Source organism: Segatella copri (assembly GCF_009495355.1).
Taxonomy (GTDB): domain Bacteria; phylum Bacteroidota; class Bacteroidia; order Bacteroidales; family Bacteroidaceae; genus Prevotella.
Map to the genome: position 1 here is coordinate 1 of NZ_VZAD01000059.1, position 57,671 is coordinate 57,671.

Below are 57,671 nucleotides of genomic sequence, written 5' to 3' on the forward strand. Positions count from 1 at the left end.
TACAACTTTGGTATCTATGTGTTAAAAGGTAAAAAGTTTAATGCGTTTGCCCTGTTTGTCTGGTACTCTTACCGTTTATTTTTACTCCAATGGAGTTATAAAAGTAGACGGAGAGTATTATATTCCTATGGAAGACTCTAAAGAAGGAACACAAGGCTATCTTCTTCCTGTTGGGCATAAGCTGCAAAATGTTCGTGCAGTATCACTTTTGCATAACAACACAGAAATTAATTATTTGGTTGCTTTGGAAAATGGTAATACAAGAATATGGTTTGTACATCATTATAACATGTCTCCTTCAAGTAGTTCTAATGGATACTACAATAATACTCCTTACAATAATGGTAGCAATGGTTCTTCTTCTCGAACTTGTCCAAGTTGTAGAGGTTCAAGAAATTGTAATACTTGCGGAGGAGCTGGTAAATATTGGGAAGAAGTTGGGCAATATACAGGAAATTCATATAAGAAGAAAGTAGATTGTCCTGTTTGCTATGGCACAGGAAGATGTGGAACATGCCACGGAAAAGGCAGTCTTTAATTTAGTAGACTCCACTAATAAAATAAAGGGGTATAATCCCCATTTTTATTAACTATCGCACAATTTAAGTGCTTTATAGTTGCGCCCGACACATACAAGGGATTTTACAATGAAACATTCATCATTTTTCAAGGCATCCTTAGTGATGTTAGTTAGTGTCATTAGTTTGCTGATGCCACAAAAGATTTCAGCACAGAGTACTGTTTACTTCTTTATGAGAAAAATCTGGAACACGGAACTGGATGTATATCAAAATAGTAAACCGATTTTTAATATGGTTGGACCTGTAACAAAATCTAAGCAGATCAAGTCGGCAATGGTTCTACCGATAGAAACACAAGCACCATGTAAGCGCAAGGCAGTATTTTCAGCAACAGGAAAAACAATTTTTAGTATTGATGCGACTTACACCAATCCTGTAAACGCAAAAACTGCGAAATATGCAGCGGAAATCCAACTCAACTTAACAGATGGTGCTACTTATTATGTTTTTATTACTCGAAAAGGCTTTAATGATTTTAAGATGGAACTTCTTTCAGATAAAGAAGCCGAGAAAATGCTAAAAGACAAAAAGTTTGTGGCATTGGATGACTATGATGAAGTAAATTAAAATGAGTATGAAAAATATACTAACAATCATCCTATGTATATTTCCATCTCTACTTTGGGGACAAAATATTGATGTAAGCAAATATTTTTCCCATACATTCGACAATTCTTTTGTCAAAAGTAAATATGGAAAGTTCAAGGGGCAATTTCTGAAGGGGAAATGCAATGGTATGGGTGTTCTTCAAATGAAGGACAATTCTTTATATGTTGGTGATTTCATGAATGGTGAGATTACAGGATATGGAATAAAGATTGCCACAAATGGCAAACAGGTGCTTAGTAATTGTCCTGGAGCTATGATTTATATTGGCAATTGGAACAAAGGGCAAAAAAGTGGCATAGGCACTTGTTATGACAATGAGGGAAAAGTTGTTTATCATGGCAACTTTCTTGCGGACAAGCCTACGGCAACCTATCCAGCACAAGCCTCGCAAGCAGATAAACTGTTTTCTATAATAGAGTTGTCTGATGGTGGAGCATTCATTGGTGAAACCAAGCAAGGAATTCCAAATGGATTAGGCCTTGTTTTGATGAAAAATGGAGACTTGTGCCAAAGTGATTATAAAAATGGAGAAAGATGCGGTATTGGTTTGTACCTTACGAGTGATGGGAATTGGGAGACTCTTAGCTTTGAAAATGGTAAATCATATACCATAACATCTTCTGAGAATTATAACCAAATAGACAACCAACGAAAACAAATGGTTAGAGAAGCTTGGGCAAAAGCTGGAAAAGAATTGGCAGGACTTTCTACACAGTTGGTTGAAAATGTAAGCAACATTTATTCTATTGCAAACGGAAAAAGTGTCAGCAATTCTTCCGCAAACATATCTTCCATCACAACATCCGACGTGCCTGTTTCAAACGACAACAATTCGGCAAAGGCCCAGAATACAAAAAATAATACTCAAATGTCTATGTCTGACCAAGTGAATTACAATTCATTGCGCAACACGTATAACAAATGGGCTTCTGACCTTATGCAAATGAAGAATGCGAATGGCCAATATCAGAATGGCTTTAAGGCATCCGACAAGAAGCATGCACAAAATGAGATGAAACGAATTCGGAAAAGTGCCATGCAAAAATGGAATAAGGAAATACCATATAATTCTATAGAGGATTGGTAATTCTATTTAATGTCTACAATTGCCACACACTTTTGCAATCACTGGGAACAAAAAATACACTCTAATAGTGGAGCGAGGAAAAACATAACCTCGCTCACTCCTTGAAGCACAGAAACAGAAATATTATCCACAAGTCAAAGATGACAACAAGTTTCTAATAAAACTAACGACGCACATGAGTGTATAATTATCTCTGTCGGGATAACGTTGATGCAAAAACCGTAAAGCACTAAGACTCCTGTTATCGACGTATTGCTTTTTTTGAAATAGATTTAGCAAAAAACCCTTCACCCTTCATCTATTCCTTGGAATCCCCTGTGTTTATAGGGGTTTCAGAGGGAGAAGGGTACATTTTCACCCTTCATCACCCTTCATGGTCTGTCATTTCCTGTCACTTAAATTGTTTTCAGTTCGTTATGAACTCACTTCCCTAACTTTCCTATTTGTTAAACTTCTATTATGAATTTGTTTTGCCAATTGTAGATAAATCTATGTTCTAAACTTTGGAACATAAGTTCTAAACTATCGAACACAAGTTCTAAACTATCGAACATAAGTTCTAAACTTTGGAACATAGATTATATAAGCTACAGAGAACATTTTCTGTGGCTTAACGATATAGTTAACCACTCTTTGTATAATTTTTAATACGAGTTGACTCGCTTGTTACTTAGTTATAAATTACGTAGACTTACTTCATTTTAGTCATATTCATAGTTGACCACTTATGCTGAAGTTACATCAGTCAGCCAAAATCTGAAAAAGGTAAAAAGATGAAGGGTGATGAAGGGTGATGAAGGGTGAAATTGTACCCTTCTCCCTCTGAAACCCCTATAAACACAGGGGATTCCAAGGAATAGATGAAGGGTGAAGAGTTTTTGCGTGATTCTTTTTTCAAAAATACTGATTCCGGCAAAATGCCTACTTATGGCACAATTGTGCCCTGCAAGGGGCACATTTGCGCTCTTTAAGGAGCAAATTACACAGAAAGGAAAGTAATATGAGCAACTCTTTAGGCAGTATTTCTTATTCCGAACGAAGGAAAAGCGGAAATCATAAAAGATGTTTACACCATCATTTCTTCCAACATTATTCTGCAAAAAAAATTGCCTAAATCATTTTTTATCCGTATCTTTGCCCAACAAACTAAAGAAACAAAAAGATGGAAGCAAAGAATATCAACCAACTGGTCACAGAAAACCTGAGCTACGTAAAATCGTTGGCGAATAGGTTCAAGGGAAAAGGTGTAGACTTCGACGACCTGGTGAGCGAGGGATACATGGCTATGACACAAGCTGCACAAAAATATGATACTGAGCGCGGAACACAATTTATAGCCTATGCCGCACCCTTCATTCGCAAGGCCATGGAACAGGCCATCAAACAGCAGTCTGCTTCTTACGGAATGCCAAAAGACGGGCACCAACAACTCAACAAGAAACTGAGTCGGCCCCTCTCTATAGACGCGCCCCTTGGCACCAACAACAAGTACACCCTGCTCGACATACTGATCAACAAGGATGCACTTTCAGAGGAAGAGAACACTTACTTCCGCCTCATTTCAGAAGACCTCAAGGCAGCCATCGAAATACTCGATGAGCGCGAGCGCGAAGTAATACGCAAGTTCTACGGCATAGGTTGCCCTCACATCCCCATGGCAGACATCGCCGAGGACATGGAACTGAAACGCGAAAGAGTAAGACAGATAAGAGACAAGGCTGTGCGGAAAATGGCCCGACAGGCAAAGACCAAAGCCCTGAAGACTCTCCTTAGAAAATAAAATCCAAGTAACCCTCACTCATACTGCAAGGGAAAAAGGCACACTACAATAACACATTCCGCTTCCGAAAAGGGAAAGTGGAAGAAACTTCCGAACCCAGCGAAAGTTCAATCACCAATGATAATACAGGAGGAAGGCTAAGCGCCTGCCTCCTTTTTCTTTTGTGCCTGTTGCTTTCTGTACTCACAAGGGGTCATTCCCATGCGATGATAGAAGTTGGCATAAAAACTCTGACGGGTATTGAAGCCTGCCATTTCGCTGATGTCCTCGATAGTCATCTTGGTATAGCGACGGTCTGAAAGCAGCGACATAGCTTCATTGATTCGGAAATCGTTGACGAATTCCGAATAGTTCTTGTGCAGTCGTGTGGCACAAACTGCAGATATATAACGAGCATTGGTATTTAGATCGGCAGCCAACTTACGGGTATTGTAAGTTTTGTCTTTGTATTTACCTTCTGCTACGATAATTCGCAAAATTCCCTCGTACAGACTGTCCTTGAGCTTATCACTAAGAAGAGTTTGATAACGGGCTACTTTTTTAGGTGTTAAGTTATATTTAGCCATGGCATTAAGTTAGTTGTTTTTTTAAATTACCAGTGACAAAGATACGGCAAAACAAGATACAAACCAAATTTTTTGTGTTTTTTTTTATTAATTATATACAAATAAATTGCCTATGTGGAATAAAAGCCGTAATTTTGCCATAAAAATTAAAATAACAGGTCAGAATGAACAAACTCGGAGGAATGAAACAAATAATATGGTTCGTGAGAACATACATCGTGCTCATGATCATCTTCATACTGCAGAAACCATTATTCATGCTTGTTACCCATGGCGCATCACAAATGTCGTGGGGAGAAGTATTTGCAGAAATGATGCCCGTCATGTTTCATGGTCTTCGCATTGACCTGTCTATGGCCGGTTATCTCATGCTCCTGCCCGGCTTGCTCCTGCTTGCCAACGTATGGATAAGACAGGAGTTCATACGCCCGATATTCAACACATATATGGGCATCATAGCAGTTGCCACAGCCTTCTGCTTCGTTCTCAATGCCGTACTCTACCCCTATTGGTGCTTCCCCTTGGACAGCATGCCTTTCTTCTATTTCTTCACATCGCCTGCTGACGCCTTTGCAAGTGCATCTTTTGGAGAGATTGCCTTGGGCATCCTTGCTCTCGCAGCCATATCGGCACTGATCTGGTGGATGTTGCGCATGCCCAAACCACGACGCGACCGTTATGGAAGACGTGATTACAGAAACGAAGGACTCGACTGCCATCGCGTGCGTACATCTATTATTGTCTTCGTCATGACTGCCCTGCTCATCATCCCTATCCGTGGAGGATTCACTGTGGCTACGACAAATACAGGAACTGCTTATTTCAGCCAGCTATCTTACCTCAACCACTCGGCGGTAAACCCGATGTTCAGTCTTCTCGAGTCGATGACAAGACAGCAGAACTTCGAAGACCAGTATCGCTATATGGACGCTGCCGAAGCCAACAAGATATTCCGTACGATGGTGAGCCAAAGCGACGAGAACACCTACCCCATTCTCAGCGATGAGGCACGCAAGCATGCTCCAGACATCCTGCTTGTAGTGATGGAAAGTTTCGCAAGCGACCTGCTTCCATCCATAGGTACACAGAAAGACGTGGCTGTATGTCTCGACTCCATAGCCCAGCAGGGCATCCTCTTCAACCGCTTCTATGCCAACAGCTTCAGAACCGACCGCGGACTCGTGGCCATTCTGAGCGGTTATCCGGCACAGCCCACCATGAGCATCATGAAGGATCCCAACAAGTCGAGCCACCTGCCATCTATCTCCAAGTCGTTGGTGAAATACAAGAACTACCAGACTGCCTACTATTATGGTGGCGACATCAACTTTACCAACCAGCGCTCCTATCTTATCTCACAGGGTTTCCAGCACATCACCTCAGACCAGGACTTCCCTATCGAGCAGCGACTGAGCAAATGGGGAGTGCACGACCATATCGTGGCCGACAGGCTGATGTACGACATCGAACACGAGAAACCAACAGGCCGTCCTGTATTCAGAGTCTTCCAGACATCGAGCAGTCATGAGCCTTTCGAAGTGCCCTACAGCCGACTGAAAGACAAGCGACTGAATGCTTTTGCCTATACCGACAGTGTGATGGGTGCCATCGTGCGCAGATACCGCAAGCTGCCCAAATGGAAAAACACGCTCATCATCTTCGTGCCCGACCACGTAGGCGGATACAAGGAGCATCTCGACAATGGCGACAGAAGCCGTTACCAGATACCTCTCATCCTGACAGGCGGAGCCATAGCCCATCCTATGAAGATAAAACTCATCGGCTCACAGCAGGACATTGCCGCCACACTGTTAGGACAGTTGGGAGTGGAACACAAAGACTTCCTCTTCAGCAAGAACATGCTGAGCGATGCCACGCCTAAGTTTGCCTTCTTCACGGTCAACGATGCCTTTGGCGTGGTAAGCGAAGAAAACTCGCTGATATTCGACAACAAGAGCAAGAAAGTACTCTATGACAAGGGAACCAAGCCCGGCTACAACATCAAGCGCGGACAGGCATATCTGCAGAAACTGTACGACGACATCAGTACAAAATAGTCATCATGCTCTCCCCATCACCCCGCAAAAAAGTTCTCAAGTAACAACAAAAAAAAAGAAATTAAAAGACACGAATGACAGACATGCTCAACACACTGGAACAGGCTGACGCCCAACTATTGTTGTTCCTCAACGGATTCCACAACAGCTATTGGGACTATTTCATGATGATGTACAGCAGCCGATTTGTATGGATACCCTTTTATGCAAGTTTCCTCTATGTGATGTTCCGCAACTATGACTGGCGATCGACAACAAAATGCCTCGTAGCCATCATTGCCATCGTGGTGCTCTGCGACCAGACCACCTCAGGCCTTATCAAGCCAATGGTAGAACGTCTGAGACCCAGCAATACAGACAACCCCATCTCGCCCATGGTGCATATCGTGAACAATTATCGGGGCGGCAGATATGGATTCCCCTCCTCTCATGCCGCCAACGCATGGGGAATGGTTTTCTTCGCCATGTATTTGGCCCGCAACAGGAAGTTGAATCTTTTCCTCCTGGCTTGGGCCATAGTGATGGCATACTCACGCGCCTATATGGGAGTACACTACCCAGGCGACATATTGGTGGGCATCTTTTTCGGAGCCTTGTACGCCACCCTGTGCTACTATCTGCTGGCCTATATCGACCCACAGGGTATTGAGCAATGGAAAACCACCGGCAGACAATTGCATCAATCGTGGCTTCCAATCACTATGGGCTCACTCTCTGTCTTGGTAATGCTGACAGTTGCTGCCTTCATGGCAGCCACACAGATAGATATCTTCTTCAATTAAAAAAAGAGAAAAACGGCAACGCCAAAGACTACTCCCCAGCAAAAGGAAATGAATCAATAACAATACTAACAAATATATTAATCAAAATCAGAATCAATATGAAGAAAATGATGATTTTTGCAATCGCTGCTCTCGGTCTTACCATGGCAGCTTGCAACGGCAAGAAGGCTGAACAGCCACAGACTGCAACCACAGAGGTAGCAGTAGTTACCGATACCGCTTTCCAGAACAAGGCTGCCGGCGACTATCAGAGCTACGACGGAAGCAAGGTTATCACACTGAACAGCGACCTGACCGTTACAACCAAAAACACTCAGGACTACTACAAGTGGGAACTCATTGCCAAACCAGAAGGCGACCAGACCATTATCCTGCTCGACCGAAAGGGAGTGGACAAGGATATCCAGACACAGGTACAGATAGACGTAGCTGAAGGAATGATGGTTGTCAACAACGAGACCTTCCGCAAAAAGCAAGAAGCTAAGTAATACACATAAAAAACGCTCCTCACTTCACAGTGAAGAGCGTCTATTCAATAGGTATTAGTCCGTTTAAGGTAAAAAGATTGTATTCAGGATAACGTTTGCAAAGGTAGCAAAATTATTTTGAATAAAAAAATATTTTGACGTGTTTTATTGTTCTTTTTTGAAAAAATCTTATAAAAACAATAACACACAACCTTTTTTCCACACCTCTTCAACTATTTCAGCAAAATATAATGCTCATCTTTTTCATACTTACAATTTATTTTGTAACTTTGCACCACATTATTTATATATATAAAACATATCTCATTGAAATATGGCAATAAATGAAGAAAATCTGAACGAAGAGAAGAAAAGCATCTCTTTCGTTGAACAATTTGTAGAAGAAGATCTCAAGGAGGGCAAGAACAACGGTCGCATACAGACACGCTTTCCCCCAGAGCCTAACGGATATCTGCATATCGGACACGCCAAAGCTATCTGCATGGACTTTGGTGTGGCAGAGAAATATAACGGTATCTGCAACCTTCGTTTCGACGATACAAACCCCAGCAAGGAGAACAACGAATACGTAGAAAACATCCTGCAGGACATACAATGGCTCGGCTTCAAGTGGGGCAATATCTACTATGCTTCTGACTATTTTGAGAAGTTGTGGGATTTTGCCATCTGGATGATCAAGAACGGACATGCCTACATCGACGAGCAGACTGCGGAACAGATTGCAGAACAAAAGGGAACTCCTACTACTCCCGGTACAGCAAGCCCTTATCGTGACCGCCCTGTAGAGGAAAACCTTGCACTCTTCGAGAAGATGAACACTCCCGAGGCGGTAGAAGGAAGCATGGTGCTGCGTGCCAAACTCGATATGGCTAATCCCAACATGCACTTCCGCGACCCTATCATCTATCGTATTATCCAAACTCCACACCACCGTACAGGCACCAAGTGGCACTGCTATCCTATGTACGACTTTGCCCACGGACAGAGCGACTACTTTGAAGGTGTAACCCACTCTATCTGTACCTTGGAGTTTGTACCCCATCGTCCTTTGTACGATAAGTTTATCGACTTCCTCAAGGAGAAGGACAATACAGCAGACAATCTGTACGACAATCGTCCACGACAGATTGAGTTCAACCGCTTGAACCTTACCTATACAGTGATGAGCAAGCGCAAGTTGCACACACTCGTAGACGAACACCTCGTCAATGGATGGGACGATCCTCGTATGCCTACACTCTGCGGCATGCGCCGTCGTGGCTATTCACCAGAGAGCATCCGCATGTTTATCGACAGCATTGGCTATACCAAGTTCGACGCCCTCAACGACATGGCTCTTCTCGAGGCTTCTGTACGCGAGGACCTCAACAAGAAAGCATGCCGAGTAAGTGCTGTACTCGACCCTGTGAAACTCGTTATCACCAACTATCCTGAGGGAGAGAGCGAAGAAATGGAAGCTATCAACAATCCTGAGAACGAGGCTGACGGTACACACACCATTACCTTCAGCAAGAATCTGTGGATAGAGCGTGGCGACTTCATGGAAGATGCTCCAAAGAAGTTCTTCCGCATGACTCCCGGCAAGGAGGTTCGTCTGAAAAATGCCTATATTGTGAAGTGTACCGGATGCACCAAGGATGCAGAAGGAAACATCGTCGAGATTCAGGCAGAATACGATCCTATCAGCAAGAGCGGAATGGAAGGTGCCAACCGCAAGGTGAAGGGAACCCTGCACTGGGTTTCTGCCGACCATTGTGTGAAGGCTGAAGTCCGTGAATACGACCGCCTGTTCAACGTGGAAAACCCATCAGCTGACGAGCGCGACTTCCGCGAGTTGCTCAACCCTGAGAGCCTGCACACCTTCACCAACTGCTATGTTGAGGAATATGCTGCTGCCAAGAAGCCAGGCGAGTATCTGCAGTTCCAGCGCATCGGCTACTTCATGGCCGACCTCGACACAACAGCAGAGCATCCTGTATTCAACAAGACTGTAGGACTGAAAGATACTTGGGCTAAACTCAACAAGTAAGTTTTTTCCTACCATCTATCATTTCATGTTATATCAACGAAAATGAATACAGCTGCACTCTTTCTGTGGATTCTCAATAATTTGAACTACTGGGTGGTCATGCTTTTCATGGCCATCGAGAGTTCTTTCGTCCCTTTCCCTTCTGAGGTGGTAGTTCCACCTGCAGCATGGAAGGCTATGGATCCTGCCAGCGGAATGAATTTTCTGCTTGTCATCGTGGTAGCCACAATAGGAGCTGACATAGGAGCCCTTATCAACTACTATCTCGCCAAATGGGTGGGACGCCCCATCATCTACCGCTTTGCAGACAGTCGTATAGGACACATGTGTCTCATCGACCGCGAAAAGGTAGAAACAGCCGAGGAATATTTCCGCAAGCACGGCGCCGCCTCTACCATATTTGGCCGACTGGTTCCTGCCGTACGTCAGCTCATCAGTATTCCTGCTGGTCTGTCGGGCATGCATCTGGGCAAGTTCCTGTCGTACACCACTATTGGTGCCGGCATCTGGAACACAGTACTGGCCATCATAGGCTGGAGCATATACCAGTACACCGACTACAAGACCACACATGACGTATACCAGCAGGCATTGAAGTACAGCCACGAAATAGGCTACGTGCTCTTGGCCTTGGCTGTCGTTGTTGTCGCCTTCATAGCTTACAAGGGACTGAAAAAGAAATAAAGAAGCTAAACTTTTTCCTAAGAGAAAGCAAAATGGGAAGAAAAGCCGTTAAAACAAAGGCTACAACTAATCATAAAAAAGAAATCTCCGCAAGTGTGACTTGCGGAGGTTTTTTTATATTGAACTTATGAAAACTCAGAGACTAATTCATTCCCGAGAACTGTTTGATGCGCTGTTCTTCCGACATCTTGCAGATAAGAAGCGTTCCGTCTTCCTCGGCCACAATATAGCCTTCGAGCCCCTGAATGACAACCTTCTTCTCGTTTAAAGTATGAACAATGTTATTTTTTGACTCTATCATCTGGATATTTTTGCCTATAGTGGCATTACCATACAGGTCGCGACGTGACTGTACCAGCAAACTGCCCCATGTACCCAAGTCGCTCCATCCGAAACTGGCAGGGAAGACAAATATCTCCTCTGCCTTTTCCATAATGGCATAGTCGATAGAGATATTCTCGCACTCAGGATATCTCAGGTCTATCTGCTCCTGCTCTTGTGGTGTGCCATAAATAGGACGCAGGCTCTCGAATATCTTAGCTATGGCTGGCTGATATACACGGAAAGCATTCACTATGGTGGCTGCGCTCATGATGAAGATTCCTGCATTCCAGAAGAAGTTCTTGTCGCTAAGATACTTCTTGGCGGTTTCCAGGTCTGGTTTCTCATGAAACTGATCTACACGATATACCTCCTTGTTACGGGCAGAAGGTGTACGAAGATCACCCTGTATATAACCATATCCCGTCTCAGGACGAGTTGGCTTCATGCCAAGGGTTACAATACTGTCGGTCTCGCCAGTAAACTTGAGTGCAGAAATAATAACTCGTCTGAACTCATTACTGTTGGTAACAATATGATCGGAAGGTGAAACGACAATATTGGCATTGGGGTCCTTCTCCTTGATTCGCCAACTGATGTAGGCAACACATGGAGCCGTATTGCGGCGACACGGTTCCTGCACGATGTTGCCCGCAGGAATCTCGGGCAATTGCTCCTGTACAAGGGCTGCATACTTCTTGTTTGTAACCACCCACACATTCTCTGGGTCGCAAATACCTTCGAATCTGTCGAATGTCAGTTGTAACAAAGTACGACCTGTACCAAGTACATCTATAAACTGCTTGGGTTTCTCCTCGGTGCTCATAGGCCAGAATCTACTGCCTACTCCACCTGCCATGATTACCAAATGATTATTTTTGTGAGTCATAATCCTTATATATAAATGTTATAGATTGCAAAGATACTAAAAATAAACTATTAAACAAAAAAAGGATGAGATAATTTCTCATCCTTCTTATTTTTATTGATTTATTTCAATAAGTCAGGGCTCCTCTAACCAATACAGAGTTGATTTTGCACACCTGCTCATGAACTGTACATTAGCGTTTACAGCTTGTTCAGTTCCTGTTTCCAGGTCTCATAAGCCTCCTTGTAAGCATCGCGATGGGCTACATCAGGCTCTACAACAGCCAACTTCTTGAGCGAAGCGAAAGCCTCATTATGATCCTTATAGATTCCTGCACCAATACCAGCACCCTTAGCAGCACCAGCACTACCGTCAGTCTCATACAGTTCAATGGTGACTCCACTCACGCTGGCAAGCGTATCGCGGAACAAAGGACTCAGGAACATATTAGCCTTTCCGGCATGAATCTTGTTGAGTTCCATACCCATCTGCTGCATAATTTCCATTCCGTAGCAGAAACTGAAGACAATGCCTTCCTGTGCCGCACGCACAATATGTGCTCGATTGTGCTTATTGAAGTTCAAGCCACGGATAGAGCAGCCCACTTCCTTGTTCTCAAGCACACGCTCTGCTCCATTGCCGAATGGTATGATACGCACTCCTTCACTTCCGATAGGCACATCTGCAGCCAAATCGTTCATATCGGCATAGCTGACATCAGGTGTGATATTTCGATGTACCCATGCATTGAGAATACCCGTACCATTGATGCAAAGAAGCACACCCAAACGGTCGAGTTCCTTGGTATAGTTGGCATGCGCAAAGGTATTGACACGGCTGTGAGGATCATAGTTCACATCTCCGAGCACACCATATACTACGCCTGAAGTACCGGCAGTACTTGCTATCTCGCCAGGATTGAACACATTCAGGCTGACTGCATTGTTTGGCTGGTCGCCTGCACGATATGAAATAGGTGTGCCTTCCTTGAGTCCCAACTCTTGAGCTGCCTCCTTGGAAACTACGCTCTGTACTGAGAAAGTAGGAACTATGTCGGCCAGCACACTCTCGTCAAATCCGTAGTAATCAAGCAGGAACTTGGCAGGTTTCTTCTCCTTGAAATCCCACATCATACCTTCAGAAAGTCCGCTGATGGTTGTCTTTACCTCGCCCGACAATTTCATGGCCAGATAGTCACCGGGCAACATGATTTTGTCTATCTTGTCAAACAACTTTGGCTCATTCTCCTTAACCCAAGCCAATTTGGAAGCAGTAAAGTTGCCTGGTGAATTGAGCAAGCTCTGCAGACAACGCTCTTCGCCAAGATCACGGAAAGCCTTATCACCATAAGGCACAGCACGCGAATCACACCAGATGATACTTGGACGCAACACGTTCTGCTGCTTGTCCACGCACACCAAACCGTGCATCTGATATGAAATACCTATAGCGAGGATGTCTTCTCCCTTGGCACCAGTCTCTGCCATAATTCTCTGAAGCGACAGCTTGGCATTTTCCCACCACATCTGTGGGTCTTGCTCTGCCCACCCTGCCTTTACAGCCATGATAGGTGCCTCATGGTCAGGATAAAAAGCTGATGCGGCAATTTCGCCACTGTCAACATCTGTAAGAGATGCTTTCACAGAACTGGAGCCTACGTCAAAGCCCAATAAATATCTTCTTGCCATAATTCTTAGAATAAATTAGATTATTGAAAATTAAGTTTTTGTGCTATTGCTCGTTCTTTACTCGGAGTCTTCATACTTCAACCTGAGTTCTTAACACAAAGTTCTTATCTCCGAGTTCTTCACTCGAAGACTTTACGAGTCTTCTTTCAGCAAGTCATCAAAGAAGCTGTCAAGGTCGCTGTCGAGTCCTTCCATCAAGTCGCCCCCTACGATCACTGTATCATCGTCGGCAAGATAGAGCTCACCGAGGTTTTCCTTATCATCGTCCTCAAGAACAAAACTATAGGGCTTCAGAATACCCAACGAGTCTATCAGGTCGGCATTCCTTCTCATCAGTTCGCGCAGAATCTTGGCAACTTCATCATAGAAATTCTCATCTTTATTGTCTATCCATTGCTCCACCACACAACGTGTTATTTCCTTGTCGTCATCATCGAAAGCCAGCAGTTCTCCGCTGTCTTGAGATACACGCACATGAATGTCTGTCAACACGGAAGTTTCCTCTGATTCAGGAAACTTCTGAGCCACTTTTCTTAAAAAGCGCTCCACCTGTAAGATTGTTTGTTCCGTTATGTCCATAGATTAATGCTTTTGATTATGCAAAGATACAAAAAATAAAGTGATGAGCAAGAAAAAAGAATGAAAAGTTTCGTTTACGAACATCTTTTCTCGTCATTTTCATTGCTCATCACATCTTTTAAAATGAAACGGCTTTCTTCTTGCCCTTACTCTCATTGCCCACACGGTCGAGAGCTGTCACCAAATAGGTGAAGCGTTTGTCCTTCACGTATGGCAACTTGAAGGATTCGTCATAAGTCACTTTGAGAATACTTGAAGCATTCGAGAGGTCTACCTTCTCGCCCTTTTCAAATCGATAGATCACATAGCGATTTGCCACGTCGCCCCACTTCTTTCCTTTTGGAGCCTTCCATGTAAGTTGCGGTCCGTTTTCGGTCCATACGAGTTTAAGACCTTTCACTTTCTTTGGTGCTTTGTCATCCAGAAATGGCATCAAAGGAGGAAGGGCTGGCGTGCGCCAATAATAGTCGCGAAGCGTATGACCGATGTTGCCCACATTGTCGGCAGCAGTCTTGGCATACCACAGCACGGTTCCCTTCACATTGGGCATCTGCTGGTGAAGACGATGTTTGGCTGGCAACTGATGACTCTTTGGATTATCCGGGTCGGCATACTTAGCAGTACGCTCTATGTCTTCACCTATATATAATGGGCGTGCCGATGCATGCTTGTTCCACCAAGTGATAAGCGTCTTGTAGTCGGCAGCACGATTGCCTATCTCCCAGTAGAGTTGCGGCACATTATAGTCGACCCAACCATTGTTGACCCACAACAGCACATCGGCATACAGGTCGTCATAGTTTTGCAGACCATTGGTCAGGCTTCCGTTAGGGTCGTTGCGCTTGTTGCGATATATACCGAAAGGTGAAACACCGAACTTCACCCAGGGCTTTACAGCATGGATGGTCTCTCCCAATTGCTTCACAAAACGGCTTACATTGTCGCGTCGCCAATCCTGAATATTGGAAAAGCCATGATTCATGCGCTGATAGAGCTGCTGGTCTGGAATCTGCTTGCCTGCTACAGGATAAGGATAGAAATAATCGTCGATGTGAAATCCGTCGATATCGTATCGGCTCACGATATCGGCTGCCACACGACAAGTATAGTCGGCCGCCTCCTGCAGACCGGGGTTGAGCAGCACCAGATTATCATACGAGAAACAGAGCTCTGGATGTTGCACCACCACACTACTGGAAGCCAGCTGTCCCATAGGAGTTCCTCCGTGCTTGGCGCGATAAGGATTGATCCAGGCATGCAGTTCCATGCCTCTACGATGACACTGCTCCACCATCCATTGCAAAGGGTCCCAATAAGGAGACGGAGCTTTTCCTTGCTTTCCTGTCAAATATCGGCTCCAAGGTTCCAACTTGCTTTCATAGAGAGCATCGCACTCTGCCCTCACCTGAAAAATAACGGCATTGACGCCATCCTTCTGAAGTTCGTCAAGCTGACTGCTAAGCATGTTCTGTATCTGTTCTGTCGTCTTTCCCAGATACTGTCCGTTCACACATTGTATCCACACGCCACGAAACTCTCGCTTGTTCTGAGCCTTTGTTACACCTGCCTGCAGCAAGAAAGCAACCATAACTGCTACTGTAAAGATTGTCTGTAGTTTTTTCATTGATTGATATAATTCGCTTTTTCGTTTTATCTATAATTATTTATTGAACTTAAGCTGGATTCAGAAGTTGATTATTTTTATTCCTGTCTCGGTTCTCCTGGTTCCTCATCATGCAACTTGGGCAAGGATATGTGATACCTTACTGCGATAAGACGGATGGCACACACCACCAAAAAGGCCACTGCCGTTGTGACGTACAGACTGACCCCCATCGAATCCAATGCCCAATAGGTCAGGCCACCCAGGATACACGCCATGGCATAAATCTCCTTTCGGAAGATGACAGGTTCCTCATTAAGCAGCACATCGCGAATAACTCCACCAGCCGCACCTGTGATACAACCCATAATAATGGCAACCCAGAAGGGGAAACCACAGTCTATCGTCTTTTGTATGCCGGCAATGTTGAATAATGCCAGTCCCAATGTATCGAAAAGAAACCACGTGTTGTCGAGTCTTTTCAGATAATGGTGAAACACGATGACGACACCCTGCGCCATAAGCGTACATATCAGATAGATGGGACTCAGCATCCAAAAAGGACGCACTCCGAGCATCACGTCACGGATAGTTCCTCCACCTATGGCCACAGCCACACCACACACGAAACCTCCCAACCAGTCGTAATGCTTGGAGGCAGCAAGACGAATGCCCGACAAAGCAAAGGCAAATGTTCCAACGAACTCGACAACCCGCTGAAGAGTCATCATGAATTCTGGGTCTTGTTGTATATTCATTATTTTGGTTTTCTATATAGTTAAAAGGTATTTTGATTTCTCACTCATCACTTAAATCTTTCTCCCCAGCAAGTAGTCATCCACTGGTATAGCCGTTCTTCTGAAGGCGAATGCTGTGCAAACCAGAAACGGCTGTTCTGAATATCATCTGGCAGATACTGTTGCTCGACAAAATGGCCAGGATAGTCATGAGGATAACGATAACCATCATGATAACCCAGTTCGCTCATCAACTTGGTCGGGGCATTGCGAATATGAAGAGGCACTGGCAGATTGCCTGTCTGGCGCACCTTTGCCAAGGCTGCATCTATAGCCAGATAGGCGCTGTTGCTCTTCGGACTGGTGGCAAGATAGACCACAGCCTCTGCCAAGGCGATACGTCCCTCGGGCCATCCTATCTTCATCACGGTATCGAAAGCCGCATTTGCCAACAACAAGGCATTGGGATTGGCCAATCCCACATCCTCACAGGCACTTATTACGACTCGGCGAGCGATAAATTGTGGATCTTCTCCGCCTTCTATCATGCGTGCCATCCAGTATAAGGCTGCATCAGGATCGCTGCCTCGTATACTTTTGATAAACGCCGAAATGATATCGTAGTGCATGTCACCCTGCTTGTCGTAGGCCAGAGGATTCTGCTGCAGCTGTTCCTCAACCATCTTGTCAGTAATAACCACCTCATCAGAACCAGCCGACTCTACCACCAACTCCAGGATGTTGAGCAACTTGCGGGCATCACCACCGCTGAAACGCATCAAGGCACCCATTTCCTGTAATTCTATATGTTTCTTCTTCAGTTCTATGTCCTGAGTCAAAGCCCGATGCAAGAGTTCCTCCAAGTCTTTCTTGTCCAACGACTTGAGCACGTAGAGCTGGCAGCGTGACAACAACGGGCGTATCACCTCGAAAGAAGGATTCTCCGTGGTGGCCCCAATAAGCGTCACAACTCCCTTCTCCACCGCACCTAACAGAGAGTCCTGCTGATTCTTGGAGAAACGATGAATCTCATCAATAAAAAGAATGGGTGAAGCCGAATTGAAGAACCTGCCGCTCTTGGCACGCTCTATGACTTCGCGTACATCCTTCACGCCACTGGTCACAGCGCTCAACGTATAGAAAGGCACTTGCAGGGTCTGAGCCACTATCTGGGCAAGCGTGGTCTTGCCTACACCAGGAGGTCCCCAGAGTATAAACGACGATATTCGGCCTGCATCAATCATCTTGCGCAGCACCGCTCCCTCACCCACCAAATGTTTCTGACCTACATAGTCAGCCAATGTGCGGGGCCTCATTCTTTCTGCTAATGGTTCACTCATTATGTCTAAGATTATCTGTCATTTTTCTCATACAGTATTCGCCTTTTCTCATGTATTGCTATACCAGGACAAATCCTGCTCTCATGCAAAGGTAAACAAAAAAAATGAAACCCCAACAAAAAGAGTACTTTTTTATGAAAAACACACAGAAAAATTTGGATATTAAAAATATAGTATTTACTTTTGCAACTGAAAAAACATGTAACAACGATGAAGAAAGAAAAAGCATTGACACTCAAGACTCTGACAAAGAGCAACGTATGGGACATTCAGGAGAACGACGTGTTCCGTCTTTGGGAAGCTGCCGAGAAAGACTCCGACCTGAAAGACTGTCAGAACAAATACGTCGCTATTATCCGTAGCGCCTTCGAGATAGAGGAAGTGAAGATAAACAAGCCTGAAGTCATCGAAAAATATAATCAGCGTGGCTTCAAAGTGGGTGTTTTCCAAATCAACGACAACAAGGTGAAGTATGCCATCAAGAAGCGCCCCATCCTGCGCGTCACCGACCTGACATACGAGAACATCCGTCACATCAGCGCTGCCAAACTCATGGAGGTGCTTGAACGTAACTTTGGTGGTGGATGGGACAGTCTGCCACAGAGCATCCAGGACATTATCCAGAGTGGCTTTGAAATCAGCACCACAACTCTGCCTAAAGACCGTCTGCACAAGGCTGGCGGACTTTATGAGAAGAAGGTAAACGACGGTTTCGAAGTTCTCGAGATTCCTAAGGGATCATGGACCGAGGCTATCTTTGCCAAGGAGAAACCTATGGTAGAGAAAGTACGCATGAGATTCGATGACGACGATGAGCTCGACCGCGAGGATGAGTTGGCTGACCGCGAGGAGGACGAGGATGAGGATGCACCAGAGATTGAAGACCACTACAACGATCCAGATGAGGACGATGACGCCTTCGATGACGACAAGTTGACAGAAGAAAGCTATCGCACCACCTTCGAAGATCCTGAGAACCTCGGTCTTGATGACGCAGAGGATGTTGCCGACGATGACGAATACTAAAACATCGAAAGCCACACGAGACTTGTAACATTACACATTATTATATATATACATACAGAAATGAACGCATTAATTGGATTAATCGTACTCTTCGCAGTAGCTATCATCGGATGGGCTATTGCCGAAATGAAGTACAAAACCTTCACCTTTACACGTTCCGAGAAGGATGTAGAGGAAGAAGAACTATTGGAGAACGAGCATCGCGCACAGGAATTCAAGGAAATGAACATCCGCGACATCATGCGCAACAACTCCACCAATGGCTACAACGCAGTAGGATAATCACATCGAAAAAATGACTATCCAATACTTGATTATAGGTATCACATTGGCGGCATGCATCACGTATGCCGCCATTTGTATCTATCGGGCTGTCAATTCCGCCCGAAAATGCAAGGATTTTCACTGCGCAGGCTGTGCTTTTTATGATAAATGTAAGAATAATCAGAAAAAAGCAAGAAAAAATTTGGTGGAATAAAATAAAAGCAGTACCTTTGCACTCGCTAATCAGAAATGATGTTGCAACGCTACAAGGTGTCTTAACCGAGCGGTTAGGTAACGGTCTGCAAAACCGTGTAGAGCGGTTCGACTCCGCTAGACACCTCAACAAAGGAAGCTTCTCTACAAGCTTCCTTTTTTGTTTATATAAACCCCGACTCGAATCTTTTTTCATCGAAACCACTTGTTTCTTATCTTTTTTTAGTAACTTTGCCACCACAATAACAGAAGACAACATGGATATCATCAACAAATACTTTCCGAACCTCACGGACAAACAGAAAGAGCAAATAGCGCAGCTTGACGCTCTGTACAGAGAGTGGAACGCCAAGATCAATGTCATCAGCAGAAAGGACATAGATAATCTCTACGAACACCACGTGTTGCACTCCATGGCTATCGCCAAAGCCATCAACTTCAAAGACAGAACCGAGATCCTCGATTTCGGATGCGGAGGAGGCTTCCCAGGTATTCCTCTTGCCATCCTCTTCCCTGAGTGCCGATTCAAACTCATCGACGGTACGGGCAAGAAGATTAGAGTATGCAACGAGGTGGCTGAGGCCATCGGACTGAAAAACCTCAAGGCTGAACACCTGAGAGGAGAAGAAGAAAAGGGGAAATATGACTTTGTGGTAAGCCGTGCAGTCATGCAACTGCCCGACTTGATGAAAATCATTAAGAAGAACTTCAAAAAGACACAGCAGAATGCCCTGCCCAACGGACTGCTCTGCCTGAAAGGAGGCAACCTGAACGAAGAGCTCAAGAGCTACAGTCGGGTGGCTGAAATTACACCACTGAGCACCTTCTTCGACGAAGAGTGGTTTGCACAAGACAAGCAGCTCGTCTACGTACCCTGCTAAAACTCACCGCAAGGAGACAAAGTAAAAAACATCCAAACAACAACCCTCAAAAAAATAGGAGAAAACTAAAATGTTACATATCGAACGATTCCAGTGCAACATGCTTTCTGAGAACTGCTACGTGGTGAGCGACGAAACCAAGGAGTGCGTCATCATTGACTGCGGAGCCTTCTATCCTGAAGAACGAAAAGCCATTACCGATTATATTACCGGGAATGGTCTCAACCCCATACACCTGCTGGTGACACATGGTCATCTTGACCACAACTTTGGCAACGACACCATCTATCAGGCTTTCGGACTCAAACCCGAGGTGGCACAGGCAGACGAACATCTGATGAAAAACCTGCAGCATCAAGCTGAGTCATTCTATCAGATGAAGATAGACACCGTGTTTCCACCAATCGGTCATTTCTTCGAGGACGGCGAGACCATACACTTCGGCAACCATGAGCTGAGCATCATCCCAACCCCTGGTCACTCTAAAGGTTCGGTCACCTTCTATTGCGAAGCAGAGGGTGTAGCCTTCACTGGTGACACACTCTTCCAGAATTCTATAGGAAGAACAGATTTCCAGGGCGGATCGATGTTCCAGATTATCAACAGCCTGCGTCTCCTGGCACAATTGCCCGACAAGACAAAAGTGCTGCCAGGACATGGCAACACCACCACCATAGGCGAGGAACTCGCCCATAACCCCTATATGGACAGATAAGAATCAGATAGGTTATCAACAACAGAAGATGAAACAAACTAACCAGGCAGAGAAAATCATACTCGGCATAGACCCTGGCACAAATGTCATGGGCTATGGCGTTATAAGGGTCGTAGGCAACAAGGCGCAGCTTGTGGTGATGGGCATCATCGATATGCGCAAAGAAAGCGACCCCTACCTCCGCTTAGGCAAGATTTTCGAACGGGTGACAGGTATTATTGACGAATACCTACCCGACGAAATGGCGATTGAGGCACCCTTCTTTGGCAAGAACGTGCAGTCTATGCTCAAGCTTGGACGAGCACAGGGAGTAGCCATCGCTGCAGCCATACATCACGATGTACCAATACACGAGTATGCTCCGCTGAAAATCAAAATGGCCATCACCGGACAGGGTCAGGCCTCCAAGGAGCAGGTAGCAGGCATGTTGCAGAGAATGCTGAAGATCAGCGACAACGACATGCCCAAGTTTATGGATGCGACCGACGCACTCGGAGCTGCCTACTGCCACTTTCTGCAGATGGGAAGACCCGAGACCGACGCGCCACACTACTCCAGTTGGAAAGACTTTGCCATACGCAACAGAGGCAAGGCTTCGACAACCGACAACACACTAACAGGCCCTCAGACCAAACTCCTGGGAGCTCTCAGGAAACATTAATATTAGACAGAAATGCAAACAATTATCAAGATTGAGAATGGCGTGACCCGTATGCCAGAATGGCGAATGGCAGAGCCTGTCAACTTTACAGCCTGCGAGGGCGAGCATATCGCCATCGTGGGAAGAAATGGTAGTGGAAAATCCATGCTGGTAGATATTCTTGTGGGCAGACATCCGCTGCTCATGCACGATCCCGTATACGATTTCTCGCCCAGCAAGAAAACGCTCGTGAGCGACAACATCAAGTATATTACTTTCCGCGACACTTACGGAGGCGACAACGACCGAACCTACTTTCTGCAGCAAAGATGGAACCAGCTTGAGATAGACGAGAATACGCCCATTGTGAAGGACAAACTGGAGGAAGCCTATCAGATGGCTGGCGAGGATACTCCCGAACGCAGAAAACTGCAGCAGCACATCTACGAGCTCTTCCATATGGACAAATTGCTCGACAAGTACATCATCCTGCTGTCAAGCGGTGAGTTGCGAAAATTCAAACTCGCCACCACCCTATTCTCTGAGCCACGTGTGCTCATCATGGACAACCCATTTATCGGACTGGATGCCGATACTCGTGAACAACTCAAGCAGCTTCTTGCCACCCTCTCTGCCGAACGCGCCCTACAGGTTATCCTGGTACTCAGCAAGAGCGACGACATTCCGCAGTTCATCACACACATCGTGGAGGTTGACGGTATGAAGGTTGGCCGCAAAATGACAAAGCAGGAGTATCTCGACTTACGCAAGCCTGTTCCTGAGCATATCCTTTCGCCCGTCCAGCAACAGGCCATTATCGACCTGCCCTACAGCAATCGAGAATATCACAACCAGGAAGTGGTCAAGATGAACAAGGTAAGCATACGCTACGGACGTCGCACCATACTGAAAGAACTCGACTGGACAGTCATGAACGGTGAGCGATGGGCACTGAGCGGGCAAAACGGAGCCGGCAAGTCTACCCTTCTCAGCCTTATCTGTGCTGACAATCCTCAAAGCTATGCCTGCGACATCGCTCTCTTCGGAAACGCACGAGGAAGCGGTGAAAGCATTTGGGACATAAAGAAACACATCGGCTACGTGTCGCCAGAGTTGCACAGGTCTTATCAGCGCGACCTGCCTGTAATACGAATCGTGGCAAGTGGGTTGAAAGACTCAGTAGGTCTTTATGTGAAACCCAACGAAGAAGACTACGAGAAGTGCCGCTTTTGGATGGAAGTGTTTGGACTCAAAAACATGGAGGAACGTGGATTTCTGAAACTGTCGAGCGGAGAACAACGACTGGTCCTTCTGGCAAGAGCCTTCGTCAAAGATCCCGAACTACTCATACTCGATGAGCCCTTGCATGGACTCGACAACTACAACCGCCGACTGGTAAAGGACATTATTGAGGCGTTCTGTAAACGACAGAACAAGACTATGATCATGGTTACCCACTATAAGGAAGAACTGCCAGCATGCATAGACCACAGCATCTTCCTCATCCGACACGATGAGTAAGCCTGTGACTCCATTATAATAGAAACAAAAAACATAGAAACAATGAAAAAGTTCTTATTTCTTATAGCCGTATGCTGCCTCACTACGACAGCCACCAAGGCACAGGATGTGCTCAACGAGATAGTAAAGACTTCTCTCAGCATCACCAACGACACCACACTGAGCCGCGAGGTACGAAAGGCTGCTGTGTTCAAGTATGATGCCATGTCTTATCTGCGCTCCAAGGTGTTGCCCCCCAATGTTCTGTTGGAACAGAAGATCAGTGCCGACTCACTCAACGCATGTATCAAGATGCTCAATGAGCAGGCTTACGCCATGAACCAGTATGTAACTCTTTATCAAAAGCGACTCTCTGAAGCCAAGAAGCGCAACAAAGGCATGGTGAGAAGCCTCTTCAAGCAGGCCACCATCGACCACAAACTGTTCAACGACAGCGATACTGAAATCACACTGGCTTACTTTAACCGTTCCGACTACCCCATACAGTTCTGCCTCGACTGCGACTGGATCAAGACGCTCGCCTTCATCCGCTCTATCGACTGGAGCAAGATTTAGAGATTTGCATAGTCAACCCGTATTATAGCCCCAACTGGAATAGTAACTCATGTAATGTTTATTATGTGGTTCTAAGCAATCAAAATCACATCAAACCACTATTACAGGGTAATACGTTTCTTATAAAAAATCAACAGAGAGTAGTTTACAATAATCGGTAAACAACTCTCTGTTGTTTAGTTCTATCACATGCAAAATCTCGTGCTGTACCGTAAAGCCACCGCACTTCGCAACTTGCAGTTTCTTTGCAAGCTACAGAAGAATATCTATGCGGTGTGTGTTATTTTTCTTATTGCTTTATCTTTAAAGCCAATTGCTTCAAAGTTTATTTCTTTTTCTTCAATGCCAGCTTTGGTATATGGATTTTCTGACCAGCCTTCACGTCGATAGCACCGCCATTGACAGCCTCAAGATAACACTCCATACCTGGACCAAGATACAACTTGCTGATACTGCTCAAAGTCTGACCACTCTTGGCAACTATCGAATGATCCACACCCAAGATGCGATAAGCACCTGTTCGTACACGCGGATCGGCATCATACTTGCTTACAGCCTGCACCTCCACTTTCTGCTTGGCTTCTTTCAAAGCTTTCTGCTTGGCAACTTCAGTCTGTTGCTTAGAGACAATCTCCTTTGCAGCAACTGCTTTTCTGAGGCTGTCAGACTGAGCGGCGGCATTCTGCTCATCAACTCCATTTAACACCTCAGCAGACTGAGCCAAACGAGCACTGTCTTGAAGCGCTTTGGTGCGCAAGTCATCCTTCTGAGCTTGTGCCAAACTGTCTTTCGCCATACGTACCTTCTGCATTTCCTCCAACTGCAAGGCAAGATGATTGCGTTGGGCTTGCATCTTACCATAGTTGAAAGCAAACCAGCCGATACCTCCTATCAAGAGCAAAATCAGAATAACAGCTACAGATATGACATAACGTGGAAGCATGAAATAATGCTTTCTATCTGATGAAGACTCTTCATCGTCCTCTTCGACAGTATTCTCAGGATTACCGACAGGGACAGCCTGCTTAGTTTGAGAAACTGGAGCCATCTTTTCTGGACGAGAGACTACAGTTTCCTCCTGAACAGAAGATGCTGTAACAGACTGAACGAGTACCTCCTTCACTACTGGCTGTTCGGGCTCTTTCACCTCAGCAACTGATTGCTCAGACAGATTGACCGCATCAGGAAGTTCGGGTTCTCGCACCTTTGATACTGGTTGTTCGGACTCTTGAGCATCAGCAACAAGCTGTTCTTTCTCTTTAATCTCTGATACAGGCACCTCGGCTTCCTCAGAAACAACAGATAAATCCTCTACCTGAACTGTTACTCCAGATACGACATCTTCCTTTAGCTCTGATTCGTCAGACATCTCAGCTACTGCGGGAATGCTTTCCGCCTTATCTACGGGCGAAGTCTCCGACTCTTCAGCAATCTGTTGTTCATCAGAAGGTGCAGACACCTCCTCTTTGGCCTCGAAGGCAAACTTTCTGTCTATCTCGCTGAAATCAACACCATCGTTGACAACTACAGTCTCAAACTGAGCAAAGGGCTTATTGACAATTTCCTTCAGGATATTGTCAGGAGTGAAGGTTATCTTATCACGCCCGCCAATGATGATACGCTCGCCAGTATTGACATCCACACTTTCACGATCCTTGACAGACGTCACCTTGAAAGTACCAAGCCATCTTATTTTCAACTGCTTGTCAGACTGCATCACACCATTAGCCACATCAAACATCTGTTTGATGAAAGCCTCAGCCTCCGAAATGGTCATATTGTTCTTCTCTGCAAGAATCCTGGCAAGAATTGACATACTGGATCTATTCATCTCCTACTCCTCCATTCTTTAGTTTTTCCTTGATAGCAGCTACAGGACGAAAGGCAAGTACCAACTTGGGCGGTACGAGCTGACGCTTCTTGGTTGTGGGGTTGACAACCATGCGCTCCATACGCTTCTTAACCTCAAAAGTTCCAAAATTAGGAATAGCGACAGCCTCTCCCTCTTCGAACTGAGAGATCATTGCATCAATCACTTTTCTCACCAACTTCTGTGCATCCTCTTGCGAATAACCCGTCTGGCGAGCAAGTTCTGCTATGTATTCTTTATTGTTCATAATGATAAAAATCTATATGTGGATATTGGGAAGAATCCTTAAAATGCAAAATTAGTAAAATAATGACTAAAAACCAAACAAAATGTAGAAAAAGTGAAAGTTGCGAGGCTTTCACCCTGCAGTCAGCATGCGCCAGAAAGAGAAAAAGGAATACCAAGTTTTGACAAACTTGATATCCCCTTTGTTATGATTATGAAGCCACACACCGGAAAAGTGCAGGGCTACAAAGTTCTTTTTCACAAGATATTGAAATGGAAAGACGGAACTAATTGTTCACGCTACCACCCACAATATCGAGCAATTCATTCGTAATGGCCTGTTGACGACTCTTATTGTACTGCAGGTTGAGCTCTCGCAAGAGTTCATCGGCGTTATCGGTTGCAGTCTGCATAGCTACCATTCGGGCTGCATGCTCACTGGCCTGACTGTCCAGAAGGGCTGTGTAAATCATCAGTCGCAACTGCTTAGGAATGAGCACACCCAATACCGTCTCCAAATCTGGCTCTACGATGAAGTCATCGTTCAGAGGCTTTACCTCTGACATTTGGCGTTCATCATCCTCTACTTGTTTCTTACGCAAGTATTCCTGAGCCTTCGCCGTAACCACATTGGATGAGAGGTCGCGGTCGTTGTCTCCTCCTATAGCCTCAGTAGAGAGGTCGATAGGCAGGAAAGTTTTCTGTGTCAGGATTTGCGAGCCGGCACTCTTGAAGTGATGATAAATCATCTCCACCTTGTCGAGTTCGCCAGCAGCATACTGCTGAGCAAGTTTCTGGGCGATGTCGGCACAAGCTTGTGCATTGGGATGGTCGGCAAGATCCATGAAGTTTCCGCCAGTCTTCAGTCCTAACTTCTGTGCCTTCTCAGCCACCTTTCTGCCTATAGGATAAACCGTGATGTCGTCAATGCCTTGAGCCTTATACTCGTCCACCGCCTGCATCATCATCTTGATGACATTGGAGTTGAATCCGCCACACAAGCTGCTGTTGGAACTATAAACCACCAAAGCCACACGCCTAATTACCTTGTGCTCCACCTGCAACTCATGCTCCACATTGGGAGTACTGACCAAGAAACTCTTGAGGATATGCTCCAGCATATTCTCGTAAGGCAACATATTCTGAATAGCTACCTGAGCATGATGCAGCTTGCTCGAAGCAACCATCTTCATGGCACTCGTAATCTTACGGGTACTATTGACACTGGCGATGCGAGTTTTAATCTCTTTTAACGACGGCATAGGCTATTACGCTTTATATTGTCCTGCAACATTAGCCATGGTCTCCTCGATAACCTTGATACAGTCATCGGTAAGTTTACCATCTGCCAGAGTCTCGATAACATCGGAGTGCTGGCTACGCATAGCATCAAGGAACTGGTCCTGACACTCGCGAACCCTATCCATAGGCACGTCGTGCATCAATCCGTGTACACCACAATAAAGTATGGCTACCTGCTCGCCTACTGGCATAGGGCGATACTGAGGCTGAACAAGGAGTTGGTCGTTCTTACGACCACGGTCCAAGGTCATTGCTGTCACGGCATCCATATCACTTGAGAACTTAGAGAAAGCCTCCAACTCACGATACTGAGCCATATCAATCTTCAAGGTACCAGCCACCTTCTTCATACTCTTGATCTGAGCAGAACCACCTACACGAGATACAGAGATACCCACGTTGATGGCTGGACGGAAGCCCTGGTTGAAGAGGTCGGTCTCCAGGAAGATCTGACCGTCGGTGATAGAAATCACATTGGTTGGAATATAGGCTGAAACGTCACCAGCCTGTGTCTCGATAATAGGAAGAGCAGTCAAAGAACCACCACCTCTTACCTTTCCCTTCATACACTCAGGCAGGTCGTTCATCTGCTCGGCAACTTCCTGCTGGTCGTTGATACGGGCAGCACGCTCCAAGAGACGAGAGTGGAGATAGAAGACATCACCAGGATAAGCCTCACGTCCTGAAGGACGACGAAGAATCAGTGATACCTCACGATAAGCCACAGCCTGCTTACTCAAGTCATCGTATACTACGAGAGCGGAATATCCACGATCGCGGAAATACTCACCGATAGCAGCTCCCGCGAATGGAGCATAATACTGCATCGCAGCAGGGTCGGCAGCTGTTGCACTTACAATAATGGTATAAGGCAAAGCGCCATGCTCCTTGAGGTTCTGTACCAATGCAGCAACGGTAGAGGCTTTCTGACCGATAGCTACATAAATACAATATACAGGCTTACCAGCCTCATAGAAACTCTTCTGATTGATAATGGTGTCTACTGCTATGGCAGTCTTACCCGTCTGACGGTCACCGATGATAAGCTCACGCTGACCACGACCAATAGGAATCATGGAGTCGACAGCCTTCAAACCTGTCTGCAGAGGTTCCTTTACTGGCTGTCGATAAATCACACCAGGAGCCTTGCGGTCCAAAGGCATCTCGAAAGAGTCGGTAAGATCAATATCTCCCAGTCCGTCAATGGCCTCACCCAGAGGGTTAACGACACGTCCTAAGAAATTGTCGTTCACGCGGATAGAGGCAATACGATGTGTACGCTTTACGCTCTGTCCCTCCTTGATGCCAGCTGTTGGACCCAAGAGGACACAACCTACATTATCTTCCTCCAAGTTCATGACAATTGCCATGGTGCCGTTCTCAAACTCAAGAAGCTCATTAGCCTCGGCATTGCGAAGTCCATATATACGTGCCACGCCATCGCTGACAGTAAGCACTGTACCCACCTCGTCAAACTGCTGAGAGCCATTCACCTCCTGTAGTTGTTGCTGAAGAACTTCAGACACCTCACTTGGTTTAATTTTATCTGACATTGTTTGTTTACTTTAATTGTTATACGAGGAGTTAAGGAGTTGAAAGAAGTTGAGACTATACATATTCTCGTCTTCAAATTCATCCAATTTTAAGAAGTACTCCTAATTTATATCAGGCAAAAGGTGTTGATAGAAAACTCCTTTAACTCCTTAAAAACTTAACTACTCAAGAAAATTACTTTTTGAGCTGTGTCAGAATGTTGTTGAGCTTAGTCTTCACGCTCGCATCCATTCTGTAAGTATCGTACTCAAGGATAAAACCACCAATCAGTTCAGGGTTCACCTCAGTCTTGAACTCCACAGTACCTTGCGTTCTCTGTTCCACCATCTTGCGCATCTTGTCCTCAGTAGAGGCATCGACAGCAGTGGCGGTTATCAGCTTACCGCGGATGATGTTCTTCTGTTTCCTGTAAAGAGTGATATACGAAGCAGCCATGAATTGCAGGGTGCTCTCCCTATCCTCTTTCAAGACGAGAGCAATGAACTTCTGGCTCAACTCAGATGGCTTCTTGCCAAGAGCTGTAATGAGAAGTGCTTGTTTCTTGTCTTTGGAAAGCATAGGGTTGTCTATCGTAAATCTCAGTTCAGGCACGTCGATGTAGCTCTTGTAGAGCGTCTGCATCTCCTGATAAACCTGATCTTCGAGCTTCATGCCGAGTGCCGCCTTGATGAGGGCACGGGCATAACGCACCGATATTACACCTATATCCATAAGCTTTACTGTTTGTTGTCAGAAGAAACCTCGTCCAGCAGTCGATTTATCATATCCATCTGTGCCTTGTCATCGGAAAGCTTGGCTTTGAGAACCTTCTCTGCTATCTGAACAGAGAGTTCTGCCACCTGTCCACGTATCTCGCGAATGGCGTTCTGCTTCTCGTTCTCTATCTGCGTCTTGGCATCAGAGAGAAGTCGAGCACCTTCTTCGCGTGCCTTGTCCTGGGCTTTCTCTACGATGGCATCACGAGTTTCTGCAGCATCCTTGAGGATGGCAGCCTGCTTCTCGCGAGCTTCCTGCAAGATGGATTCACCTTCTTTTTGGATATTGGCAAGCTTCTCATTGGCTTCGTGAGCTTTACGCAAGCTCTCGTCGATGTAGTCCTTACGATCATTCACCATCTTAATGATGGCAGGAAATCCTGCCTTCCAGAGGATGAGGAAAACGATGAGGAAGACCAACGTCATCCAGAAAAGCAAACCACTATCAGGAATCAATAAATCCATATATACTGGTTAAAGTTTAACTTAAACGTTTTATTATTAACTAACTCTGATTGCTTTACAGTCCCCGTCCCTGTTCTTATCCTGTAAGGGTGTAAACCTCTATAATATTAAGGTATACGTCTCTCACACTAAAGACGAGGACTGCAACAGGCAATCATTACATAACGATTGCCAAGATGGCGATGATGACAGCGAAGAACGCAACACCCTCAACCAACGCAGCCGCAATAATCATAGAAGAACGAAGGTCGCCCATCTTCTCTGGCTGACGAGCCATGGCGTCCATAGCCTGGCCACCAATACGACCAATACCAATACCTGCGCCAATTGCGGCTAAACTTGCGCCAATTGCGGCACCTAACTTTGCGAGAGCATCTGCTGCTAATAAAAGTGATAACATAATCTTAAAATTTAAGTTATTAATATTTTCTTGTTTATTGTCTTTGCTAATTAGTTCCGTAATGTTAGTTTTCTAAACCGCATATTACTTCACTACCTCTGGCTCAGCCTCATGATGCTGCACATGAGCCAGCGAGATGAATACTGCACTCAGCATGGTGAACACCAACGCCTGAATGTAGCTTACCAATAATTCGAGGAGCATCATGAAGACACTCATCGCTACACTTACGATTGTCATACCCGTACCTGCCATATAGTTGACGATCATATCTTCACTGATGTTGAACATAATGAAAATAATAGCCGCAAACGCAAGAGCGATAGCGTGACCTGCCATCATATTGGCGAAGAGTCGGATAATCAGAGCCAACGGTTTCGTAAAGATTCCGAAAAGCTCGATGAATGGCATCAATGGAACAGGCACCTTCAACCATGTTGGAACCTCAGGCCAGAAGATTTCCTTCCAGTACTCCTTGGTACCAGTGAAGTTGGTAATCAGGAATGTCGTCACACCGAAGAATGCGGTACAGGCGATATTACCTGTCAGGTTACCACCTCCTGGAGGGAAGGGTACGATACCCATGAGGTTGGCCACGAAGATAAAGAAGAAGCAAGTAAGCAACCAGGGTGCGTACTTGGGTGCCTCTTTACCGAGGGTAGCCTTGATCACATCATCGTAAACCGACATGATAAACATGTGCATCAATCCCACAAATCCCTTAGGTGCAGGATCGTCAACCTTGTGCTTCTTGCACCAACGAGCTGGTATCAGTACACACAGCAACAAGACGATTGCATCGATGAAGAGCACGCAGACGGTCTTCGTGATGGAAATATCGAAAGGACGAACCTCCTGACCTCCCACCTTCTCTACAATCTTGTTGGGATTCGTCTGTGCGTCACCGTTTTTTATTACGAGATTAAATGGTCCGGGACGGTCGCCGTTAGCATCTCTCTCTTCAGAGAACTCACTACTGCAGAACACGTGCCAGCCCGTTGAACTCTTTACGATGACAGGCAGATGAATCACTACGGGATGACCTCCCACCTCAGTGATATGCCATTCATAAGAATCCTTGATATGACCCCACAATATCTCTTTCACGTCGATGTTCTCCTTAGCTGATACCTGCAGAGGTGCCAACGTGAAGAGCAGCATCGCCATCAAGAGGAATTGCTTGAGATGTTTCATATTCTTTAATTCTTACTTTGTTTATTAATCTTGTTTGTTTCCGAGCCGCTTAAAAGAGTCGGCTCTTTTTCTCTACCCGTGAAAAGTAGATACAGTCGAACACGAGAAGTACGACATAGAAAAGGGCGAAGATAGCGGTAAAGCCTAAGATGTCCTGCTTGTCGCAGGTAAGCACATAGATAAGAAACACCAATGTACCTGCCACCATCTTAATGACCAAAGCTGCCAAATAGAACTTGGCAAGATTGACTGGCGAAGACTTCGCAACAGCCTTCCATGCTTCACCATAAGCTGTACTTGCAACGAGTGAGAATATTGCACTCACTACCAAAGGTTTAACCACCTGAGCAAGGATATCATCGCATTGAGCCGACACCCTGCAGGCGAAGAGGATGGCAAGTGCCAACGCTGCTGTAAGCCACAGAGAAATCTGCTTGTATTTGATATTAGCTTGCTTGATGCATTGCAAGCGCATCTTTTCGTCTTTTTCCATTCCTAATCGAGAATTATTAATGCTTTGTTGCTAATTCTTAATTTTAAATTATACTTCCACACAAAGGCTTATTTCGTTTTTCTTGCATTCTACGAATCCGCCGTTGATGTTCATTGTCTGTTTTCCTTCCTTGGTGGTGTATTCCACCTTTCCCACTTCTAACGAAGAGATGATAGGCGCATGGTCATTAAGAATCTCGAATGAGCCGAGAGTTCCTGAAACCAATACGCTTTCTACCTCACCTTGGAAGACTACCTTTTCGGGAGAAACTATCTTTAGCTGTAACATAATCCTTATATTTTAAAATGTTAAGTGTTAAATGTTTAGTGTTAAGTGTAAGCGTTAAATGATTCGTGTCTGAATCTCTAACGACATAGCATTTGGATACTTCACACTTCACTTCTCACCTTTTAGGATTATCCTTGTGCTGCTGCGAGCAACTGCTTAGCTTTCTCCTTTGCATCCTCGATAGTACCTACATTGAGGAACGCCTGCTCTGGCAGATCGTCCACCTCGCCGTCGAGGATGGCATTGAAGCCCTTGATAGTTTCTTCGATTGGAACCATCACACCCTTCAGACCGGTGAACTGCTCGGCAACGGTAAATGGCTGACTCAAGAAGCGCTGTACTCGGCGAGCACGGTTCACAGTCAGCTTATCCTCATCCGAGAGCTCATCCATACCGAGGATGGCAATGATGTCCTGCAACTCATTGTAACGCTGCAACAACTGCTTTACTCGCTGAGCACAATCATAATGTGCTTTGCCCACAATCAGCGGGTCGAGAATACGAGAGGTAGAACCCAGTGGGTCTACAGCCGGATAGATACCCAGAGAAGCGATCTTACGAGAAAGCTCAGTAGTGGCATCCAGGTGAGTAAATGTTGTAGCAGGAGCAGGGTCGGTCAAGTCATCGGCAGGCACGTAAACAGCCTGTACAGAGGTGATAGAACCATTCTTTGTAGAGGTGATTCGCTCTTGCATAGCACCCATCTCAGAAGCCAAAGTTGGCTGATAACCTACGGCTGAAGGCATACGACCCAACAGCGCAGAAACCTCAGAACCAGCCTGAGTGAAACGGAAGATGTTATCGATGAAGAACATAATATCGGCAGCCTCACCGTTCTTGCCTCCATGATCACGGAACTCCTCGGCTACGGTCAAACCAGAAAGTGCCACAGAAGCACGTGCCCCAGGAGGCTCATTCATCTGGCCATACACCAAGGTGGCCTGACTCTTGGCAAGTTCTTCCTGGTCTACAAGAGAAAGATCCCACTTGCCTTCTTCCATGGCCTTGCGGAATTTCTCGCCATACTTGATAACACCAGACTCGAGCATATCTCGAATCAAGTCATTACCCTCACGGGTACGCTCACCTACACCGGCGAACACAGAGTAGCCGTTGTGTCCCTTGGCAATATTGTTTATCAACTCCATGATAAGCACTGTCTTTCCAACACCGGCACCACCGAAAAGACCAATCTTACCACCCTTCATGTAAGGCTCGAGCAAGTCGATCACCTTGATACCGGTGGCAAGCATCTCCTTGTGCGTAGAGAGCTCATCAAACTTCGGAGCCGCACGGTGGATAGGATAAGCGCCTTTCATGTCCAATTCTTTCATACCATCAATAGGCTGTCCGATGACATTCATCATACGGCCCTTGATTTGCTCTCCAGCAGGCATCAGAATTGGGTTGCCTGTAGAGACAACTTCCAATCCACGCTGCAAGCCGTCGGTGTTGTCCATGGCTACGCAACGAACTGTGTCCTCACCGATATGCTGTTGCACCTCGATGACCAGGTCACGTCCGTCTGGGCGTTTCACCTTCAGAGCTTCGTGAATCTTAGGAAGCACCTTCTCTGGATTCTCGCCCTTGGTATCGAAATAAACGTCGATAACAGGACCAATAATCTGAGAGATACGTCCGTTAATTTGTGACATAAGCTATTTGTTTTTAATGTTAGTATATTTATTTTTATTCTGCTTGCTGCTATTAAGGTTCTGAACTCATACGAATATGAAAGTTCGGCAACTGACTCATGGCATCAAGTAGTTTGCATGCAAAAGTAACAAACATTCGCGGAAACGCCAAATTAAAGAGAAGTTTTATTCGTCTTTAAACCATTTTTAGTTCCGTTTAAACCATTTTATAAAACAGTTTTGCCTCTATATTATACATATCAAGTCGCATCGTATATGATGAACAATGTTTGCCATCTATTATGACCAAAGCTTGCCATCTATTATGACCAAGGCTTGCCATCTATTATGACCAAGCTTGGTCGTCTATGACAACCAGGGTTTACACCTTAATTGTATATAGGCGAAACATTCCTGCTTTATAAAATGGTTGTTCTTTTATTTCCTCCACATGTGGTGTATGGTGAGTTGAGATTAGATGCTCAACTCGTCAAGTACCTTAATCAACTTGCGGTCGAAAGGCTTGTCGGAACGGATGGCTTCTGACAGAGGAACATAAACCACCTCGTTATTTCTTACACCTACCATCACGTTTCTCTGTCCCTGCATAATGGCTTCTATAGCTCCACAGCCTGTACGGCTGGCAAGGATACGGTCGCGTGCAGAAGGACGACCGCCACGCTGCAAGTGCCCCAAGATAGACACGCGCACATCGAATTCAGGGAACTCCTTGCGTACACGGTCTGCATAATAAAGCGCGCCACACTTTGGACTCTCCGATACGATAACGATACAACTCTTCTTGGATTTACGAATACCACGCTCCATAAACTGAGCCAACTGGTCGACATCGGTAGAGTCTTCAGGAATAATTGCAGCCTCCGCACCACTGGCAATCGCACTGTTCTGTGCCAGGAAGCCTGCATCACGACCCATCACCTCAACGAAGAAGATGCGCTCGTGGCTCTGAGCTGTATCACGTATACGGTCTACACATTCTACAATCGTATTCATGGTAGTATCATAACCGATGGTATTGTCTGTACCATAAAGGTCATTATCAATCGTTCCGGGAAGACCAATACAGCAGATATCAAAGTCGCGCGCCAGATTCATGGCACCAGTAAGCGAACCGTTTCCACCGATAACAACAAGTGCATCGATTTCTTCTTTCTGTATAGTCTCATAAGCTTTCTGGCGACCTTCGTCAGTCATGAATTCCTTAGAACGGGCTGTCTTCAGAATAGTTCCACCCGTACCAATAATACCACTTACATTTTCTGTTGTAAAAGTCTTAATCTCGTCATTAATCAATCCGTCGTATCCACGAAAAATTCCTTTTACCGTATAGCCATTATAGATGGCCGAGCGAGTAACGGCACGAATAGCCGCATTCATACCTGGTGCATCTCCACCAGATGTCAGTACACCAATCGTTTTAATCTTTGCCATAACCAAATACCTTTATTTGTAGTACGTTATTTATGATAATATTTAATCTTTATTGATTTCGTTCCAAAATGGACATATTCTCCTTAACTTATTATTTGTTGTCCCTCTTACTGCATCAACCATAGGAGCCCGAGTCCAATGACGCCTCCCACCAGGGCTTTCCAGCCTACATGACGGAAGAACCAGCCTACATGCATGCGCTCCATCTTCATCAATGCCAAACCACTCATTGTTCCGATGCCAAGGATGTTTCCACCTGCCATCACACAGAAGGCAATGACACGCCAATACAAACCATTGCAACTATAGACGGTAGAGAGTTCGGAAACCATGCCTGTTTGCCCCATCTCGTCAGGAAGCGAGAAGAAGTTGATGGCGGTCGCAAAATTGTCGAGTACCGTACTCAACACACCAGCAGCAACTCCATGAAACCAAACAAAAGGCTGACTCTCATTAACGCCCAAGTATTTCATCAATTCTTCGTATGCTCCAGTTTCCTTCACAACACCTACAGCCAACATGATGCCCATCACAAAGAGAATCATCTGAATGACACCATATTGCAGCACACGAGGCGTACGGCGGTCGACCATTGCATCCATGTTCATCAGCTTGCGATTGAAAATCTCGTTGACAATCCACAAGACAGACAACACACACAGAACCCCCAAGAAAGGACTCAGTTTGGAGATATTATGGAAGGTCGGGATAAACCACAGTCCACCGATACCCACAAAGAGCATGAGAAGACGCTGCCATACATTGAGTCGGGTATCATCGCCTCGATAAGGCATGACAATCCATTCGGTGTCGACACGCTCGGGAAGACTTCTCGATATCAGATAAGTAGGAACCAACCAGGTTGCAAGACAGGGCAGCAAAAGTGACATAGAGTAACTGGTAGCCGTTACTGCTCCACCGTTCCACAGCACCAATCCCTCAGGATTGCCGATAACAGTCAGCGCACCTCCACAATTGGCAGACAGCAAGATGGCGCTGCCATAAAACATACGCTGTCTGCGACTGGGAATAATACCATGCATGATGGTAAGCATCATGACAGTAGTGGTCAGGTTGTCAAGATTGGCAGAAATAACAAATGTCACCACAGAAAGTGTCCAAATCATACGCTTGCTATTACGGGTGCGAAGCAACTGGCGGATAAAATCGAAACAACCATTATTGTTGAGAATTTCAACAATCGTCATCGTCGCCAACAGGAACAAGACTATCTCTGCAGCTCTTCCCACATATGGCAGGAAGACAAAACGGGAAATAAAGCTCTTGACTGTTGCGCTGGATTCTGGGATGGCAGGAGTCTGACTGTGCAGATAGCTCGAAAAATCATAAGCATGCTGACTGGTTACGAAATCCATACCAAAACAAATATACAAAACCCATCCCACCGTACCAGCAAAAATGGCCACGGCAGCACGATTCACCTTGGTAATATTCTCCGTTGCTATAAGGAGACATCCCAACAATAATATGGACACAATGACTATCGTCATATAACTATGCTCTCTTGATTTAAACGCAAAATTAACAATTAATCTGAAATAACAAGCATTTAGTTGCAAAAAAAATCTATTGTTTCATGGAAAAGTAACATATTGCAACATTTTACCATCCATTTTGCTATGTTGAGATAGCAAAAAGCAACTTATTTGTATTTAAAAATCGAATGACAAATAATCGCAAACAACAAGAGAAAGTTTACTTTTCCTTTCTCTTCAACAACCTGTCAAAAACCCGAGTCTGGGTCTTCAACAAATACAAGGTACCCATGACATTGGCAGCAACCCAAACAAAACAAAAAGCCCAATACAAAACTGAAGGCTGCCACATAAATCCTCCCAACAAGCCTCCAGCAACAAACACCAACTCCACGGCAATAAAAATCACACCCTTACGTGAAAGTACATAACGATAGAGACATCGGCTGTACACAAGCACAAACAAAGTTTCTATCAGATAAGCACCTACAATGCCGAAACCAAGCCCCAACAGCCCCTTATAGCGATAGCCTGCAATCTCCATCAAGATGAGTAACATGACACATACAGCCTCCTGGAACAAGAACTTACGCGACTGTCCTTTCGATAAAGGCAGATATTCTATCGGAATATAAACAGCTCTGAAAAGCATGCTGACAGCTGCCAACTGTGCCATACCGAGCACATCCAAAAACCGATGGTCGTAGAGAAGTGGAATCAAGACTGGCAAGGCCAAAATCATGCCCGTCAATATGGGCCCCATCAGCAAAACATTGATTTCCAACTGCTTGTTGACACAGTCGTTCTGTTCCACACCCATCTCCTTTACAGATGACAGACGGGGAAAATAATCTGCCTCCATCGCCGAGAACACCAAGCCCGCATAGACAACAGCCAAGGTCCAGCCGGCATTAAAAAGCCCGACATCAGACAACTCGCCTATTCTATTAATGTACGCGCGTATCAAAAACTCAGCTCCCGAACTCATGAGTCCGGCAACAACAAACGCCAAACCTAACCTGACAACATGAATGCCACGCCCTAAGAACTTGGCAGAAAAGGATACCCGATAAGGATAATGACGAGAGGAATAACGAAGAGAAAGCAACATCTGTGCAAGCGACTGCAACACAAGCACACCCACAATTCCCTGATAACGCCACAGATAATAAATAGGAACAGAGACAACTAGAGAAGCAAAGACTACGCATAAAGAGGAGAAAGCCAAGGCTCGCAACTGCCGTGTGGCCTTCAGCACAGCCGTTTCGCCACCTGCTACTATCAGGAATGCTACAGCAGGAGCCAAAAATATGAAATGACACACATGATCACCTCTGTCAACAAAGGTAATGCCATCAAGCAAAGGACTGAAGAACAGACAGACAAACATTCCCAACAAGGCTGCAAACAGACACCATGAGCGTATGAGCAGAATGGTGGAAGAAAGTTGCTCGTTGGAAGCATCATACTGTTCTGAGATTTCACGCACACCACTGGTAGGAATACCAAAATTAGTAGCCGAAACCACCATGTTAATGGTTGAATTAAAAAGCGCAACAAGTCCCATACCAGCAGTTCCCAAAAGCAAGGCCGCAAACTTATTGCGCACCAAACCAATGAGAATACTCAATCCCTGTACACCGCCGAAAATGCCGGTATACTTCAGTATATGAGAGTAACTGTCGTTCTTTTCCGTCTTTTCCATTTATTATAAAACGCAATCTCCTTTCTTTTATTATCTATGACACATAGTTTTTACTCCATCCTACATCTAAAATAAGCAAAAGGAAAAGTTGAATAGAAAAGCCTCGAAAAATGAAAGCGGCTTCGATAGTCAATGAAGCCTATTTCGTAGAGCAATGAAAGCGGCTTCGTAAGCAGTTGAAGCCTATTGCATTATTCTGATAGAAACTATCAAAAAATATAGTTGACAACTTTAAACTTTATTAACAGCGCCCTACCTGCAAGGGGCACATTTGTGCTCTTTAAGGAACATTTTACCGCAAAGGAAAATTACACAGAATGGAAATAATATGGTCAACTGTTTAAGCACTAATCCTTATCCCAGAAATAGAATTTACACAGCAAGCACCTGCGTAGAAAAAATGACAAAGAAAAAGGTCGCTCCCAAAGGGAACGACCTTTATTCTTTTCATCGAAGAAGATGAGTTGAAGCGAGAATTAAGCCTCTGCAGGAGCCTCCTCAGCAGGAGCAGCCTCCTCAGTAGCTGCAGCCTCAGCCTCTGCCTTAGCAGCAGCCTCAGCAGCCTTCTTGTCAGCTACCTTCTTAGCGATTGCTTCATTTACTTTCTTCTCAGCCTCGAGCTCCTTAGCAGCAGCATCCTTCTTTGCCTTAGCCTCGTTCTCGCGAACAGCAGAAGCCTTAGCATCCTTGCCATTCTTCCAAGCATCGAAACGCTTCTGAGCCTCAGCCTCATCGAAAGCGCCCTTCTTTACGCCACCACGGAGGTGCTTCATCAGGTAAACGCCCTCGCCCTTGAGGATGTTACGTACTGTGTCTGTAGGCTGCGCACCTGTCTCTACCCAGTAGAGGGCACGATCGAAATTCAAATCTACAGTAGCAGGATTGGTGTTAGGGTTGAAAGTACCAATCTTCTCAGTAAATTTACCATCACGTGGTGCTCTAACGTCAGCGATTACGATGCTATAGAAAGCATAGCTCTTACGACCGCCGCGCTGCAATCTGATTTTTGTTGCCATTTTTTTAAAATTTTATTTATTTGAGGTTTGAATTTTATGCTGTTATCACGTAACAGCCGTGCAAAGGTACGGCTTTTTTCCATACCTCACAAGTTTTTTCTTTTATTTTTCTTCTTTTTAACGTATTCTGTCGGCTGCTCTGACCAGTTTCTCATCATCTGCCACTCCTTTACGTGCCAATACAACCATAATGATGGCAATAAGTGGCAGACAGGCAGCAAACTTCACCTCTACATTTCCTTCCACCTCGGGCACTGTCACCATGCCGAAAAACAGCAAGGCGTAATCTATGTACCACAATACAGAGAACAACAGATTAGTGGCACAAAGTGACAACTGCAGCTTGCGGTTATTATACAGGAATATTGTCGCCAACGACAAGGCTGTAGAGACAGCAAGCAAAATAAAAAGAGGCAGACAGGTGCCCGACACGGTAATCGTTCCGTTATCATCTACGAAACCAAGGTTGTAGAGAGAAACAACTCCTCCCATTCCCTTTGGCAGAATGACACCTATCGGCATAAAGAAGCACAGCAAACTGGCGATGACAGCAACAAGCAGAAACAATGTTTGTTTGCGTTGTATCATATTCTTTACTGTTTTTAGAAATCCAAAGAGTCCTTTTTGCTTGCCATATTGTCCTTAGAAGGATCGCGCCAGTAGATGTTGCCTTCTACAAACTCCTGTGTAGCAAGCAATGTTGGCTTTGGCAGTTTCTCATAATAACGTGAAATCTCAATCTGCTCACGGTTTTCGAAAACCTCCTCCAAAGAATCGTTATAAGAAGCAAACTCCTGAAGTTTCTTGCTCAGGTCTTGCTTGATCTCAACAGATATCTGGTTGCTACGCTTTGCGATAATGGCCACACTCTCGTAGATATTGCCAGTATTGTCACAAAGGTCCATAATGTTGCGGGTCACGGTATTTACCGGTGCTTTTGATTTCTTGTAATCCATAATCTTGCTTTTATTCTATTTTATTTTCTTTATTTCATTATTTATTCTCTAATTTGCTGTAGCTGTCCTCGGGATGTGCTTTCTCAAATTCCTTGCATTTGGCAATAAACTTTTCGGCAGTAGCACGCTCCTTTGAGTCAGGATACTCGTTGATGAATCCGTAGCACTCGTCCTCTGCATCCTGATATCGCTCCAACTGCTTGCTCTCCACACTCATCTTGGCGAGTTCGTACTTGCCCTTCATAATCAGAATGGCAAATTCCTCGCGCTTGTTGCTGTAGGGATAGTCCTTCAAGGCGTTCTGTGCAGTCACGATACAAGCCTCATAGTTGTTTCCGCCACTGGTACAGTTGCCAAAGTATGTACCCAGATCATAATAGAGCTTAGCGTTCTTGTATTCCTTCTCTACCAAGAGGTCCTGCAAAGCAAACAGGCGGTTGGTTGCCTGTTTCTTCAGTTTCGCATCGGGATAAAGATCCAGATATTCCTGAAAAGCAGCTATGGCCGACACGGTGAGCGACTGGTCAAGGCGAGGCTCGGGCGCATTCTTGTAAAGACTCTCTCCTACATAATATTTGGCATTCTCTGCATAAATGCCTTTTGGATAAGTCTGATAATATTTCTTGAAATACTCCGAAGCTGTTTCATAGTCACGCAAGCCATACTCAGCCATTGCCAACATATAGAGACACTCTTCAGCCTCTGTACTACCCTTCTTCAGAGTTACCAGTTCCTGAAGCAATGTTACTGCACGGGAATACTTTCCTGTGGCAAAGCATTCCTTTGCATACTCATATTTAAAGTTGTAATTGTCAGATTTATAAACCTGATTAAACTGGTTGGCGCAGCTCGTCATGAGCAACGCAACACATGCTGTGATTAAAACAGTTTTCTTCATAGGTCACGTTTTGAGATGCAAAGTTACAGATATTTTGCTTATCCGCAAAGGAAAAAATACATTTTTTCGCAATTTATTAGTCTTTATAACGATTAATGCTCTTTTTTTTGTACTTTTGCAATTTAAAAGACAGTGCATTCACAACTTATTCGTAAGAAAAATGCATGATATCTAAAAAAACAGGAACAGAACATGAACTTTAAGCTGACATCCAAGTACCAGCCTACAGGCGACCAGCCACAGGCCATCAGACAGCTCACCGAAGGCATAGAGCAAGGTGAGCCGGCACAGGTTCTGCTCGGAGTAACAGGCTCGGGCAAGACTTTCACAGTGGCAAACGTCATTGCCAACGTAGGAAAGCCAACCCTCGTGCTGAGCCACAACAAGACTCTTGCAGCACAGTTGTACCAGGAAATGAAAAGTTTCTTTCCAGAAAATGCTGTAGAGTACTATGTGTCTTACTACGATTACTATCAGCCAGAGGCTTACCTGCCGACAACGGATACTTATATCGAAAAAGATCTTGCCATCAACGACGAAATAGACAAGTTGCGCCTGGGGGCTGTATCGGCTCTGCTTTCCGGACGGAAAGATGTCATCGTGGTGTCTTCTGTCTCGTGTATTTATGGTATGGGAGGTCCTACCGCCATGCAGGAGAACATCATCAAGATAAAGAAAGGACAGCAACTCGACAGAAACGAGTTTCTACGACAGTTAGTGGATGCCCTGTATGTAAGAAACGATATCGAACTGCAACGTGGCAACTTCCGTGTCAAGGGCGAAACTGTAGATATCTTCATGGCTTATAGCGACAATGTGCTGAGAGTTACCTGGTGGGACGACGAGATAGACTCTATCGAGGAGGTGGACTCTCTCACCTATCACCGGTTGGTTTCGTTTGATGCCTATGAAATTTATCCTGCCAACCTCTTTGTCACCACCAAGGAACAAACCGAGAAAGCCATACGCATGATACAGGATGATCTGGTTGTGCGCGAGCAGTTCTTCAAGGATTTGGGCGACAACATCAAGGCACAGCGCATCAAGGAACGAGTGGAATACGACATGGAGATGATCAAGGAATTGGGTCATTGCTCGGGTATCGAGAACTATTCGCGGTACTTCGACGGTCGACATGAGGGCGAACGTCCCTACTGCCTGCTCGACTTCTTCCCCAAAGACTTCCTGCTGGTAGTAGACGAGAGTCATGTCAGCATTCCGCAAATAGGAGCTATGTATGGTGGCGACCGCGCCCGCAAGCAAAACCTGGTGGAATATGGTTTCCGTCTGCCAGCAGCCTTCGACAACCGTCCGCTTACCTTCGATGAGTTTCACAGCATGATACATCAGGCCATCTATGTAAGCGCCACTCCCGCCGACTACGAGTTGAGAGAGTCGGAGGGTGTTGTAGTAGAACAACTTATTCGTCCTACAGGTTTGCTTGACCCAGAGATAGAAGTACGCCCCAGCGAGAACCAAATAGACGACCTGCTCGACGAGATACTTACCCGTACCCATCGCAATGAGCGAGTACTTATCACAACCCTGACCAAACGAATGGCTGAGGAATTGACAGAGTTCTTGCTGAACCACAGCGTGAAAGCAGCCTATATACATAGTGATGTGGCCACACTCGACCGAGTAAAAATCATGAACGACCTTCGTGCTGGCGTTTATGACGTTTTGGTGGGAGTCAACCTGCTGCGAGAAGGACTCGACTTGCCGGAAGTATCACTTGTTGCCATCCTCGACGCAGACAAGGAGGGCTTCCTAAGAAGCCACCGCTCTCTTACCCAGACAGCAGGACGTGCCGCCCGTAACGTCAATGGTAAAGTCATTATGTATGCCGACACTATCACCGAGAGTATGCAGCGAACTATTGATGAGACAGCTCGCCGCCGTACGATTCAGTTACAGTATAATGCCGACCACAACATCACTCCTCGCCAAATAGTGAAGGCTATCACATCGGCCCTGCCTACTTCTAAAGAAACAGAACCTACAACCAGTATGCAAAAGACAGCAGCCCAGCGCGTATATATCGAACCAGAGGGAGCCTCCTTCGCAGCCGATCCTATCGTGCGCAGCATGAGCAAAGAGGAACTGCAGAAGAGTATTGCCAACACGACAGCTCTCATGAAACAAGCTGCCAAAGACCTTGACTTCATGCAGGCAGCGCAATATCGCGATGAGATTATCCGCCTGCAGAAAGAGCTGGAGGAAAAAGAAGCGTAAACCACATACATGTCCAGACCTCTTCCCCCAAAAATAAGAGACACTCTGGCAAAGACACTGATTTGGACAAAACTATATAAAAAAGAGGCAGTACTTACTTGGTCAAGAAAGTACTGCCTCTTTTTATGTAAAAAATTTCATCAAATGGAATCTCTACAAAAAAAACTATTCAAACGACAGTTTCTTGAGTCTTCCTCTCAACGTCTCTGCTTCCGATTTACGGATAGAGAGAGTGATAGAACAGGTGTTGTCATATTCCTGACTCACAATACGGGGTTGCATTTCCTTGACAACCCGCATCACATCATTCATCATCACATAAGGGAAATCATACTTCACCAGTTCTTCCACCTGTCTTGTCTCTTGTACGGAGTCTTCTATGGCCAAGGCTGCAGCAGCCTTGTATGCCACAATGAGTCCACCTGTTCCCAGGTTGACACCACCATAATATCTCACCACAATAATCAAGATATCAGTAAGGTCGTTGCTGTTAATCTGTCCCAAGATTGGTTTGCCTGCCGTACTGCTCGGCTCGCCATCATCATTGGCCCGAAACTCAGTCCTCTCTGCCCCAAGCATATAAGCATAGCATACATGTCGGGCATCATAATACTTCTTGCGGTAAGAGGCAACAATCTCCTTCACCTCATCAAGTGTTTCCACATGATGTGAAAAAGCAAGGAACTTACTCCGTTTTTCAGAGTAAGTCCCCTCGCCTATTTTATTTGTTATAGTCTTATATTCGTCAATCACCGTACAAATGTTGATATTCGTATTCTTTATTTAAGTTTGTGAATAATGAGTCCGCTGCGTAACTTAGGCTCGAACCATGTAGCCTTAGGAGGCATTATCTTTCCACTGTCAGCAATATCCATAATCTGTTGCATAGTGACAGGATGCAAGGCAAGAGCCATACGCATCTCTCCACTGTCTACACGACGCTTCAACTCACCTAAACCACGAAGACCTCCAACGAAATCGATACGCTTGTCGGAACGCAAATCCTTAATACCCAAGATTTCGTCAAGAATCAATCGGGAAGAAATATCCACATCCAGCACCCCGATAGGATCGCTGTCATCATAGGTTCCTGGCTTGGCAAATAGTCCATACCATTTTCCGTCCAGATACAAGAGGAAAGAGTGAAGGGCAGCAGGCTTGAGAACATCCAATCCAAATTTATCAATAGCCTCCTCAACAGACATCTTCTCATAACAAGGTATTCCTTCTTCCTCGCCCGACACATTGACATTGACTGCGTCAATCTCTATGACCTCGAAGTTCTCTGTCAACTTGTCAAGGAACTGATCGGAAGTAAGACCATTCAGGTCTTTCACGACACGATTGTAGTCGAGAATGGTCAACTGACTGGCCTGGAAACAAACTGCCATGAAGTAGTTGTACTCTTCCTTACCGGTATGATTGGGGTTCAGCTTTGCCTTTTCTGCACCAACGAGTGCGGCAGCAGCAGAACGATGATGCCCGTCGGCAATATAGAGACTTGGCATCTTGGCAAACTCAGCCGTAATTGTAGCAATATCCTTATCGTCGCCTACCACCCAGAACTGATGACGAAAACCATCAATGGGAGCTATGAAATCATATTCGGGTGTAGTCGCAGCATAGCGCATCAATATCTCGTTGAGAACAGCGTTATCGGGATAAGCAAAGAATACGGGTTCGATATTAGCATCGCATACACGCACATGCTTCATGCGGTCTTCCTCCTTGTCGCGACGAGTAAGTTCATGCTTCTTGATAACACCTGTAAGATAATCATTCACGTAGGCACCAACGACCAGACCATATTGTGTCTTGCCGTTCATAGTCTGCGCATAGATATAATACTGTTCCTTGTCGTCCTGCTTCAGCCAGCCGTTTTCCTGAAACTTCTTGAAATTTTCAGCCGCACTTTCATAGACGCGCGGATCATACTCAGAGGTACCAGGTTCGAAGTTGATTTCTGGTTTGATGATATGATAAAGACTCTTCTCATTATCACCAGCCTCTTCACGGGCTTCCTCAGAATTGAGGACATCGTATGGACGAGACTCCACCTGTTCTACAAGATCCTTAGGAGGTCTCACTCCCTTGAAAGGTTTAATAATTGCCATAATAGTTTTCTTTAAGGTTTTGAATATAAAACCCAATCGGTCATCAGACCCAAGAGATGGGCTTACATCATAATTGTTTATATCCTATAAAACGCAAAAAACTTTGAGACTTGACCAAGAACCATGATGACAACCTTACAAAAAGTAATCATCCTGCTCTGTGTTCAAATCTCAAAGTCCTATATCAGTTTACTTGTTTACCTGGAACTTTGTGCAGCCGTCCTTGAAGAAGGCATTGATTTGCTTGGCAGCAGCAATACCAGCATTGATATTTGCCTCAGCAGTCTGCGCTCCCATCTTCTTAGGTGTAGAGAAATAACGACCTTCAAACTGTGCAAAGTCGGCATCAGCATCAGGCTTGATGTCTGTGATAAACTTCAAGTCCTCACGCTCAGCAAGAAGCTTCAACAATTCAGGTTCATTGATTACTTCCTTGCGGGCTGTATTGATAAGAATACCACCCTTTGGCAACTGATTCACAGTCTTATAATCGATACTCTTGATCGTTTCAGGAGTTGCAGGAATATGAAGCGACACAATATCGCAAGTCTGGAACAACTCATCCTGGCTCTTTACTGCATGAACACCAGCAGCCTCTATTACGTCGGCAGGACAGAAAGCATCATAAGCAGCCACTTCCATACCAAAGCCCTTAGCGATACGTGCTACGTTTCGGCCTACATTACCAAAAGCAAGGATACCTAATTTCTTACCCTTCAACTCAGAGCCGGCCTTTCCATTATAGAAGTTACGAACGGTAAAAACGAGCAAGCCGAAAACAAGCTCTGCCACCGCATTAGAGTTCTGACCAGGAGTATTCTCAGCCACTACATGATGGGCAGTAGCTGCAGCCAGGTCGATATTATCATAACCAGCACCAGCACGAACAATAATCTTCAGATTTTTGGCTGCCTCGAGAACCTCGGCATCAGCCTTGTCTGAACGAATGATCATTGCATCTACGTCTTTCACCGCATCGAGAAGTTGCGCTTTCTCTGTATATTTCTCAAGCAGAACCAACTCATTGCCGGCTCCTTCTATTTCTTTCTTGATACCCTCTACAGCAGCTGCTGCAAAAGGTTTTTCTGTTGCAACTAAAACTTTCATAATAATAATTGAATAATAAAATTCGAAAGTCGAATATAAAGATATAAAAGAGGAGGTAGGATGCTGTAATCTGACAGTTTGCCTAACAGCAACATCCTACCATCTATTTTCCACTTAGATTAATGTTGTGCCTCAAAATCCTGCATGGCCTTGACGAGTGCGTTGACACCCTCCATAGTCATGGCGTTGTAGCAACTTGCACGGAAACCACCCACTGAACGGTGACCCTTGATACCCACCATACCACGTTCGGTAGCAAACTCGAAGAAAGGCTTCTCCAACTCTGCATACTCATCGTTCATTACGAAACAGATGTTCATCAAAGAACGAGAAGCTTCTTCAACAGTACCCTTAAACAACTTGTTGCGGTCAATTTCAGCATACAAGACCTCAGCCCGTTCATGAGCACGCTTGTCTGCAGCCTCCACACCACCATTCTTTTTCAACCAGCGAAGATTCTCCATCAAAGAATATATAGGAACTACAGGAGGTGTATTGAACATACTTCCCTTGTCTACATGGGTACGATAATCTATCATAGTAGGCAACTCACGTGGAGCCTTACCCAACATATCGTCCTTGACAACTATAACAGTAACACCCGCCATAGAAAGATTCTTCTGTGCACCTGCATAGATAGCAGTATACTTGGAAACGTCTACAGGACGGCTCATGATATCTGAACTCATATCCGCAATCAGTGGGACCGCAACATCAGGATCACGACGCAACTCAGTACCATATATAGTATTGTTGGAAGTGATGTGCAAATAATCAGCATCAGCAGGAACGTTGTTCTCAAACTGTGGATAATAACTGAAGTTGGCCTCGGACGATGATGCGATCTCAACGACCTCACCAAAATGCTTAGCCTCTTTCATCGCCTTCTTGGCCCAAGTACCAGAATTAACGTAGGCTGCCTTCTTGATGAGGAAGTTAGCAGGAATCTGCATAAACTGTAACGAGGCACCACCACCAAGGAAGATTACGGAATAGCCCTCAGGTATATCGAGAAGTTCCTTGAAAAGGGAGACTGCCTCGTCAACAACTGGCTGGAAATCTTTTGCACGGTGGCTGATTTCCATCAATGAAAGACCAGAACCATTAAAATCCAAAATCTGCTTAGCTGTGTTCTCAATCACTTCGCGTGGAAGCATTGATGGACCTGCATTAAAATTGTACTTCTTCATCTGTTGTTTATTTAAGTTTTAGTGTAATGTTCTCCTTTATTGGAAAAATACATCGGCGAAATTACAATTAATATTTGAAACTACCAAATATTTCTGCACATTTTTAGCATTTTGAGCAAAAAACTAACAATTTATCACTCCGTTTCTAAAAAAGCATGCATATTCATGCAGTTTACCTCACTTCTTCTACAACTGTCCTGATGCCTTTAATCTTCTCGCCTGCTACTTGTCGGAGCACCTGTCTGAGGCGTGGACGTGCCACAGCAACATAGGCATATCTTTCTTTTACGTCTATCTTTCCAATCTCTGTAGTCGTAAGACCTCCTTTTTTACAGAGGAAACCTACAATATCGCCCTTGCTTATCTTGTCTTTCTTGCCCTTGCCGATATAGAGCGTTGCCATTCGTGGAAGAGCAGGCGCAGGCAGTTCGGCCGGAATCTCATAATCTTCCACCTCAGCATCAACATACTCAGGAATGCTTTCTGTAGGTCCCAACAGGAAATAGGCTTTACCTTTCGACTCCCATCGTGCAGTTCTTCCCACACGGTGTATGTATCCGTCCTCGCTCTCGGGAAGATGATAGTGAACGATATTGTCGATATTAGGAATATCAAGTCCACGCGAAGCCAAATCGGTGCTTACAAAAATGTTGGCACTGCCATTGCTGAACTTGTAAAGCGCATCCTCACGCATCTTCTGTTCCATACCTCCATGGAAGCAGGAGGTAGAAAAGCCTTCCTGACGCAAAAACTGGTCAGTACGCTCCACACTGTCTCGATAGTTGAGGAATACAATACTGCTTTCATCTCCAAAGCTGCGAAGTAACTTCGACAAAGCCTCAAGCTTGTCTTTCTGCTCACTCCTTACCTTATATATATGTACACGCTCAGGAACCTGCTCGTCATCCAGCCGATAGTCAACCTTCTCTACCCTTCCCATATGCACAAACTGCGGGATGGCTTCAGCCTCTGTAGCAGAAAGCAGGATACGCCGTTCCAGATGTGGCAAGGATTGCAAGAGTCTGCTCATCTCGTCCTGAAAGCCCATCTCTAAACATTTATCAAACTCATCGATAACGAGATACTTGACATGCTCGGCAGAAAGGTTTCCTTTATCCAGATGATCGTTGAGACGTCCTGGTGTACCGAAAATGATCTGCGGTCTTACCTGACGCATCACCCTATGTTCATCCATCGTCATTCTGCCTCCATAGCAAGCCATGGCACGCAGACCACTTCCCATATCCTTGAGAACAGTAGCCGACTGCAGGGCAAGTTCTCTTCCTGGTGTAACCACAATAGCCTGCGGCATATCATCGCCAGCATCCACCAGTTGGGTAAGGGGCAAGAGATAGGCCAGGGTCTTTCCACTTCCCGTAGGCGAAAGCACCACCACGTCTTTGTCACTTCGTAACAAGGCATGCATTGCATCTTGCTGCATGGCATTAGGGGTTATCCCCATTTTATCTAATATTGATTTCATTTTAAATATTCTAATGTGTTGAATGAAAATAAATGATGACATCATCCCTTCGATTTCATCAGTCGGTCGATTTCATCAAACTCCTTTCCCTTGTTCAGATTGAGGTAAATTGTATACAGGGGCAAAGCCCATTTTTCCTGAGCACCAGGCTCCATTTTACGAAATTTCTCTAAATAGGGCAAAGCTTTTTGGTAATAACCAGTTGTCTCCTGATGGCTTTTGCGCGACAGATGTGTATTTTTGTCGAGCTCCACCGCCATATTGAAGTAAGCCAATCCGGCATTGTAATACACCTCGGCAATACTGTCATTGCGCTGTATCAGTTTGTTACTCAACTCAAGGCTTTCTTTGTTTTTTCCCTGATTAAGCAAAATTGTGCTTTTAGTGAAAAGATATAGTCCGCTCTCAGCATCAACCTGCAAAGCCTTGTCTACTACAGCCATTGCCGAATCAAGTTGGTTCTGCTTCGTATAATACTCAATGAGTCGTGGGAAGAAGAACGGGAACTTAGGTGCATGCTCGAATCCTTCCTCAAGAGTCTGCAGATAACGGACCGTATCTTTCTCCAGTTTATAGGTCTCTGCCAAGAACTGGAGCATATAGTCGTAGTGAGCCGTATCTTTCAGGGCTTCATAAGAGTGATGAAGTGTTGCCTTGGGATTCTTCATCTTGTATCCACAATACACAGCCCAGTAAGCCGCTGAAGGCAGATATTTGTCATGCTGCTGATAATCGTAACCTTCGAAGAGAGGAATATGCGCGCACGAGATATATTTGTCGAAGAACCTGTAAGCCTCGGCATAGTTCTGCTTACGCACAAACCAACTACCGCCATTGTATAGGTTGGGACGTATCTGGTTGAGATATTCGGCATGTCCCTTCCTTGATTCTATCTCCACCTTTCCTTTACGGTTGGGTATGCTTTCTACCGAGTCGATTCCCTCGGCTATGACAAAAAGCTGACGAGTCAGACTGAACAATTTCGCCGTATCATATTTCTGTTTCAGATACAACTGCTCATTGCCCTGCTCATATTGTTTCCTCACGGCATCGTAGAGCACAGCCCATATCTTACGGTTGGTACGGTTGGCAGAATCGAGCAACAGTTTTTCCATATTCTGCTGTGCTTGGTCGAGTTTTTTCCCGGCCTTGACCAAATCTTTAGCTGCAGCAATCTCCTTCTTCTGTGCCTGCACAGGCTGCACATAGAGCCATGCCATACCTGTCAGCAGACACAGCATACATACGAACTTCTTGAGTCTTGTCAATCTTCTCAATATTATCAATCTTCTCATCAAATATTTAGTTCTAATTACTTACCTATTGCCATACTGATAATAATACCAATATGTATTTCCATATGTATCTCGCAAGGCAGCCTGCGTCTGCATAGCATCAGCAAACTTATGTTCCAAAGCCTGATAGTCCTGGAAGTCGGCCTCCATCACATCATCGTGCAGCACTACCATAGGATGAGTACGCCTGTGCACATAGAGGACAAGAGCCTCTTTATAGTGCTTTGGCAAAGGAATACTGTCGGCAATATAGGTGCGTTTTATCTCTGCCACAAAGCGGTCGAGATTCTTGTCGAGCAACAATCCGCACAACAGATAGTCCTTAGGCATACGCAGTTTGTTTCCTGCGGTCTTGTTTTGTCTCATCCAGCGTGGCGTTTGCCACATCATTGCCTTGACAGTAACACCATCAGGAATCATCGCCTTGCTTCCTCCCATGAGCGGATATTCGAACAGATGCTCTCCCATGCTTCCGCAGCGATGCAGACAAGCTATACGCAACATGGTCAGCGAAGAGTCGGCGTCCTGCGACTTGTGTCCCACCTTCAAAGCCTGATCATACTTGCCTTCTTTCATGAACCGTTCCATCTTCATACGCTCATGGAACACCCTGTCGTTGTTGGCCACGAGAATGGTGAGCAGCATCATAACCAAAAGCTGCAACAGGTTTTGCCAAGTGAGTTTTGTAAACCAACCTTCATTATGAGGCAAAGGCTCGAAAGGTTCCACCTGTCTTGCCACCCACATGCCTGTCCCCCATAGCGCGAGCAGCAAAGGGATTATCCACCACCAGGCTCCCAAACTATGATGCTCATCAAAGTCGACCGGAATATCGGTCAATACTGTAAGCATCAGCATCGATGGGAAATAAGTCAAGGCATGGAAGCGACGCTTTACCTGTGTAAGGGTACACACACCCATCTGCAGTAGAAACAATGCCAACGTAAGGAGAATGGGTGCCAGTACATAGCTGTAGGTCGTCATTCCTTTCGAAAGCACATATTGTGCTACTGCCAACACATCATCCTGAAAACAATCCAGGTAAAGGTATGTAAACGATATAAAGACAATAGCCATGGTGAAGCGCATCTCCACCATGCTATTCTTTTTATTTCTCATTCTTTTCAAATTTCTATCTTAATTTTTCTTCAACACCAAGGCCGAGCGTGCAGGCAGATAGAGCTTGAGCCACTCCTTACGGTCGCCCACATAAAGAGGATCGTAGGTGGTGAGGTGAGTCATGGAATCATCATTGAGCCCATTTCCTCCAAACTCCTTGTTGTCGGTATCAAGCACTATGCTGTAAGCACCTGTTGGTACAAGAAAGCCATAGTCTGTAAACGAGCGCGTTGGCGAGAAGTTGAACACAAAAAGAAGGTCACCTCTCATATATGCCAACACCTGGTCGCCGTCGTTGTGCCATATCTCCTGCACCGGTGTCTTATTGAAGTTTTTCTCACTTTTGATGGTTTTGATCATTGCCTTATCAAAATCACCCAAGTAGCAGTAGCACAGTTCCTTGTTGTCGACCAGGTTCCACTGCCTGCGTGCATACTTGTAGCTCCATCCGTTGCCCTCACGAGGGAAATCAATCCACTCAGGATGTCCGAACTCGTTGCCCATGAAGTTGAGATAGCCTCCATTGATGGTAGAAGCTGTCACGAGTCTTATCATCTTATGCAGGGCAATTCCTCGATGTGCCATGTCGTTTTCATCTCCCTTCTTGAAATGCCAGTACATGTCAGCATCGATGAGTCTGAAGATAATGGTCTTGTCGCCCACCAAAGCTTGGTCGTGGCTCTCGCAATAGGATATTGTCTTTTCGTCAGCACGGCGGTTCTTCACTTCCCAAAAGATGCTGCTTGGTTTCCAAGCCTCATCGGGCAGTTCCTTGATGGTCTTTATCCAGTAGTCTGGGATGTTCATCGCCATTCGGTAATCGAAGCCATAACCTCCATCTGTAAACTTTGCTGCCAGTCCTGGCATTCCGCTCACCTCTTCGGCAATGGTAATGGCATGCTTGTTCACCTCGTGAATCAGCAGATTGGCGAGGGTAAGATAACAGATGGCGTTGTCATCCTCGTGTCCGTTGAAATAGTCGCCATATCCCATAAAGGCCTCTCCGAGTCCGTGCGAATAATAGAGCATGGAAGTCACTCCGTCAAAACGGAATCCGTCGAAGTGGAATTCTGCGAGCCAGTACTTACAGTTGCTCAACAGGAAGTGTATTACCTCGTCCTTTCCATAGTCGAAGCACAGGCTGTCCCATGCCGGATGCTCATGCCGGTCGCCAGGATAGAAGTATTGGTTGGGGTCGCCAGCCAGATTGCCCAATCCCTCAACCTCATTCTTTACTGCATGCGAGTGCACGATATCCATGATGACAGCAATTCCGTTCTGATGGGCAGTATCAATGAGTGACTTCAGCTCCTCGGGAGTTCCGAAACGACTGCTGGCAGCAAAGAAACTGCTCACATGATAGCCAAAGGAACCATAGTAAGGATGTTCCTGAATGGCCATGATCTGTATACAGTTATAACCATCGGCAATGATGCGTGGCAGAACCTTCTCCTTAAACTCAGTATAAGTTCCCACCTTTTCTGCATCCTGTCCCATACCGATGTGGCATTCGTAGATAAGCAGAGGCGATGTATTAGGTCTGAAAGACTTTTTCTTCCAGGTGTAAGGCTCAGGATTCCAAACCTGAGCCGAGAATATCTTGGTCTGCTCGTCCTGTACCACACGCTGCGCCCATGCAGGAATTCGCTCACCTTCTCCACCCTGCCAGTGAACCTTCATCTTGTAAAGGTCACCATGCTTGATGGCTTTCTCTGATAGTTTCAGTTCCCAGTTGCCTGTACCGCTGATACGCTTTGCCTTGTACTTGGGGCATTCCTTCCAGTCGTTGAACTCGCCTATCAGATATATCTCAGTAGCATTGGGAGCCCACTCACGGAACACCCATCCACGGGCTGTTTTGTGCAGCCCGAAATAGTCGTAGCCATTGGCGAAGTCGTTGAGTGTCTTCTTGCCATTATGTGTCAGCTGTCCCAACTTCCACAAAGCATGTTCGTGCCTGCCTCGTATGGCGTCCTCATAGGGTTCCAGATAGGGGTCGTTCTTCACCAGTCCGATATGCTTGGGCTGTACAGTCTTTTTTGTTTTTGCCTTTACTCCTTTGGCGGGAGTGGTAGTCTTCTTTGTTGCCATAATAGATTATTTAAAGTTGAAAGTTGAAGGTTAAAAGAAAATTGTTGCGAGCAACTAAGCCTTCACCTTGAATATAGCTTTGTGAATATCACCTTCACCGATGCATGGCTGATGACCGTCCTGTGGCCAGAAGATGGCAAACTCGCCTGGCTTGCAGTTTACATAAGTCTCTGCCTTTGCACCTGGATATTTTGTGACATCCTTCTCTGCGTTGTACTCTGCTTCTGGCAGGTCGGTAAGAGGCAGATATCCATAAGTCTCATTATTGTCGAGTGGTATCTGTATGTCGAGCATATTCTTGTGTGTCTCAAAAACAGCCTCGTCAGCAGTCTTTCCGTGAGCTGTAGTGATGTTTACAAACAAGTCTTTATCCTTGATGAAGTGCTTGCCTGCCTCCAACTTGTTCAGATCATTTTCCTTGATGAACTTCACTACTTCCTCGAAAAGAGGATTCAGAGAAACATATTTCTCCAGATTGTCTAATGTATCTACTACCATATCGTTTAAAATATTGAAAGTTACTATTTTGTGTCTGATATTTGCTTGTTATTATTTTGCTCAACTTCCGCTGGGTTCAAAAGTTATAGAAATTAAAGAATCTATCTCTTCCTACGGTCGTTAGAAGTTATAGCCTACAGCCTTGGAGGGCTACACCTTTTATATATTATATATATAGATAGGCATCTCCACCTTTTATATAGATAGGCATCTCTGCCATAATATGATACTTGTTCGACTCATCTATGATGACAGCGTCGACTCATCTATTAAAGGCGATGGCTTTCTGATTTTATTCCTCAAATCGCTTTCCGTTCTCGTAATAGCCTTTTGCAGTAACCTGCCCGTTGCGGTCTTTCTCTACAAACTTTCCATCACGCCTGTCGGCACGATAAGTTCCCTCAAAGCGCTTTCCGTCTTTCGTCTCCTCGATACAGAAGCCTTCACGACGTCCTCCACGATACACTCCCTTAAAGCGATTTCCATTTGCATAGTGAATAATCACCTCGCCGTCTACCAATCCCTTTTTGAAGTCCCCCTCGAAGACATCGCCATTCTTCTTTGTCAGTTTGCCTCTTCCGTTCTGTACATCGTCCATCCATGAACCTACATACATGTCGCCATTCTTCCATACAAAGGTTCCCTGACCCGAGCGCTGTCCGTCGTTGAACTGTCCTGTGTACTTTGAGCCATTGGCTGCGCGGAAGATGCCTTCGCCCGTACGCTCGCCCTGTACATAATCGCCTTCGTAGACATCACCATTATGGAACTTATATATTCCTTTTCCATCCTGTATGTCGTCTTTCCAGTCGCCTATATATATGTCGCCATCAGCATATTTGAAGGTTCCCTTCCCAGAGCGTTGGTTGTCCACCCAACTGCCTTCGTAGGTGGTTCCGTCTCCCCAGTTGAAGAAACCTGTACCATTCTTCATGTCGTTCATCCACTGTCCACGATAATATGCCCCTCCGGCATAGGTATAGGTTCCTCTGCCCTGTCGCTTGTCCTTATACCAGTCGCCGTCATATTTGTCACCATTGTAATAGTACATGATGCCATGTCCGTGCTGATAGTCACGGAACCAGAGTCCTACGTATTTATTATTGTTTTGGAAATAGAAAGTACCCTTGCCGTGCTGCTGGTCCTGCATCCACTGGCCTTCATACTTCTCGCCGTCAGAGAAAGTATAAACGCCATAGCCCTCTCGCTTGCCTTTGAGGTAATTGCCCTCATAGGTATCGCCATTTGGGAACACAGTAGCTCCCTTTCCCTGTGGCTTTCCACTGACCATTTCGCCTTTATACTGTCCTCCGTCCTTGGTGGTGCAGGAGCCTAATGAAATCTTCTGAGCTCCTGCCGACAGGGGTATAAAAAACAGCATCCATGCTGCTATCCGTATCTTGTAATTCATATTTTTCTATTTGTTTGACCTCCAAAGTTATATATTTTCCGGCAAACAGCAAAATAGATTAAGCAAATTTAACTCAAGTAGCATGTTTGCTATTTCTCAAAATTCGCAAACGGGGAAGTTGAATTTAAAAACAAAAAGAGCGTACCACAAGCAGAACACTACTTATGATACTCTCTTTGTCGTATTATTATGCCTCTTTCATTTGGCGCAACAGCTCTTTCTGTCTGTCATTCAGCGTGGTTGGCAACTTCACGTTGTATGTAATCATCAAATCGCCAAATGTTCCATCACCACGGTCGCATCCTTTTCCACGAACCCGAACCTTGGTTCCGTTCTGCGTTCCAGGCTTAATCTTGAGTTTGATTTTCGAACCATTGCTCAATCTGATAATACCCTCGCCACCCAGCAAGGCCGTATACATATCGATGTTTACGTTCATCTGCATTTCTCCTGTGCTTTGACGCATATTCTGCGAGCCATATTCCGTTCCGCCACCAAAGCCATCAAAGCCTGCACCTCCAGAACGGCGACGAGCGCCACCGCCAAACAGGTTCTCGAAGAAACTGCTGAATCCACTACCGCCCGAACCAAAATTGCTGAAGTCGAAGCCCTCGAAAGGATTTCCTCCAGCTGAGCCTCCAGCTCCGCCAAAGCCTCCGAAGCCTCCTGCCCCGCCAGCCTGCTCGTAGGCAGCAGCATTCTTCCACTGCTCACCATACTTATCGTATTTGGCTCGCTTGTCAGGATCGGAAATCACATCGTATGCCTCATTGAGCGCCTGGAACTTAGCCTTTGCCTTAGGGTCATTAGGATGCAGGTCGGGATGAAACTGTTTGGCACGCTTGCGATAAGCCGCGCGCACATCATTCTGTGGTATATTCTTGTCAACACCCAAAATCTTGTAATAATCTACGAATGCCATATTCTTTTGTCCTCCATATTTATTTTAATAACTTTTCTCTAACAAAAAGTATGCCTGTTTGACTTCTTTTTTGTAATTTTGCACTGTAAAACAAAAAATGGCAGATTATGAAACAAATTCTGACAGCGCTGTTCCTGGCGCTCACATTCAATTCTCAAGCTATGGCACAACAGAAAACCATTAAAATCAGAGTTGTAGAAACCAGCGACGTTCACGGCTGTTTCTTCCCATACGACTTTATCAACCGCAAGCCCAAGGCGGGTTCGCTGGCAAGGGTGTCGTCGTATGTCGACTCGCTGAGACAAGAATACAACGACCGACTCATCTTGCTCGACAATGGCGACCTGCTGCAGGGACAACCCACCTGCTACTATTACAACTACATCAATACCAAGGCTCGCAACGTGGCTTCTGACGTACTCAATTACATGAAATACGATGCCGAAACCTTCGGCAACCATGATGTAGAGACAGGACACGCCGTCTACGACAAGTGGGTGGGCGAACTGAAATGCCCTGTCTTAGGAGCCAATATCATCAATACCAAGACCGGCAAGCCTTACGTCAAACCCTATGTCATACTGGAACGTGAGGGAATAAGAATCGCCATCTTGGGCATGATCACTCCAGCCATCCCCAACTGGCTCACCGAGAACCTATGGAGCGGCATGCGTTTCGAGAATATGGTGACGAGCGCACGCCAGTGGATGGAATACATACAGCAAAACGAACAGCCCGATGTAGTGATAGGACTCTTCCATAGCGGTAAGGAAGGAGGCATCCAGACACCCGAATACGACGAGGACGCCTCTATGAAGGTGGCACGCGAGGTTCCGGGATTCGACTTGGTACTCTTTGGTCACGACCACACACGCCATGCCGAAACCAT

At 45.4% G+C, this 57,671-nt stretch carries 54 protein-coding genes and 1 tRNA gene (1 of these 55 running past the window's edge); 19 read left to right on the forward strand and 36 right to left on the reverse strand.

What is annotated here, in order from left to right:
- Positions 1-127 precede the first annotated feature (127 nt).
- From F7D20_RS07040 to F7D20_RS07055, 4 genes are all read left to right on the forward strand, one after another.
- A complete protein-coding gene (locus tag F7D20_RS07040) occupies positions 128-538 on the forward strand; it encodes a hypothetical protein (protein WP_158463419.1) in 411 nt (136 codons plus the stop codon).
- Between the two features lie 109 nt (positions 539-647).
- Positions 648-1,148 carry a hypothetical protein gene (locus F7D20_RS07045; protein ID WP_158463420.1) on the forward strand — a complete coding sequence of 167 codons (501 nt, stop codon included), beginning with the start codon at positions 648-650 and terminating at the stop codon, positions 1,146-1,148.
- Positions 1,149-1,155: 7 nt separating this feature from the next.
- On the forward strand, positions 1,156-2,277 hold the full coding sequence (locus F7D20_RS07050) for a hypothetical protein (protein ID WP_194253513.1): 1,122 nt from the start codon (positions 1,156-1,158) through the stop codon (positions 2,275-2,277).
- A 1,162-nt stretch (positions 2,278-3,439) separates the two neighbouring features.
- Positions 3,440-4,057 carry a sigma-70 family RNA polymerase sigma factor gene (locus tag F7D20_RS07055; RefSeq protein ID WP_022253200.1) on the forward strand — a complete coding sequence of 206 codons (618 nt, stop codon included), beginning with the start codon at positions 3,440-3,442 and terminating at the stop codon, positions 4,055-4,057.
- A 137-nt stretch (positions 4,058-4,194) separates the two neighbouring features.
- Here F7D20_RS07055 and F7D20_RS07060 read toward each other — a convergent pair whose 3' ends face one another.
- Entirely contained in the window at positions 4,195-4,623 is a 429-nt protein-coding gene (locus F7D20_RS07060) for a helix-turn-helix domain-containing protein (RefSeq protein WP_158463422.1), read from the reverse strand.
- 182 nt (positions 4,624-4,805) lie between these two features.
- Here F7D20_RS07060 and F7D20_RS07065 point away from each other — a divergent pair, with 182 nt between their 5' ends.
- The 5 genes from F7D20_RS07065 to F7D20_RS07085 all read left to right on the forward strand — a co-directional run bounded on the left by F7D20_RS07065 (position 4,806) and on the right by F7D20_RS07085 (position 10,663).
- Entirely contained in the window at positions 4,806-6,680 is a 1,875-nt protein-coding gene (locus F7D20_RS07065; protein ID WP_158463423.1) for an LTA synthase family protein, read from the forward strand.
- A 74-nt stretch (positions 6,681-6,754) separates the two neighbouring features.
- Positions 6,755-7,462: a phosphatase PAP2 family protein gene (locus tag F7D20_RS07070; protein WP_158463424.1), complete on the forward strand. Its 708-nt coding sequence runs from the start codon at positions 6,755-6,757 to the stop codon at positions 7,460-7,462.
- Positions 7,463-7,569: 107 nt separating this feature from the next.
- On the forward strand, positions 7,570-7,950 hold the full coding sequence (locus tag F7D20_RS07075) for a hypothetical protein (protein WP_158463425.1): 381 nt from the start codon (positions 7,570-7,572) through the stop codon (positions 7,948-7,950).
- Positions 7,951-8,263: 313 nt separating this feature from the next.
- Positions 8,264-9,979, forward strand: coding sequence for a glutamine--tRNA ligase/YqeY domain fusion protein (locus tag F7D20_RS07080; protein ID WP_158463426.1), 1,716 nt, complete (start codon positions 8,264-8,266; stop codon positions 9,977-9,979).
- Between the two features lie 42 nt (positions 9,980-10,021).
- Entirely contained in the window at positions 10,022-10,663 is a 642-nt protein-coding gene (locus F7D20_RS07085; protein WP_158463427.1) for a DedA family protein, read from the forward strand.
- A gap of 142 nt (positions 10,664-10,805) precedes the next feature.
- On the opposite strand, the gene F7D20_RS07090 is transcribed toward F7D20_RS07085, so the two are convergent.
- The 6 genes from F7D20_RS07090 to F7D20_RS07115 form a co-directional block, all read right to left on the reverse strand.
- Positions 10,806-11,873, reverse strand: coding sequence for a mannose-1-phosphate guanylyltransferase (locus F7D20_RS07090; protein WP_158463428.1), 1,068 nt, complete (start codon positions 11,871-11,873; stop codon positions 10,806-10,808).
- Between the two features lie 179 nt (positions 11,874-12,052).
- On the reverse strand, positions 12,053-13,540 hold the full coding sequence (locus tag F7D20_RS07095; RefSeq protein ID WP_158463429.1) for a xylulokinase: 1,488 nt from the start codon (positions 13,538-13,540) through the stop codon (positions 12,053-12,055).
- 132 nt (positions 13,541-13,672) lie between these two features.
- A complete protein-coding gene (locus F7D20_RS07100) occupies positions 13,673-14,119 on the reverse strand; it encodes a hypothetical protein (RefSeq protein WP_158463430.1) in 447 nt (148 codons plus the stop codon).
- Positions 14,120-14,237: 118 nt separating this feature from the next.
- A complete protein-coding gene (locus F7D20_RS07105; RefSeq protein WP_158463431.1) occupies positions 14,238-15,743 on the reverse strand; it encodes a glycoside hydrolase family 10 protein in 1,506 nt (501 codons plus the stop codon).
- A 77-nt stretch (positions 15,744-15,820) separates the two neighbouring features.
- Positions 15,821-16,480: a trimeric intracellular cation channel family protein gene (locus F7D20_RS07110; protein ID WP_158463432.1), complete on the reverse strand. Its 660-nt coding sequence runs from the start codon at positions 16,478-16,480 to the stop codon at positions 15,821-15,823.
- Between the two features lie 47 nt (positions 16,481-16,527).
- The gene (locus F7D20_RS07115; protein ID WP_158463433.1) at positions 16,528-17,799 is read right to left on the reverse strand and encodes a replication-associated recombination protein A; all 1,272 of its coding nucleotides are present in this window, start codon (positions 17,797-17,799) and stop codon (positions 16,528-16,530) included.
- Positions 17,800-18,009: 210 nt separating this feature from the next.
- Between F7D20_RS07115 and F7D20_RS07120 the strand changes: the two genes are divergently transcribed.
- The 8 genes from F7D20_RS07120 (at position 18,010) to F7D20_RS07155 (ending at position 23,614) form a co-directional block, all read left to right on the forward strand.
- Complete coding sequence (locus F7D20_RS07120) at positions 18,010-18,825, forward strand: hypothetical protein (protein ID WP_194253514.1); 816 nt, start codon at positions 18,010-18,012, stop codon at positions 18,823-18,825.
- Positions 18,826-18,885: 60 nt separating this feature from the next.
- Positions 18,886-19,107, forward strand: coding sequence for a hypothetical protein (locus F7D20_RS07125; RefSeq protein ID WP_022253213.1), 222 nt, complete (start codon positions 18,886-18,888; stop codon positions 19,105-19,107).
- Positions 19,108-19,358: 251 nt separating this feature from the next.
- A tRNA-Cys gene (locus F7D20_RS07130) sits at positions 19,359-19,429 on the forward strand.
- A 130-nt stretch (positions 19,430-19,559) separates the two neighbouring features.
- A complete protein-coding gene (gene rsmG, locus F7D20_RS07135; protein ID WP_158463435.1) occupies positions 19,560-20,183 on the forward strand; it encodes a 16S rRNA (guanine(527)-N(7))-methyltransferase RsmG in 624 nt (207 codons plus the stop codon).
- 70 nt (positions 20,184-20,253) lie between these two features.
- Positions 20,254-20,898: an MBL fold metallo-hydrolase gene (locus F7D20_RS07140; protein ID WP_158463436.1), complete on the forward strand. Its 645-nt coding sequence runs from the start codon at positions 20,254-20,256 to the stop codon at positions 20,896-20,898.
- 28 nt (positions 20,899-20,926) lie between these two features.
- Positions 20,927-21,559, forward strand: a complete 633-nt coding sequence (ruvC, locus tag F7D20_RS07145; RefSeq protein ID WP_158463437.1) for a crossover junction endodeoxyribonuclease RuvC — start codon at positions 20,927-20,929, stop codon at positions 21,557-21,559.
- Positions 21,560-21,571: 12 nt separating this feature from the next.
- Positions 21,572-23,059 (forward strand): ATP-binding cassette domain-containing protein, encoded by a 1,488-nt coding sequence (locus tag F7D20_RS07150; protein WP_158463438.1) that lies wholly within the window; start codon positions 21,572-21,574, stop codon positions 23,057-23,059.
- A 42-nt stretch (positions 23,060-23,101) separates the two neighbouring features.
- A complete protein-coding gene (locus F7D20_RS07155) occupies positions 23,102-23,614 on the forward strand; it encodes a hypothetical protein (RefSeq protein ID WP_158463439.1) in 513 nt (170 codons plus the stop codon).
- A gap of 325 nt (positions 23,615-23,939) precedes the next feature.
- Here the strand turns inward: F7D20_RS07155 and F7D20_RS07160 are convergent, their stop codons facing one another.
- From F7D20_RS07160 to F7D20_RS07245, 18 genes are all read right to left on the reverse strand, one after another.
- Positions 23,940-25,445: an HU family DNA-binding protein gene (locus F7D20_RS07160; protein WP_158463440.1), complete on the reverse strand. Its 1,506-nt coding sequence runs from the start codon at positions 25,443-25,445 to the stop codon at positions 23,940-23,942.
- Positions 25,438-25,731, reverse strand: a complete 294-nt coding sequence (locus tag F7D20_RS07165) for an HU family DNA-binding protein (protein ID WP_022253220.1) — start codon at positions 25,729-25,731, stop codon at positions 25,438-25,440. The genes F7D20_RS07160 and F7D20_RS07165 overlap by 8 nt, the downstream gene beginning before the upstream one ends.
- A 265-nt stretch (positions 25,732-25,996) precedes the next feature.
- Complete coding sequence (locus tag F7D20_RS07170; protein WP_158463441.1) at positions 25,997-26,971, reverse strand: F0F1 ATP synthase subunit gamma; 975 nt, start codon at positions 26,969-26,971, stop codon at positions 25,997-25,999.
- A 6-nt stretch (positions 26,972-26,977) separates the two neighbouring features.
- Entirely contained in the window at positions 26,978-28,564 is a 1,587-nt protein-coding gene (gene atpA / locus F7D20_RS07175) for a F0F1 ATP synthase subunit alpha (RefSeq protein WP_022253222.1), read from the reverse strand.
- A 175-nt stretch (positions 28,565-28,739) separates the two neighbouring features.
- A complete protein-coding gene (locus tag F7D20_RS07180) occupies positions 28,740-29,276 on the reverse strand; it encodes a F0F1 ATP synthase subunit delta (RefSeq protein WP_022253223.1) in 537 nt (178 codons plus the stop codon).
- A 5-nt stretch (positions 29,277-29,281) separates the two neighbouring features.
- Positions 29,282-29,785: a F0F1 ATP synthase subunit B gene (atpF, locus tag F7D20_RS07185; protein ID WP_022253224.1), complete on the reverse strand. Its 504-nt coding sequence runs from the start codon at positions 29,783-29,785 to the stop codon at positions 29,282-29,284.
- Between the two features lie 157 nt (positions 29,786-29,942).
- Complete coding sequence (atpE, locus tag F7D20_RS07190; protein WP_022253225.1) at positions 29,943-30,185, reverse strand: ATP synthase F0 subunit C; 243 nt, start codon at positions 30,183-30,185, stop codon at positions 29,943-29,945.
- 84 nt (positions 30,186-30,269) lie between these two features.
- A complete protein-coding gene (gene atpB, locus F7D20_RS07195) occupies positions 30,270-31,379 on the reverse strand; it encodes a F0F1 ATP synthase subunit A (RefSeq protein ID WP_158463442.1) in 1,110 nt (369 codons plus the stop codon).
- A gap of 49 nt (positions 31,380-31,428) precedes the next feature.
- Positions 31,429-31,872: a hypothetical protein gene (locus F7D20_RS07200; protein ID WP_158463443.1), complete on the reverse strand. Its 444-nt coding sequence runs from the start codon at positions 31,870-31,872 to the stop codon at positions 31,429-31,431.
- Positions 31,873-31,920: 48 nt separating this feature from the next.
- Positions 31,921-32,160: an ATP synthase F1 subunit epsilon gene (gene atpC / locus F7D20_RS07205; protein ID WP_158463444.1), complete on the reverse strand. Its 240-nt coding sequence runs from the start codon at positions 32,158-32,160 to the stop codon at positions 31,921-31,923.
- A gap of 128 nt (positions 32,161-32,288) precedes the next feature.
- Complete coding sequence (gene atpD / locus F7D20_RS07210) at positions 32,289-33,815, reverse strand: F0F1 ATP synthase subunit beta (protein ID WP_022253229.1); 1,527 nt, start codon at positions 33,813-33,815, stop codon at positions 32,289-32,291.
- 453 nt (positions 33,816-34,268) lie between these two features.
- Positions 34,269-35,246: a 6-phosphofructokinase gene (pfkA, locus tag F7D20_RS07215; RefSeq protein ID WP_158463445.1), complete on the reverse strand. Its 978-nt coding sequence runs from the start codon at positions 35,244-35,246 to the stop codon at positions 34,269-34,271.
- A gap of 107 nt (positions 35,247-35,353) precedes the next feature.
- Positions 35,354-36,757 carry an SLC13 family permease gene (locus F7D20_RS07220; protein WP_158463446.1) on the reverse strand — a complete coding sequence of 468 codons (1,404 nt, stop codon included), beginning with the start codon at positions 36,755-36,757 and terminating at the stop codon, positions 35,354-35,356.
- Positions 36,758-36,962: 205 nt separating this feature from the next.
- Positions 36,963-38,447, reverse strand: a complete 1,485-nt coding sequence (locus F7D20_RS07225) for an oligosaccharide flippase family protein (protein WP_158463447.1) — start codon at positions 38,445-38,447, stop codon at positions 36,963-36,965.
- Positions 38,448-38,923: 476 nt separating this feature from the next.
- Positions 38,924-39,463, reverse strand: a complete 540-nt coding sequence (locus F7D20_RS07230) for a 30S ribosomal protein S16 (RefSeq protein WP_022253316.1) — start codon at positions 39,461-39,463, stop codon at positions 38,924-38,926.
- 117 nt (positions 39,464-39,580) lie between these two features.
- On the reverse strand, positions 39,581-40,051 hold the full coding sequence (locus tag F7D20_RS07235; protein WP_158463448.1) for a DUF4293 domain-containing protein: 471 nt from the start codon (positions 40,049-40,051) through the stop codon (positions 39,581-39,583).
- 14 nt (positions 40,052-40,065) lie between these two features.
- A complete protein-coding gene (locus F7D20_RS07240; protein WP_022253313.1) occupies positions 40,066-40,419 on the reverse strand; it encodes a DNA-directed RNA polymerase subunit omega in 354 nt (117 codons plus the stop codon).
- A gap of 37 nt (positions 40,420-40,456) precedes the next feature.
- Positions 40,457-41,317 carry an outer membrane protein assembly factor BamD gene (locus F7D20_RS07245; RefSeq protein WP_022253312.1) on the reverse strand — a complete coding sequence of 287 codons (861 nt, stop codon included), beginning with the start codon at positions 41,315-41,317 and terminating at the stop codon, positions 40,457-40,459.
- Positions 41,318-41,509: 192 nt separating this feature from the next.
- Between F7D20_RS07245 and uvrB the strand changes: the two genes are divergently transcribed.
- A complete protein-coding gene (uvrB, locus tag F7D20_RS07250) occupies positions 41,510-43,552 on the forward strand; it encodes an excinuclease ABC subunit UvrB (protein WP_158463449.1) in 2,043 nt (680 codons plus the stop codon).
- A gap of 165 nt (positions 43,553-43,717) precedes the next feature.
- On the opposite strand, the gene F7D20_RS07255 is transcribed toward uvrB, so the two are convergent.
- The 11 genes from F7D20_RS07255 to F7D20_RS07305 all read right to left on the reverse strand — a co-directional run bounded on the left by F7D20_RS07255 (position 43,718) and on the right by F7D20_RS07305 (position 56,782).
- Entirely contained in the window at positions 43,718-44,305 is a 588-nt protein-coding gene (locus F7D20_RS07255) for an IMPACT family protein (protein WP_276506534.1), read from the reverse strand.
- Between the two features lie 26 nt (positions 44,306-44,331).
- Positions 44,332-45,666: a DUF1015 domain-containing protein gene (locus F7D20_RS07260; RefSeq protein ID WP_158463450.1), complete on the reverse strand. Its 1,335-nt coding sequence runs from the start codon at positions 45,664-45,666 to the stop codon at positions 44,332-44,334.
- A 189-nt stretch (positions 45,667-45,855) separates the two neighbouring features.
- Positions 45,856-46,773 carry an NAD(P)-dependent oxidoreductase gene (locus tag F7D20_RS07265; protein ID WP_158463451.1) on the reverse strand — a complete coding sequence of 306 codons (918 nt, stop codon included), beginning with the start codon at positions 46,771-46,773 and terminating at the stop codon, positions 45,856-45,858.
- Positions 46,774-46,892: 119 nt separating this feature from the next.
- Positions 46,893-47,963 (reverse strand): 3-phosphoserine/phosphohydroxythreonine transaminase, encoded by a 1,071-nt coding sequence (gene serC / locus F7D20_RS07270; protein WP_158463452.1) that lies wholly within the window; start codon positions 47,961-47,963, stop codon positions 46,893-46,895.
- A 172-nt stretch (positions 47,964-48,135) separates the two neighbouring features.
- The gene (locus F7D20_RS07275) at positions 48,136-49,446 is read right to left on the reverse strand and encodes a DEAD/DEAH box helicase (RefSeq protein ID WP_022253306.1); all 1,311 of its coding nucleotides are present in this window, start codon (positions 49,444-49,446) and stop codon (positions 48,136-48,138) included.
- A gap of 41 nt (positions 49,447-49,487) precedes the next feature.
- Complete coding sequence (locus tag F7D20_RS07280; protein ID WP_437182657.1) at positions 49,488-50,741, reverse strand: tetratricopeptide repeat protein; 1,254 nt, start codon at positions 50,739-50,741, stop codon at positions 49,488-49,490.
- A gap of 21 nt (positions 50,742-50,762) precedes the next feature.
- Complete coding sequence (locus F7D20_RS07285; protein WP_158463453.1) at positions 50,763-51,860, reverse strand: DUF6057 family protein; 1,098 nt, start codon at positions 51,858-51,860, stop codon at positions 50,763-50,765.
- Positions 51,861-51,878: 18 nt separating this feature from the next.
- Positions 51,879-53,951 carry an alpha amylase C-terminal domain-containing protein gene (locus F7D20_RS07290; RefSeq protein WP_158463454.1) on the reverse strand — a complete coding sequence of 691 codons (2,073 nt, stop codon included), beginning with the start codon at positions 53,949-53,951 and terminating at the stop codon, positions 51,879-51,881.
- 54 nt (positions 53,952-54,005) lie between these two features.
- A complete protein-coding gene (locus F7D20_RS07295; RefSeq protein WP_158463455.1) occupies positions 54,006-54,449 on the reverse strand; it encodes a YhcH/YjgK/YiaL family protein in 444 nt (147 codons plus the stop codon).
- 292 nt (positions 54,450-54,741) lie between these two features.
- The gene (locus F7D20_RS07300; protein ID WP_194253515.1) at positions 54,742-55,860 is read right to left on the reverse strand and encodes an MORN repeat-containing protein; all 1,119 of its coding nucleotides are present in this window, start codon (positions 55,858-55,860) and stop codon (positions 54,742-54,744) included.
- A 187-nt stretch (positions 55,861-56,047) separates the two neighbouring features.
- The gene (locus F7D20_RS07305; RefSeq protein WP_158463456.1) at positions 56,048-56,782 is read right to left on the reverse strand and encodes a J domain-containing protein; all 735 of its coding nucleotides are present in this window, start codon (positions 56,780-56,782) and stop codon (positions 56,048-56,050) included.
- 107 nt (positions 56,783-56,889) lie between these two features.
- Between F7D20_RS07305 and F7D20_RS07310 the strand changes: the two genes are divergently transcribed.
- On the forward strand, positions 56,890-57,671 hold the start of the coding sequence (locus tag F7D20_RS07310) for a bifunctional metallophosphatase/5'-nucleotidase (protein WP_158463457.1). 979 nt of this gene lie beyond the right edge of the window; only the first 782 of its 1,761 coding nucleotides appear in the window; its start codon is at positions 56,890-56,892; the stop codon falls past the right edge of the window.

Excerpts from the sequence above, each read along its gene's own strand:
- rsmG (WP_158463435.1), top strand. The coding sequence starts at position 19,560 with ATGGATATCATCAACAAATACTTTCCGAACCTCACGGACAAACAGAAA.
- F7D20_RS07240 (WP_022253313.1), bottom strand. The coding sequence starts at position 40,419 with ATGGATTACAAGAAATCAAAAGCACCGGTAAATACCGTGACCCGCAAC.
- F7D20_RS07200 (WP_158463443.1), bottom strand. The coding sequence starts at position 31,872 with ATGGAAAAAGACGAAAAGATGCGCTTGCAATGCATCAAGCAAGCTAAT.
- F7D20_RS07065 (WP_158463423.1), top strand. The coding sequence starts at position 4,806 with ATGAAACAAATAATATGGTTCGTGAGAACATACATCGTGCTCATGATC.
- atpD (WP_022253229.1), bottom strand. The coding sequence starts at position 33,815 with ATGTCACAAATTAACGGACGTATCTCTCAGATTATTGGTCCTGTTATC.
- F7D20_RS07100 (WP_158463430.1), bottom strand. The coding sequence starts at position 14,119 with ATGGACATAACGGAACAAACAATCTTACAGGTGGAGCGCTTTTTAAGA.
- F7D20_RS07105 (WP_158463431.1), bottom strand. The coding sequence starts at position 15,743 with ATGAAAAAACTACAGACAATCTTTACAGTAGCAGTTATGGTTGCTTTC.
- F7D20_RS07045 (WP_158463420.1), top strand. The coding sequence starts at position 648 with ATGAAACATTCATCATTTTTCAAGGCATCCTTAGTGATGTTAGTTAGT.
- atpB (WP_158463442.1), bottom strand. The coding sequence starts at position 31,379 with ATGAAACATCTCAAGCAATTCCTCTTGATGGCGATGCTGCTCTTCACG.
- F7D20_RS07180 (WP_022253223.1), bottom strand. The coding sequence starts at position 29,276 with ATGGATATAGGTGTAATATCGGTGCGTTATGCCCGTGCCCTCATCAAG.
- F7D20_RS07160 (WP_158463440.1), bottom strand. The coding sequence starts at position 25,445 with ATGAATAGATCCAGTATGTCAATTCTTGCCAGGATTCTTGCAGAGAAG.
- F7D20_RS07085 (WP_158463427.1), top strand. The coding sequence starts at position 10,022 with ATGAATACAGCTGCACTCTTTCTGTGGATTCTCAATAATTTGAACTAC.
- F7D20_RS07120 (WP_194253514.1), top strand. The coding sequence starts at position 18,010 with ATGAAGAAAGAAAAAGCATTGACACTCAAGACTCTGACAAAGAGCAAC.
- F7D20_RS07125 (WP_022253213.1), top strand. The coding sequence starts at position 18,886 with ATGAACGCATTAATTGGATTAATCGTACTCTTCGCAGTAGCTATCATC.
- F7D20_RS07220 (WP_158463446.1), bottom strand. The coding sequence starts at position 36,757 with ATGACGATAGTCATTGTGTCCATATTATTGTTGGGATGTCTCCTTATA.
- uvrB (WP_158463449.1), top strand. The coding sequence starts at position 41,510 with ATGAACTTTAAGCTGACATCCAAGTACCAGCCTACAGGCGACCAGCCA.
- F7D20_RS07055 (WP_022253200.1), top strand. The coding sequence starts at position 3,440 with ATGGAAGCAAAGAATATCAACCAACTGGTCACAGAAAACCTGAGCTAC.
- pfkA (WP_158463445.1), bottom strand. The coding sequence starts at position 35,246 with ATGGCAAAGATTAAAACGATTGGTGTACTGACATCTGGTGGAGATGCA.
- F7D20_RS07090 (WP_158463428.1), bottom strand. The coding sequence starts at position 11,873 with ATGACTCACAAAAATAATCATTTGGTAATCATGGCAGGTGGAGTAGGC.
- F7D20_RS07075 (WP_158463425.1), top strand. The coding sequence starts at position 7,570 with ATGATGATTTTTGCAATCGCTGCTCTCGGTCTTACCATGGCAGCTTGC.
- F7D20_RS07280 (WP_437182657.1), bottom strand. The coding sequence starts at position 50,741 with ATGAGAAGATTGATAATATTGAGAAGATTGACAAGACTCAAGAAGTTC.
- F7D20_RS07040 (WP_158463419.1), top strand. The coding sequence starts at position 128 with ATGGAAGACTCTAAAGAAGGAACACAAGGCTATCTTCTTCCTGTTGGG.
- serC (WP_158463452.1), bottom strand. The coding sequence starts at position 47,963 with ATGAAGAAGTACAATTTTAATGCAGGTCCATCAATGCTTCCACGCGAA.
- F7D20_RS07155 (WP_158463439.1), top strand. The coding sequence starts at position 23,102 with ATGAAAAAGTTCTTATTTCTTATAGCCGTATGCTGCCTCACTACGACA.
- F7D20_RS07300 (WP_194253515.1), bottom strand. The coding sequence starts at position 55,860 with ATGAATTACAAGATACGGATAGCAGCATGGATGCTGTTTTTTATACCC.
- F7D20_RS07140 (WP_158463436.1), top strand. The coding sequence starts at position 20,254 with ATGTTACATATCGAACGATTCCAGTGCAACATGCTTTCTGAGAACTGC.
- F7D20_RS07165 (WP_022253220.1), bottom strand. The coding sequence starts at position 25,731 with ATGAACAATAAAGAATACATAGCAGAACTTGCTCGCCAGACGGGTTAT.
- F7D20_RS07285 (WP_158463453.1), bottom strand. The coding sequence starts at position 51,860 with ATGAGAAATAAAAAGAATAGCATGGTGGAGATGCGCTTCACCATGGCT.
- ruvC (WP_158463437.1), top strand. The coding sequence starts at position 20,927 with ATGAAACAAACTAACCAGGCAGAGAAAATCATACTCGGCATAGACCCT.
- F7D20_RS07235 (WP_158463448.1), bottom strand. The coding sequence starts at position 40,051 with ATGATACAACGCAAACAAACATTGTTTCTGCTTGTTGCTGTCATCGCC.
- atpE (WP_022253225.1), bottom strand. The coding sequence starts at position 30,185 with ATGTTATCACTTTTATTAGCAGCAGATGCTCTCGCAAAGTTAGGTGCC.
- atpA (WP_022253222.1), bottom strand. The coding sequence starts at position 28,564 with ATGTCAGATAAAATTAAACCAAGTGAGGTGTCTGAAGTTCTTCAGCAA.
- F7D20_RS07295 (WP_158463455.1), bottom strand. The coding sequence starts at position 54,449 with ATGGTAGTAGATACATTAGACAATCTGGAGAAATATGTTTCTCTGAAT.
- F7D20_RS07245 (WP_022253312.1), bottom strand. The coding sequence starts at position 41,317 with ATGAAGAAAACTGTTTTAATCACAGCATGTGTTGCGTTGCTCATGACG.
- atpC (WP_158463444.1), bottom strand. The coding sequence starts at position 32,160 with ATGTTACAGCTAAAGATAGTTTCTCCCGAAAAGGTAGTCTTCCAAGGT.
- F7D20_RS07080 (WP_158463426.1), top strand. The coding sequence starts at position 8,264 with ATGGCAATAAATGAAGAAAATCTGAACGAAGAGAAGAAAAGCATCTCT.
- F7D20_RS07265 (WP_158463451.1), bottom strand. The coding sequence starts at position 46,773 with ATGAAAGTTTTAGTTGCAACAGAAAAACCTTTTGCAGCAGCTGCTGTA.
- F7D20_RS07225 (WP_158463447.1), bottom strand. The coding sequence starts at position 38,447 with ATGGAAAAGACGGAAAAGAACGACAGTTACTCTCATATACTGAAGTAT.
- F7D20_RS07050 (WP_194253513.1), top strand. The coding sequence starts at position 1,156 with ATGAAAAATATACTAACAATCATCCTATGTATATTTCCATCTCTACTT.
- F7D20_RS07275 (WP_022253306.1), bottom strand. The coding sequence starts at position 49,446 with ATGAAATCAATATTAGATAAAATGGGGATAACCCCTAATGCCATGCAG.
- F7D20_RS07150 (WP_158463438.1), top strand. The coding sequence starts at position 21,572 with ATGCAAACAATTATCAAGATTGAGAATGGCGTGACCCGTATGCCAGAA.
- F7D20_RS07290 (WP_158463454.1), bottom strand. The coding sequence starts at position 53,951 with ATGGCAACAAAGAAGACTACCACTCCCGCCAAAGGAGTAAAGGCAAAA.
- F7D20_RS07060 (WP_158463422.1), bottom strand. The coding sequence starts at position 4,623 with ATGGCTAAATATAACTTAACACCTAAAAAAGTAGCCCGTTATCAAACT.
- F7D20_RS07115 (WP_158463433.1), bottom strand. The coding sequence starts at position 17,799 with ATGAGTGAACCATTAGCAGAAAGAATGAGGCCCCGCACATTGGCTGAC.
- F7D20_RS07305 (WP_158463456.1), bottom strand. The coding sequence starts at position 56,782 with ATGGCATTCGTAGATTATTACAAGATTTTGGGTGTTGACAAGAATATA.
- F7D20_RS07260 (WP_158463450.1), bottom strand. The coding sequence starts at position 45,666 with ATGGCAATTATTAAACCTTTCAAGGGAGTGAGACCTCCTAAGGATCTT.
- F7D20_RS07230 (WP_022253316.1), bottom strand. The coding sequence starts at position 39,463 with ATGGCAACAAAAATCAGATTGCAGCGCGGCGGTCGTAAGAGCTATGCT.
- F7D20_RS07110 (WP_158463432.1), bottom strand. The coding sequence starts at position 16,480 with ATGAATATACAACAAGACCCAGAATTCATGATGACTCTTCAGCGGGTT.
- F7D20_RS07170 (WP_158463441.1), bottom strand. The coding sequence starts at position 26,971 with ATGCCGTCGTTAAAAGAGATTAAAACTCGCATCGCCAGTGTCAATAGT.
- F7D20_RS07070 (WP_158463424.1), top strand. The coding sequence starts at position 6,755 with ATGACAGACATGCTCAACACACTGGAACAGGCTGACGCCCAACTATTG.
- F7D20_RS07095 (WP_158463429.1), bottom strand. The coding sequence starts at position 13,540 with ATGGCAAGAAGATATTTATTGGGCTTTGACGTAGGCTCCAGTTCTGTG.
- atpF (WP_022253224.1), bottom strand. The coding sequence starts at position 29,785 with ATGGATTTATTGATTCCTGATAGTGGTTTGCTTTTCTGGATGACGTTG.